Consider the following 57,671-nt stretch of genomic DNA (forward strand, 5'->3'; position numbering starts at 1 on the left):
AACATCGGGTGTGTTGGGGCTATCAGGCGTACCGAGGTTTACAATAAAAACCCCCGTTTTGCCAATATTTTTGGAAGTACTCGAACTAGGTTGCGACACAGATTGATTCATATTCATTAAAATACCTATCATTGTAACTGAATTCGAGGAAAAAAGTTCCTACGAATTTTTACGCAAATATACGAGGTAACTAGCGCGGTGGATTGGAATACAATAGCCAAAACTCAAAATCAACCGTTACCTTTGTGACCTTTTTGCTTCTAAAAACAAATCCAAATTGCACGTACTATGGCATTCAAATTTGATTATCGTAAACCTTTGGTCATTTCCGAAATTGGTTGTAACCACATGGGGGACTTTGAAATCGCTAAAGAACTTATCAAGTTGTCGAAAGACTGCGGTGCTGATTACGCCAAATTTCAGAAGCGAAATGCCCGCGAATTGCTCACCGACGAACAATACAATACCCCTCACCCCGTACCCTACAACGCGTATGGAAATACTTACGGCGCGCACCGCGAATTTTTAGAGTTTACGTGGGAACAACACGCCGACCTCAAAGAATACGCCGAGTCGATTGGCATCGGCTATGCTACCTCGGTATGGGACATCACTTCGGCCCGCGAAATCGCCGCCCTTCACCCCGATTTTATCAAGGTGCCGTCGGCTTGCAACAACCACTACGAAATGCTTCAATTGCTTCGCGACGAGTACGCTGGCGATATCCATATTTCTTCGGGAATGACGACGCTCGATGAAATCGAAGAACTGGTCAAGTTTTTTGAAGTAACCGACCAAGCCAAAAGTCGATTGGTATTATACAACTGTACATCGGGCTATCCTGTGCCTTTCAAAGACATTTGTTTACTGGAAATCAATCGTTTATACGAACATTACGATCACCGAGTCAAAGAAATTGGGTTTTCGGGGCATCATTTGGGCATTGCCGCCGACGTTGCCGCTTATACTTTGGGCGCGCGCTGGATTGAACGCCATTTTACCAAAGACCGTACGTGGAAAGGAACTGACCACGCTGCCTCGCTTGAAGTCCCAGGTCTTCAAAAGCTGGTACGGGATTTGACCCAAATCCAACAAGCGCTTACGTTTAAAAACAAGGAAATTTTGGACATCGAAGCCGAACAACGCGATAAGCTCAAATATCGCAAAAACACAACTCCTATTGCCTCCTAATTTTATGGCACAACCAAACGTTTTAGCTATTATTCAAGCCCGAGGCGGTAGCAAAGGGCTTCCCAATAAAAACTTATTACCACTGGCGGGGCATCCGTTGGTCGCTTACAGTGTCAAAGCCGCCCTCGAAACCCCGTCCATTACGCGAACCATTATTTCAACCGATTCGCAAGCCATTGCCGACGCGGCTCAAAAGTACGGTGCAGAAGTACCTTTTATCCGCCCCGCCGAGTTTGCCCAAGACTTGAGTACCGATTTTGACGTATTTAAGCACGCCCTCAACTGGTTTTGGGAAAACGAAGGTTATCGCCCCGACCTCGTGGTGCAATTGCGCCCCACGTCGCCCGTTCGGTCGGTTCGGCACATCGACGATGCCATTCAAACCCTTTGGAATACCCCTGAAGCTGATAGTATTCGAACTATTACACCGACCCCTATAACTCCTTACAAAATGTGGGTATATGACCCCGAAACGGCCACAATGCAGCCGCTTTTGAACCACCCTACCCTCCCTGAGTTTTATAATGAACCCCGTCAAAAACTCCCGCCCGTACATTGGCATATTGGCAACCTCGATGTGATTCGGCCTCACGTTATTTTGGACAAAAAATCCATGTCAGGGTATCCTATTCTGCCTTATGTCCTGCCTTTTGAGTATGCCATCGACATCGACGACCTTGCTGGTTTTCGCAAAGCCGAAGAAACCATGAATCAGGTCGAATGTGTGCGATTTGAGTAACACCTAGTTCCCAAAAACGTTATCCCTCATGCTCAAAAAACTCGCCATTTTAGCCGCAGGTAGCCTCCCTGTTTTATTTTTCTTTTGGTACGCCTATCATTTTAGCACCCCTTTTCCCAACGAGGACGATATTCCAGCCATTTTGGCTTTTATCAATCGGGCTTTTCCGTTCACTTCCGAAGCAGGACGATTGCTCTTTGTGCCGTTTCGGGAACACGTGATTCTCCCTGCCAAACTCATTGCCTACCTCCAAGTGGTAGTCACGGGGCAAATGGATTTGAAAATGATGATTTTGTTGGGCAATCTTTTTTGGGTGCGGGTTACATGGATTTTGTATCGTTTGTCCCAAGAAGCCAAGCTCCCAGCCTTGCTTTTCTTGCCCGTTCCTTTCATTCTTTTTCAGGTTCAATTTTCCGAAACAGCCCTCTGGCCGATGGCACTTTGGTCTAATCTCATTGTAGTTTGGCTAGCGGTTGAATCGTTCAACTTATTGATTTCGGAGAAAAAAGAATTTTGGCGCTTTGGCTTGGCCTTCTTCCTTGGACTCACCGCCACCTTTTCCAATGGAAATGGCCTTTTAGTCTTATTGATTGGATTCGGGATATTATTGTTCCAAAAAGCCGAGAAGAAACACCTTTTTGCATGGGGAGCAGCCAGCGTTTTGGTGGTTTTGGCTTACCAATGGGCCAAAGCACTCGGCGTGCCTGATACTTTCTACGGAGTTCAAAAAAATCCCCTAAAATGGCTGCTAGGAAGCATGATTTTCGTAGGAAACTACGGCGATTTTATTTCAGGAAGCCTCAAAAAAGTAGCGTTAGGGCTTGGGTTCGTGCTTACAGCTGCGCTTGTGGTGGTTAATTTGAGTCAATGGAAAAAGCCTTCGTACGGCACTTCTTTCCATTTTCGGATGCTTGTCTTCTTTTTGTTCATTCTCGCAACGGCGGGAGGCGTTTCCATTTTGCGCACCGAGCCCGTTGGGCTAGATGCCATGTATCTAGGGCGATATCGGCATTACTCCGCCCTGGCAGTTGCGCTCGTGTATCTGAGCAGCGTTGTCTATTTGTACCCCAAACGCCAAGCAAACTGGCTTTTTGCGGGAACGATGGTTGCTAGTCTTGTGGTGGGTATTTTCTCCTATTACCGCGACTGGGGCTATCGCTACATGGACAATCAGCGTTTTTTTACCGATGCCTACAACATGCAGCACAACAACGCTCTTTATCTTGAAATGCCCGCCCCTCAGGAATTTGCCAGTATTTTTCAAGAAACATTGGCCAAAAACATACTGAAAGCCGACCTCACTAGCTTTGAAGACCTTAAATGGCCTAGTTCTTGGGATAACCTACCTTTGGCACCCATCACTATTCATATTGATAAATCGGCAGATACGACTCGTTGCGTGGAAGTATATACCGTCAAATCAACAACGCCACAGTTTGAGCTTACGCCAAATGCCCTATGGTTTTGGGCCCTGAAGAGTGACCAACGTACTTTCTTATATCCAACCACTTCGCTCAAAACAAAGCCTGCGCAATTTGTGCGGCAACGAACGTACTTCCAACCTGGTTTCGTGGGGGAATTAGCCACTTGCCAGCTTCCTAAGGGCGAATACACCTTGTTTTTAGTGCATGTTGCCGAAAATAAGGAAGCACAGTTTTACACTACTAAACAAACGATACGGCCTTAGGTGGATAACATTTTAAACTGAACGACCCAATGGCGATAAAGCTCTTTTTAACCGATGTGGATGGCGTTATGACCGACGGCAGTATGTATTACACCGAAAGCGGCGACGAGTTCAAGCGGTTTCATACGCACGACGGAATGGCGTTTGAACTGCTCCGCAAAGCAGGGATTAAAACGGGGATTGTGACGTCGGAAGATACCCAAATCGTGGCAAGACGAGCTGCTAAAATCAAAGCCGATTATATTTATCAGGGCAAACGCGACGGGGGTAAATTGGCCGCTGCCCAACAAATTTGCCAAGAACTTAACATCGGTCTTGAAGAAGTGGCTTACGTAGGCGACGACATCAATTGCCTTGAACTTCTGAGTGCAGTCGGCGTTGCGGCTTGTCCTGCCAATGCCGTCAAGGCCATCAAACAAATTCCAAACATTATTTTACTTGAAAAAAAAGGCGGCGACGGTGCCGTGCGCGAGTTTGTGGAGTTTATTTTGAACAACAATGCCTAAAACAACTGCTGGATTAACAGGACTTCTTATCGGTGCAACTCTCTACGTAGCGTGGTATTTCTATTACGTCGCCCACTATGCCGTGGACATTCCCTACCTCGACGACTACGACGCCATTTTAGATTATCTTCTTGCTTTTCGAGAAGCTACGTTTTGGGAAAAACTCCGTTCTATCTTACTTCCTCACAATGAGCACATTATTTCCATGACTCGAATGGTAAGTTGGATTAATTACGGACTAACGGGGCATCTCAACATCTTTGCGTTGCTTCTTTGGGGAAATGCCCTGCTGTTGGTTCCACTGGCGGTACTTTACTCCACCTTTGTCCCCACCGAACGTTATCCTGCGCCTTATTTTTTGTTGGTGATTCTTGTCTTTCTTAATCCTCAATATTCCGTTACGGCCTTGTGGGCAATGGCCTTGTGGTCCAATATTTGGGTATTTGTACCTGTTACACTCAGCATTTTACTGGTCACTCGCCCAAAACGATGGTACTGGTCAATACCCTTCGCCGTTGTTGCAACCTTCGCCAACGGCAACGGACTGATGATTTGGCCCATTGGCTTGCTAATGCTCTTCTTTGAACGTCGCCCTTTTTTGCAATGGGCAATTTGGGCTGGCGCGGGAGTTTTTACCTGCGGAAGTTACTTTTATCTAATGCGTCAACAGCCTTCCGAAGGCTTATTTTTGTTGAGTAATTTACCACTTTTACCTTTCAACGTGCTCGCTTTTTTGGGTTCTTACGGGGCGTTGTTAGGGGGAAAAGCAGGGCAAATCATCGCGTTGGTTGTGGGAACTGGCGTTACTGCCATGACGTTGATTACGACCAAAAACTACCTCAAAAGCCGCCAACGTACCGACCTCATTCTTTTGGCGCTGGTTGCTTTTGTCGCACTGACGGCCTTGGCCGTTGGTTTGTTTCGGGCCGAGAAAGGCATGAGCATCATCATTGGAGGGCGTTATCGGCAATATAGCTCGTTGGCCGTGACAGTGAGCCTCTTAATGGCTTTCCGCCACCTACCTTTTCACCTGCCTCGCTGGGGACGCGTGTCGATTTGGGGAATGGTGGGATTGGTAACGGTGCTGAGTTTTTATCGTGACATTGGCTTGCGTAAAACCACCGAATGGCGCACCATTGTTGATTACCACAATCGACTTCACAATCGGCTCGATTTGCTTGCTACGACTCCAAACTCTCAGTATGGAGCGGATGTTGTTGAAGCTAAACAGATTGGGTTATTTACTGTTTCACCTCAATATAATTTATTAGCCCAACTCAACAACGCCACTCGCATTGATTTTACCAGCCAAGCTGTGGCCGAACGTTTTGAAGAGAAAAAACTCGACGGGGTTACTTGCGGAAATTATTGGCTCATTGAAGAACCGCAGCTCCAATTTCCAAGCCGTGATGACGAGGCAATTTATTTGGTACTTTCCAAAGATAATCAGCACATTATATTTCCAACCGCTTCCAAGCGAAATGGTCTTTCGGCTATGATAAAACAGCGAAGTTATTTCCGAAAAGGGCTTGAAGCCGAAGTATATGACTGTTTGCAGTCGTTTGATGCGTACGAAATTAATTGGTTAAAAGTTGAAGAAAAACCGCTGTTATACACAACTCACAGCACGATTTCTCAATTTCGCATACGTTTCAAGCAGTAAACACGTTGTTTTTACAACTATCTTTTACGCTTTTGTAAACAGGCTTGCCTCAGTTTCATCTAGCTTATGACAAAAATTATTGATACATTTCTATTCAGTGAACCCCACGAAAAAGAAGCGCTACTGATTAAATTTATTCTGGGCGGAGAAGCCATTACGGAGTGGGTTATTGTTGAAAATGAATATACATTTCAAGGAGAACACAAGGGCGTTTTTGCCCAACAAGTACTTGACTCCGACGAGCGTTTTGCCCCGTTCCGCGACCGTATTCACCTCATATCGGCCTCGTTGCAGCACCCTCCTATTGATTACACGCGCAAAGACATTGATACCCAAGGGATGGATTCGGAGCGCCGTCAGCGTTCGCTGGCCCAGAAATATATCGTAGAAAAATACGGCCACGAAACCGACGTTTGGGTACTACTTTCGGATGCCGACGAAGTGATTGATTTCGATTCTTTTCCCGATAATTTTACATTTTTAACCACCAAACTCACCGCTGCCAACGACGGTTTGGTTCAAATTCCGCGTCGCCGATTTTGGTACGACTACGACAACCTTTGGAATGCCGTTCGGGCTACGCCCATCGTGACGGTACAACGCCTCGCCCAAGCCACGGGCGACATGGGCATGGGGCTTCTTCGTTCTGATTACATCGGAGCCGTGCCCGAATGGGAGCGTACGCTGGTCTATGAGTATTCGTATTGCTATAATCGCGAAAGCATTTTACGAAAGTTTAGGACTTTTCCTCATGGTGGCATGACCGATGACGAAATTTCTCAAAGTATGCGATGTAACCACATACCTATTTCAAAATTCAGGAATAAGAAACTGGATTTACACCCAGAACTTTGGATGGAAAAAGTGGCTTTAGACAACCATAATGCGCCTCGTTATGTAAAAAACCACTTAAAAACCTTACGCACAAATGTGATAGATGACAATTATTTAGCAAACCGCAAGACAGACTATCCTCATTTACACCGCCTTTCGCACCGTATAGGCTTTTTTGTGAAACAGCTAGGCAAAAAAATACTACGAACCTTCAAATGAATTTAGATTATCGTAACATAGCTACTTTACTCAGTCTCAACACCATCAATGTCATCCTGAACGTTGTCAACTCAACGCTCATGGTCTATTTTTTTGGTACTTCTGCCGAAGTAGAAGCTTTTTTTGCAGCCTCCGTTTTAGGGACGACCGTCTCCCGTTTTGTCAACGCAGGCCAGCTTGTCGAAGTAGTTGTAGCGCGTTACCACCGCATCAAATCTGAAGTAAATACCGCCGCCGCGATGTCGATTGTAGCAACGCTGGCCAATTACATCGTAGGCATCGCGTTTGTCTTGGTGCTTTTGTTTATTGCCAGCGGTACCGACGTCGTCAATCTGCTTGTTCCTGGCTTTAAACTAACGACCAAAGAGCAAGTGTGGCAAATTTTCTGTTTTACGGGTTTTTTACTCCCAATTCAGATTGCCACCAACGTTTTCCAAGGCATGTTAAATGCCGAAAATATTTACGGAAAAACCGAGTTTACCAGCACAATTTCGCAACTCGTGCACGTACTGATTCTTTGTATTTGGGGAAGAGACGGCAATATCTGGAGCTTGGTGGCGGCCCTTTTTATCAGTGTTTTGGCCCAATTTGGCACTGTGGTCTATTACTTACGGCAGATTCATTATCGCCACACATGGCTTTTCCGCAACCCTCACTTTCCCCTTCGTGAGCTGTCCAGTACGCTGATGGCGACGTCCACCTATATGGGTGGCGTACAAGTCTATACGTTTATTTTTAACGCTGCACTTTCGCTTTTGCCATCGGGTACGTACGCGTTGTTTCGTTACGCCGAACTTATCTACGGAAAAGTGGCCAACGTCTTTTTAATCCCCGTTAGCACCGTTTTTTTCAACGAAATCAACCGCCTACTTCACCAAAACAACGGACAGTTGATTAAAGCTTTTGTCGCCAAAAACCTCAATTTTTCGTATTTCATCGGTTTTTTGGTACTAATTCCCTTTGTCGCGGGAGGCCAATATTTGATTTGGACGCTTTGGGGTGGTGTAAAATTCAACGCCCAAGACGTAGAAAGCGTTTATCAGCTTTTGTGCGTATTTTTTGCCGCCATGATTTGCACGGGGCCGTACATGATTTACCGCAAATTGGCCGTTTCGGTCACCAATCCAGAGTTGCAGTATTATTTCTGGAGTGTCGTTCACGTTCTGTCGGCTTTGTTCAGCTACTTTATCATCCAAACCTTCGGTTTTACGGGCGTTTTGATCCATCTGTTTACGCACAGTACGTTCATGGCGCTTGTTCCACTGCTTACGGTATGGACAAAGAAAAAAGCCTATTTTGGCTTTTACGAAGGGGGCGAAGTGCTCAAAATTACCTTTGCTTTCTTAGTCAGCGTTAGCGTAGGTTGGTTGACCAAAGGCTATTGGCAAGACATCAGCCACTACAACAAACTGGCCAGTTTTTTTATTGGCGCTAGCCTTGCATGCGTAGCCATCCTCGTTTTCATCGGCATTTGCCTTTTACTAAAAGTAACTGATTTACAAATCATTAGAGAAAAAATAAGCAAGCGTATTTCCAAGTAACACCCTTTTTTTGTCATTTCGCACCCTTTTTGTCATTTCGGCGACAGGAGAAATCCATAACGCTTGACCAGGCCTTTACTAGCCTCTTTTTTCCCAAACTAGGCTCGAATCCTTGGAATAGTCAGCACGAGCGGGGACGCTCTCGCTATCGGAAGCAGGGACGCTCGTGCTATCGGCAATTAGTTACAACCACCCCCAATTTGTGCTTTAAAGACCGTTTCCTCGGCTTTAAACCCAGGTAGTAATGTTACCGAACTCTCTCCTCTGTACTCTACGTTGGCATAGATGATTTGATTAGTCGCCGTTATGGCTGTAGCCCCGTAAAGGCCCGTCCCTGAACTGATATTGTTGGCAATCGAAAGCGATGCTCCACCGCAACCAATCCCCTGAATATCGAAATTGTAAGGATTTTCATCGGCATCGTCATTGGCGATACTAACGGTGGCTTTTCTCAATCCTCCCGCCGAAGGTATAAAGGCAATCTGAAAAGTAGTGCTGCCACTGCTAGCTGCTATGGGCGAAGCAGGTTGAACATTCACCGTAAAATCTGCGGCATGTGTTCCCGAAATAACCACTTTGTTGGGCGAACCCGTTAAGTTCAACACTCCTGCGCCCGTATTTTCAATGGTAAATGTTCGGACAACCGCCCCTGTTCCTAACGACTGAGTGCCAAAATCGGTGTGGTCATTTATTGAAGGAGTTATATCACCGTCTGCAATGGAAACATTGTTGCTTTTGAGGTTTATTTCAGAGTCAGATACACATAAAAAAGTATCTCCTATTATAGTCCAGCCCTTGCCGCCATCGGCTACGGGTTTTATTAAATTGGCTCTATCGGTGACAGAGGAACAGTATTTACGGTTTACAGCCCCCAAAGTCCTCTCGGTTGCTGTACCCAAATTAAAACCCACTAGAGTAGCGTCATAATTGGCCAAACTCATCCCACAATTATCAAGAAATTTTTCCAAATTTATATTTGGGTGAAGTTTTGCTCCCCAAAGCGCTAGACTTTGATTAAAGGCAGTTGCTCCATAAAACATATATCGCATATCTATCACCATCTCAATGTTCCAATCTCCAATATACTGATTAAAGGCTGTTGTTCCATAAAACATCCAAACCATATATTTTACCCCTGCCGTTGTAAAGCTACTAGGAAACTGTTTGTTATAATAGAGACAACCGTAAAACATACCACTCATATTCGTTACTTTTCCCGTTATAAAGCTGCCAGGAAGAGGTTGGTTATAAATACTGCAACCACCAAACATACTACTCATATCCGTTACTGAAGAAGTATTAAAACTACTGGGTAGAGGTTGATTATAAACACTACAACCACCAAACATACTACTCATATCCGTTACTGACGATGTATTAAAACTATTAGGTAGGGGTTGGTTGTAAGAAAAGCACCCAAAAAACATCATACTCATATTCTTTACTAAAGAAGTATTGAAGTTAATTGGTAAAGGTTGATTATATGAACTACAGTCATAAAACATACTATTCATATCAATAACCGATGATGTAATAAAGCTACTCGGTAAAGGTTGATTGTATCTGCTACAAACAGAAAACATATCGCTCATGTTCTTTACGTTTGAAGTATTAAAACTAATCGGTAGAGGTTGATTATAAGAACGACAACCAGCAAACATAGCACTCATATTCGTTACAGCCTCTGTGTTAAAGCCATTAGGTAAAGGTTGATTAAAAGAAAGGCAATCCCGAAACATCGAACTCATATCCATTACAGCAGCGGTATTTGGTACATCCTTAGCATTGAGTACCATGTACTGACAACCATAAAAGGCACTGTTCATATTTTTCCAAGCCACATCGCCCCATTGTTCAATCGAAGTCAGGCGGTTTCTGTCATAACCATCATTTATTATAAATCTTTGAAAATTGGCTGGCCCAATTCTCAAATCAATAATCTTATTGGCAGGTAAGCCTGTAATTGTTGCAACTGAACCCGTAAACGTACCCGACCCACTCGTTCCTGAGGGAACGGTTTCCCAAGTATAATTAACTGTGCCAGAGGTCGCTACTCCAAAACTCAACTGCGTAGTTCCCGAACCCGCCGTAGCCAAATTCCAGCGAGTGATGAAAGGTCGGTTTTGAGCCATCAACTGTTGGCTTATCAGCAAAGCCACGAAAAAGAAAAATAGTTGTTTCATACTAGTAACGAACCGCTATATTTTTGAGATGTTATTAAAAATAAAGGAACACAATATATACTATTTATATAATTTAAAACATACCATTACTATACAAATAGTAAAATATGGTACGAAGTAAATTATTTCGAAGACAATATTCAGAAAATGTCTGGTATGGGCAAATGGTAAGCTGTTTTTTATTCTTTAGCGAATGTAGGGTTATCCTCAAAAAAGTACCCATCGACCTAAAACACCCGCTCGGGCTTCCTCAAACTTGCTAGAACGCATACGAAATAGCACCAAAACCCCTATTTTGCGTGCGAGTTGCTGTTATCCAAACTACGCTTTCTACAATTATGAGTAAAACGATAATGAGCAGGTGGGCTTGGGGGGTATTGTTACTTTTGGTACAAGCTTCAGTGGCACAAGTCGGCCCCAGCATTACTTCCATTTCTGCCAATGGAATAAAAAAGACGCTTTCGCCTTCCAATAGTTTACAATTAAACGCCCTCGACGATGAGCTCATGATCGAATGGAAACCCTGCGCTTGTCGGTACCGATACCGTTTGGAGGGCTTAAATGCCGATACCGTGTCGTTGGCCTATCCTATCGCTATGTTTACCAACCTAGAAGGAGGCGATTACACCTTTTGGGTACAAACACAGCAAAACAACGTCTGGTCGAAGCCCACTCGCTTCTTCCTGCAAGTAGAAAAAAGCATCACCGAAGAATGGTGGTTTTGGCCTGCCGTTGCGGTCTATATTTTGTTGTTGCTTGGTGCTGCCATTTATTTCTTTTTGCTCTACAACTTTCGCCAAAAACTCAAACTCCACAGCCTTCGCAATCGCATCGCGGCCGATTTGCACGACGAAGTAGGCGCGACTTTGAGCAGCATTGTCATCGCTACTCGCTTGGTAGAAAAGAAAGTAGGAGCGCAAACCCCTGACGTCCTGCCCATTTTGCAACAAATCAAAACCGACTCCGAAGAAAGTATTCAGAGTATTCGTGATACGGTTTGGACCCTCAACCCCAACAACGACTCTGTCCATCAGCTTTTTGAAAAAATGCGTTCCTTGGCATTTCAACTGCTTACTCCCCAAGAAATTGCCCTAGATTTTGCTATTCAGCTCACCCCAGAACAAATCAATCAGCTCAAAATAAGCATGGAGCAGCGGCAAAATGTCTATCTCATTTTTAAAGAAGCCCTCAACAATATCCTCAAACACGCCGAAGCCAGTAAAGTATCAGTAAACTTAAGCATGACCAACGAAGGGGAACTTAGAATGCTTATTGGGGACAATGGCCGTGGCTTTGACGCAACGCAAGGCTACGAGGGAAACGGCCTCAAAAACTTCAAAAAGAGGGCGTTGGACAGCTTCATGAAGACCACACTTACCTCAAAAATTGGCGAAGGAACTCGTTTGGAAGTCATCGTAGTGCCCGTTTAAGGGTGGTTTTGCGCCTACCCGATTTGGGGGGATGACCGCAGGATAAATTTCGATTGTTTTGTATCGAAGTTTTGAGATAAAATAATCAATTTGGCGGTACCAAAACCTAATACCGCCCCTAAACACTCTACTGCATGATTCGTGTAGTTTTGTTTGAAGACAACAAAAGTTTTCGCCAAAATTTAGCCCTGTACTTGGCCAGTTCGGACGAGATTTTTATGTGTGCTTCGTTTGGTGATGCAGAAGGTTGTGTCAGCAAAATCCAACGGTACAAACACGACGTTGTTTTGATGGACATTCAGATGCCAGGCATATCAGGAATTGAGGCGTTGCAAGCTATCAAAGCGACTCTTCCCGACACGGGTTCAAAGCCACTTCCCCCGAAGTGGTTTTTTGGTTTCTCTACTTTCGACAGAACCACCAAAATTGGGGGGACTACCCTCCCCAAACATTTGCCAATTTTACCTCGAACAAAAACGTGAGAACACTATCCTCTTAAACGTATGAATACATTTCCCAGTCCTCCTTCAACGCTGAGCATTCTACGCAACAAAATACGGGTGCCGCTATCTAGTATTGTGCGTCTCGAAGCCGATAAAAACTACACGTACATCATCCTCAACGACGGTCGCCGCTTGATGACTTCACGAAATCTGGGCTCGTACCAAACAGAACTACCCGAATCGTTTGTACGCGTCAATAAAGGATGCTTTCTCAATTTGTATTACTTGAATCGTCGGCAAGGTCGTCAATTATTGCTTAGCGATGGCAGTGTCATTCCATTGGCACGAAGAAAAATAAAACTCCTCAAATCACTCTCATCGTCCTTTGTTTAATCAATTATCAATCACCTTACTATTTTCTATCGCTATGAGACTTCTATCCCTTCTTTTACTTTTCTGCCTTTGCGCGTTTATGGCTGCGGCGCAACAAAGTATTGAAATCAAGCCTGGACAAATGACTTTCAAGGGGCAAGGGGCTGACCTTAATGACCGATTGACCTCCAACGCCAACGGGGTAGCCAATTTCAAAACCAAGCAAGAAGTAATAGTTTTACACAATTATTTTGCGCCAGGCGGGCCGCAAAGTTTCACTTCGGGAACTGCCACGAAAATGGACCTTGATGCTGTTTATCATGAGAAAAAAAATAATACAACTTCTAACGTAAACGTAACTGACAATACTATCCTAATAGAAGAAACAGGAACCTATCTTATTGACGTAAATACCTTCTGGCCAACTACTTTTGCTGGTGAAATAATGATAAAAGTACTCTCGAGCGGTCTTTTTATGGAATCTTTTTATGCAAGACGCACTGCTGACGACCCTAATTATCAGCGATTCGTAGGAACAGCAAAACTTACTGGGGGCGATCGCATCTATCTTGAACTAACCCAGACAAATAGTACTAACACCGCCAGAAGTGCCAATTTTTCTGTGAGCGTAACCAAATTATAATAGGCCGTAAAGTAATTATCATATGCTTTCTCCACGCCACTTCTACGAAGGTGGCGTTTTTTATACTCCTTCTCCCCACCAACACCCTGCGTAGCAGAAGGGTAACTCCAAAATTACCGAGGGACTTTTCCCAATATGCACAGTTTTTAGACTTCTAATTTGGGCAACTACGATTATTCAGTAAATTTGCCCCCGTTTTTGGGACTTATTTCACCAACAGACATCTTTTCGACCTAACTACTATATGTTTCCACAAGCTACACCGTCGATTCCTGGCGTAATACAGTCTATCCCTCTCCAAAACTACGTGTTGTTGGCGACAACACTGTTCGTGATAGGCATTCTGGGGGTGCTGACCCGTCGCAACGCGCTGATTATTTTTATGAGCGTCGAACTGATGCTCAACGCCGTTAACCTCTTACTTATCGCCTTTTCAACCTACAAATCTGACCCCGTTGGCCAGGTTTTTGTGTTTTTTATCATGGCGGTTGCCGCTGCCGAAGTGGCAGTAGGGTTGGCGATTATTGTGATGATCTATCGCAATACCCGAACCATCGACATTGGTTTCTTGAATAAATTGAAATGGTAATTAAAAGCTGTTATTTGTTGTCCGTTAATTGTTAATTGTTGAACAGCTACCGCTTCTAAACAGTTAACAATTGACCACTAACGTTTCAAAAATATATGTCTCCATCCTTACTTATTCTTATACCCTTGTTGCCACTGATTGGTTTTGCCATCAATGGCATAGGTTTTCGGCACGTTCCCAAGAGCCTAGTGGGGGTCATTGGTTCGGCCGCCACGTTGGGAGCTTTTATTATTTCCATCTTGGCATGGAACAGCTTCGACGGTCAGCCTCAAGTGGTAAAACTTTTTGATTGGATTTCAATTGGGCAACTTACGATTCCTTTCTCGTTCCAAATTGACCAGCTATCGCTATTGATGCTGATGGTCGTGACGGGCGTGGGTTCGTTGATTCATATTTATTCGATTGGCTACATGCACCACGACGAAGGCTTTGGAAAGTTTTTTGCCTTCCTTAACCTCTTCTTGTTCTTCATGTTGCTGTTGGTGATGGGTTCCAACTACGTCATCATGTTTATCGGATGGGAAGGCGTAGGGCTTTGTTCTTATTTGCTCATCGGTTTTTGGAACAAAGTAACCAACTACAACAACGCTGCCCGCAAAGCCTTCATTATGAACCGCATCGGGGACTTGGGCTTTTTGTTGGGTATTTTTATGATTATCCAACACTTCGGCTCGGTTGAGTACATCGAAGTATTCAATAAAGCAGCCAACGGGGGTTTTGGCATCAATGATACGGTGATTGTAACCATCACGGCCTTGTTGTTTGTCGGTGCGATGGGAAAATCAGCCCAGATTCCACTTTATACGTGGCTTCCTGACGCGATGGCGGGTCCAACGCCAGTATCGGCCCTTATCCACGCCGCAACGATGGTGACAGCGGGTATCTACATGGTGATTCGCTCCAACGTGCTCTATTCGTTGGCACCTGCTACCCTTGGTTTCGTGGGAGGCATCGGCTTGGTGACAGCGCTCGTAGCGGCTTCGATTGGTTTGTATCAAAACGACATTAAAAAAGTATTGGCTTACTCTACCGTAAGTCAGTTAGGATATATGTTTTTGGCGTTGGGCGTTGGGGCTTACACCTCAGCCATGTTCCACGTTATGACCCACGCTTTCTTTAAGGCGTTGTTGTTTTTGGGAGCGGGTAGTGTGATTCACGCCATGTCAGACGAGCAAGACATTCGCAACATGGGTGGTTTGCGGAAGCATTTGCCCGTTACCTTCTGGACATTTACGATTGCAACTTTTGCCATTGCGGGTATTTTCCCACTTTCAGGTTTCTTCTCGAAAGATGAAATTTTGGCGCACGTATTTGAGCACAACAAAATCATGTGGGCGCTAGGAATTGTAGGCGCGATGATGACGGCCTTTTATATGTTCCGTTTGTTGTTTGTAACGTTCTTTGGTAATTTCCGTGGAACGCACGAGCAAGAGCACCACTTGCACGAGTCTCCAGCTACCATGACCATTCCTTTGATGGTGTTGGCGGTATTGTCGGCCGTGGGTGGTTTAATGAACATTCCGCACGTATTGGGCGGCGGCGAAGCCTTGGGGCACTTTATGGCACCGTTGTTTGAAGGGTCAAAACAAGTAAACCCTGCGCTTTTTGAAGGTCACCTTGACCATTCAACCGAATATATTTTGATGGGTGTGTCGGTAGGTGCAGCGGTGTTGGCCATTGGGTTTGCCTACAGCTTGTTTATCAGCAAGGCAGTGGTTCCTGCGGCCGACAAAGACGTGACAGGCTTCCCGAAAGTACTTCAAAACAAATACTACATCGACGAATTATACGATTCGGTGTTTGTGAAGCCCATCAGCAAGCTTTCAGATATTCTTTACAGCTTCGGAGAGTTCTTGATTGATGTCATCGTCAATGGCTCGGGTCGTTTGGTACAGTTTTTAGGCGGACGTCTTCGTTTGTTACAAACGGGCGAAACAGGCTTCTACGTATTTGCGATGGTGATTGGTATCGTCCTTGTTTTGGCTTGGAATTTCTTAATAAAGTAAAGTGAAGGTTTTAATAGAAACTGAACTCTTTTAACATTCTGAAATCGACATTTTAATATGCTTACTCTTTCACTTATACTCATTCCGTTGATTGCAGGGGTGATTACATTAATTACCAAAAACAACAGCGCAAAGCAGTTGGCCCTGATTGGGGCGGCCATTGAGCTGGTTTTGGCAGTGGTAATTTACTCGCAATTCCAGCCTACCGCTGCTCAGCAATTTGGTTTCAGCTACCCTTGGATTCAATCGGCAGGAATTTCGTTTGCAGGAGGTATCGATGGCATCAGCATTTTACTCGTGATGCTCACGGCTTTCCTAACGCCGCTTATTATTCTCTCGACTTTCCGTCAGCCTTACAAAAATGCTTCGACGTTTTATGCGCTTATCCTCTTCATGCAAGCGGCATTGATGGGGGTCTTTACCGCTGCCGACGCCTTCTTGTTTTATTTATTCTTTGAAGCTGCCCTTATCCCTGTCTATTTCCTGGCAGCCGTTTGGGGCGGAGAAGATCGTATCAAAGTCACGTTCAAGTTTTTTGTTTATACCATTTTCGGAAGTTTGTTTATGTTGGTAGCGTTGGTGTATTTGTACTACCAAACAACATCAGCACAGGGTCATACGTCAGAAATTTCGGCTTTCTATAAATTAGCCCTTGATGCCCAAAAACAAGGTTGGATTTTCTGGGCGTTCTTTATTGCTTTTGCCATTAAAATGCCCGTGTTTCCTTTCCACACTTGGCAGCCCGATACGTACACCGAGTCTCCAACACCTGCAACCATGCTTTTGGCGGGTATCATGCTTAAAATGGGGGTTTACGGGGTGATTCGCTTTGTGTTGCCAATCGTTCCGTTAGGTTTACAAACGTGGGGGACAACGGCCATCGTGTTGTCGGTCATCGGAATTGTGTACGGTTCTATCATCGCCATTCAGCAGCGCGACATGAAGCGCCTTATTGCGTACTCGTCATTTGCGCACGTCGGTTTGATGTCGGCGGGGGTGTTTTCCCAAACCCTCAGCGGCGTTCAAGGGGCACTAATTCAGATGTTGGCGCACGGAATCAACGTGGTAGGTTTGTTTTTCATCATCGAAATCATTTTCTCTCGTACCAAAACGCGTAACATTGAGCAATTGGGCGGCATTACCCAACGTACGCCTCATTTGACAGTTTACTTTATGATTCTGATGTTGGGAAGTGTTGCACTTCCGTTGACAAACGGTTTCGTAGGTGAGTTTTTATTGCTTCGTGGGGTATATGAGTCAAACATTTGGTTAGGGGCGATTGCGGGTACTACCATCATTTTGGGGGCAGTTTACATGCTTCGTTTGTTCCAAAAGTCAATGTTTGGTGCTAAATCAACTTTTACAGAGCACTTTGCCGACTTGTCGTTCAGCGAGCGTGCGGTTTTGGTGCCGTTGGTTATCATGGTTTTCTGGATGGGGCTTTATCCAAACTCTTTCTTGAAACTAACCGAGCCTGCGGTAAGTAACCTATTACAAATGATTCATTATTAATTAGAGAATTATTTTAAGCGGTTCGCCGCACTGACATCTCATCGCACGGGCGTCGCAGCGGCGAACCGACCCTGTTTCAAATTGAAAAATTAAACAAAATGCTTCCAATCATACTTCTTTCCATACTTGGCCTTTTGGTTTTGTTTTTGGGTTTTCAGAAATCGAAAAACTTGCTACTACCTGCCACACTTTTGGTATTGGTTCTCACCTTGATTGCCAACTTTGCGAACTGGAACGATGCACCGTCGTTGTATTTCAAAGGAATGCTTTTCGAAAACAAACTTACGATGGCTTTTTCGGGCATTGTATTGCTTTCGGCACTGTTGATTGCGGCGCTTACGCGCGGTTTTATCGACGATGAGGCTGCCCAACCTGCAGAATACTACGCCATTATGTTGTTTTCGTTGGTAGGAGCGATTATGATGATTGGGTACGAAAACCTGCTCATGTTATTTGTAGGCGTCGAAATTCTTTCGGTTTCTATGTACGTTTTGACAGGTAGTGATAAGCGCAATTTACGTTCCAACGAAGCCGCGCTCAAATACCTTTTGATGGGTTCGTTTGCAACAGGTATTATGCTTTTTGGGATGGCTTTGTTATACGGCTCAACGGGCTCGTTCAACCTCGCCGCTTTGAAATCCTACGTTTTGACCAACCCCTCTCCTTCCCCGATGTTGTACGTTGGGTTGTTGATGTTGTTGATTGGTATGCTTTTCAAAGTATCTGCTGCTCCTTTCCATTTTTGGACACCCGACGTCTATGACGGCGCACCAACGGTGTTTACTGCTTTCATGTCAACCATCGTAAAAACTGCGGGTTTTGCCGCACTTTATCGTTTACTTTCGGGCTCGTTTTCGGGTGTATATACCTTTTGGTGGTCAACCCTCGCTGGCATTACGGTCTTGACGCTCTTGGCTGGAAACATTACGGCGGTTTATCAAAATAGCTTCAAACGCATGATGGCTTATTCGAGTATTTCGCACGCGGGATACTTGCTTCTGAGCCTTACCGCGCTTAGCTCACAGTCTCAAGATGCGATTGTGTTCTACTCGTTGGCGTACTCATTAGCTACCATCAGTGCTTTTGGCGTATTAATGATTGTTGGCAAAGAAACGGGGGTTCGTTCGCATGAAGTGAGCGAGAATTTCAATGTTTTCAATGGCTTAGGCAAGAAAAATCCTTTATTGGCTTTTGTTCTCACAGTTTCGATGCTTTCGTTGGCTGGAATTCCGCTTACGGCTGGGTTCTGGGGTAAGTTCTTTGTCTTCTCAAGCGTCGTAGAACGCGGTTTGACGTGGATTTTGGTGGTAGCCGTTTTGATGTCGGCAGTGGGTATTTACTACTACTTCAAAGCCGTGATTGCTGCTTACATGCGCGAAGGCGAAGCGGGGTCAATCAAAGTACCACAGTTCTATCGTTTAGTTCTTATTGCAACTACTATCATTACCCTTTTCTTTGGGCTACTTCCCGATTTGTTAAAAGGGTTGGTGTAAAATATAAAGGGGAATTAGCTGAGCTAATTCCCCTTGGCACCCAACAGAGAATGCTTTTTCCTCAAAGGGACCCTCGCCGAATCAATCCAAACGGATTTTTAACGTGCATTATTTTTCCCTTTAAAATCAACTCCGCGGCCGTACGCCCCATTTGGCTGTGGTTTGTCGAAATAACGGTGATTCCATTGGCCAAAACCTCTTTGAGGGGCGTATCATTAAAAGATACTATTCCTACCTCTTCACCCAAGACCAGGCTTTGTAGTCTGGTCTTTTTTACTAATTCGGCCAAATCCGAGTCTTCTAAAACCACATAGGCATGGCCTTTTAACTCTTCTTCGTCGGAAGCCTTGGCAATAATACGCCCTTGCTTGTGGTAGTGCGCACAAAAATTGCGGAAGCCACGAACAATTTCGGGGGGGTATTTTACATCTTGTGGAAAAACAAGCACAATTTCTTCATACTTATCTAGTAAATCTACTCCCGACTGCAAAGCCCCGTAAATATCATCGGTGAAATCTTGGTAAACACTGGCATATTCTCCAGAAAAGTCAGAAAACTCACGGTCGAGGAGAATCAGTTCTTTGGGAGCAATCTTTTTCAGCATCGACAAAACCGCCACTCGATCGGCCTCATCATAAAAGTGCGGCATGATTACGTAGTAGTGATAATGCCCAAGGCTCTCTTTCATAATGTCATCAAAAACCCGAACATTCCCGTGGTGAATATGAAGCGTTACTGTGGCGCGGTCACCCAACGTACTTACAAAACCTTCGTACACGGCTTTTTTGTAGGCGCTGAGTTTATTCATCACCAACAACACCCGCATTTGCTTGGGCTTTTCATTTAGGATATAAAACCCTTTCCCGCGTACGGAGTCAATCACCCCCAGTGCTTTGAGTTCTTTATAGGCTTTTTCGACAGTGTCGCGCGCTAAATAGTACTCTTCACTCAGTTCGTTGATGGAAGGAAGTTGGTCGTCCTGTTTTAAAACACCACGCTCAATCGAGCTAATCACCGATTTTACAATTTGCTTGTATTTAGGGGTTTTAGCGTCGTGGTCAAGATGTAGGGTAAAGCTCATGCAAAGTAAGGCTTATTGGCCATGTTACTGCCAATTTGGACAGTAAGTAATAGCTTTTGTGGGCTAGTCATTCATCAAAGTTACTTGTTTTGCGCTTTTTTCGCCTTTTTTTGCTGTTGTTTTTTCTTTATCTCTTTCAAAGGGTTCTTGTGCAATGGCACTTTTTGTCCCAACAATTCTCGAATAACAACAGAGGCACAAACGCTTCCAAAAGTAGCGGGCAAGTACGAAATGGTTCCGTAGGCGGAACGTTTGAAGTTATTTCCATCCGTCAGCATCAACGAATCCTTTTGCACTTTTTCGGTCGAAAACACGGCCTTAATCCCTGACGTAATCCCGTATTTTTTGAGACGCTTACGAACGTAATGGGCTAAAAAGCACTCGTATGTATCAAACAAATCAGCTACTTTCAACTGCGTTGGGTCGTATTTCCCCCCCGCTCCCATCGAACTTACCAGCGGATAGTTATACTCGCGGGATGTCACCAAGAGGGTCAATTTTGGGGTAATACTGTCGATGCAATCCATCACGTAGTCGTACGAGGCTGCGCCGAGAATATCGCGTACTTTTTGGGGAGTCAAAAACTCTTTGATGACCGTTAGTTTCAATTCGGGATTAATAGCTAACAGGCGTTCGGCCATCAATTCGGCCTTCGACTGCCCGTGAGTGGTTGCAAGGGCGGGAAGTTGTCGGTTACGATTGGAAGGGTCAACCACGTCGCCATCGACAATCGTCATTGTGCCTACCCCTGAACGCGCAATAAATTCGGCAGCAAACGAACCGACGCCACCTAGCCCTACCACCAACACGTGGGCTTGTTGAAGTTTATCTAATCCTTCGTCGCCCACCATAAGGCGCGTACGCGAAAGCCATCCTAAATCTGCCATTTCATTCAATTTCTTAAATACATAAAAGAGTAAGCAAACTTACTTTTGCGAAAACAGTGCCACAAAGTTAGTCCAAATTTGGCTTTGTAAGTATCCTGTAGAACACTGTAAATGCGTTGCCGCTGCTTGATACACTTCTTCTATTGGAATAGGACGGTCATCGTTTTCAAGAAATAGCCGTTCTAAAGGGATTTCACGCACCAATGTAGAAGCGTTTGAGTCTGGACGCAATAACGCTCCCCCCAATGAAAAATAAAATCCTTTTTGCAGTAATTGCTGCGCTATTTGCGGTTGATTATTAAATCCATGAATAATCAAAGGCACTTGCGTTCGGCGGCGCTTATGCCATTGCAACAATTCATTGAACGCCCGTACGCAGTGAATCACGACGGGTTTCTGTACCCGCTCGGCCACTTGGACTTGTGCTTCAAATACCTTGAGCTGTATTTCTAACGAAAGTGGAATCAAACGGTCAAGGCCACATTCCCCTATCATTTTTACTTCTGGTTGGGTAGCCCATCGTTCTAATTCTACCAACTGAGTTTCCCATGTTTCAACATCAATATACCACGGATGTATGCCGACCGATACCCAGCGGCCTGGGTCAAAGCCATACGCAGCCATGTCTTGCCCGAGAATGTTTAAAATACTTCGTTCAGCGGGAAGTTCTGACACGTTATGTGTGTGAAAATTTAAAAATTGTTCCAATTTTGCCAAATCATTGTCCTTTGTCAAAGATAGCAAACCTCCCGAAAATTATGGCCGCCATCACGTTTCAATGCCTTCCCTTCGACCAACTCAGTTTACGCCAATTGTACGACCTGCTTGCCCTTCGGATTGATGTGTTTATTGTTGAACAAAATTGTCCTTTTCACGATGCCGACGGAAAGGATTTTTACGCTTGGCATTGCCTTGGCTACGACGACGACGGGGCATTAGTCGCTTATACCCGTTTGTTTGACTTAAATCTATCTTTTGAAGGCTTTACCTCAATTGGACGAGTAGCTACTTCCGACAAGGTGCGCGGGCAAGGCGCAGGGAGACAGTTGATAGCGTACTCTATTGAGCAATGTGAAAAATTATTTGGGCACCAACCCATCAAGATTGGCGCCCAGCAATATTTGTTAAAGTTTTATGAGTCGTTTGGTTTCAAATCAACGGGCGAGGATTACCTCGAAGATGGGATTCCGCACACGATTATGATTCGGGAAGCTTAATCGAGGTTATCGGTTTTGATGTCTTCAAACTGTTCGACGTTCCCAAACGCGTAGTGCATTTTCTGACGGTCAAATTCTTTTTCGTGGTTGGCCAACCACACCGTTGCCACGGCATTTCCGATGAAGTTGGTAATGGCGCGGGCTTCGGACATAAAACGGTCAACGCCCAACAACAACGCCAACCCTTCTACGGGAATGGCCTTGAGCGCCGTTAGCGTCGATGCCAATACGATGAAGCCGCTGCCCGTCACACCCGCTGCTCCTTTGGAAGTTACCATCAAAATACCGATAATGGTCAGCATTTGGGTCAAATCCAAGTGCACGTTAAACACTTGCGCCAAGAAAATAACGGCCATAGAAAGGTAAATCGTCGTTCCATCGAGGTTAAACGAATACCCCGCAGGGACAACGAGCCCCACGACCGACTTCGAGCAGCCCATTTTTTCTAGTTTTTCCATCAAAGAAGGCAACGCTGCTTCTGACGACGAAGTCCCGAGTACAATCAAAAGCTCTTCGCGGATGTAGCGCAAAAACTTAAACAAGTCCACCTTCGCAGTCCTGAGGATGTACCACAGCACCACGCACACAAAAATTCCCATGGTAGTATAAACAGTCACCATCAGTTTTGCAAGGGGCACCAGCGTTTGAATTCCGTATTTTCCAATGGTGAAAGCCATTCCGCCGAACGCCCCAATCGGCGCAAGCATCATAACGCGGTGCAAGGCTTTGAAAATTACCTTGGAAATGGGCGCAAGGAAGTCGATTACTTTCTGCCGACCCGAATAATTACTTAGCACCGCCCCAAGCACAATCGCTACCGCAAGGACTTGGAGGGTAGAGTTATCCATAAAAAACTTCCACCAGCTAAAGGCTTCGGCGCTTTTGGTGTATTTAGAAATATCGCCTCCCTTGATTCCCTCCGTTGTTACACCATCACCTGGGCGGATGATATTGGCTACGATTATCCCAATAATCAGCGCAACGGTCGTTACGACCTCAAAGTACAACAACGCTTTGGCCCCCACTTTACCGACCTTCTTTAAATCACCCATCGAAATAATTCCCAACGTAATGGTGAGGAAAATAATGGGGTTAATGAAGAGTTTGACAACGCTGATAAACGTTTTGCCCAACATTTCGCTAAAAGTGGCTCCAATTTCAAGTTCTTGACCCAAAAACTTCCCTTTGATGGGTGCGTCCAATACTTTCATCAACGCCAAATCGGGTCGAAAATGGCCCAATAAGATGCCAATTGTGATGGCCGTCAAAACCCAAAAGGTCAGATTGGTGAAGAGTTTAGCGAGTCCAGAACGAGATGAAGTCGTTTGCATTGTAGATGTTTAGGGCTTATATTTGTTTAAAACTGATTATGTTATGACTACTACTCAGAAAGTACCGCGTCGTAAACGAAAACTTGAAAAAATCCCTTCCTACTTGGTTTATGAAACCTTGAATGGGAAAGTATTGCCGTACAAAGGATACAGAGACGTGCTAGAAAAAAAGAAAAAAACGGCTGAAATTATGGGTTGTAGTTCATTGCAAGGCATTTTGGTTAGTATTATTCATGGTTTTTTATTCATGTCTATCAATCGAAAACGGTATTTTTTGGCTACCAACGAGATTGGGATTCATATCAGTAAAAACACGAACCTAGCTAATGATATCGCTATTTTTGAAAAAGAAGGGTTGACGCTAAACAACCGTTATTTTGAGGTAGCTCCCAAAGTGGTAGTAGAGATAGACATCAAAATAGATATTGATCCCGACGATCACGATGAAAACTTTAGCTATATCATTGAAAAAGCACAAAAAATGCTTGAGTTTGGCACCGAAAGGGTGATTTGGATTTCGACCCAAACCAAAATCATTTTTGTTTTTTCAAAAACCGAAACATGGACCATGGTTCCGTTTGATACCAATATCCCCGTCTTGGACGATTGTATTCTCAACCTTGCTCAACTCATCAAAGAAGAAGGCATCGAAATCGAATAAAAATAGCTTATTTCTTCCCCCGTAGCCAAAGATAAAGAAAGATTTGACTACCGAAACAAAAATTTATAGCCCGATACAATGGCGTGTAGATGTGCTGAATCGGCCATCGGCGGAAAGGCAAAACGCGGTTGAGATAACATGACGGGGGAAAAGCTGGGTTGCTGCACATTCATCAAAGCCATGTGATACCCTGCCTCTTGCACAGCCTGTACGGTAGCTTGGTCGATTTCAGCCCTACTTCCGTAAGGATAAACAAAGAGCGATACCTCTTGCTTCAGTTCGGCTTCGAGGCGTTGTTTGGACACTTCCAATTCCATTTTTTTTTCTTCTTGCCCCAAAAAACGCAACACGCGATGGGTCTGCGTATGGGATGCCACTCTATGCCCCTGGCCTACCAAAGCCCGAATCTGCGACCAAGTCATAAAATCGTACCGAAGCCCGTCGGGTGAAGATACTTTATAGCTCCAGCCATTTTTTTGGCAGATTTCGCGCACAAGGCCATAAATATCCGCCAATTGATGTTGGTAAATATACTGTTTAAGCTGCCGTGTCAAGGCATTTATCCCTGCGGACGTTTCAGGAACTAGAAGCGGCGTTTGATAGTCGTTGAGGGGGAGCCAAACTTCTTGCGAAATGGCTTGGTGTAACAGCAAAAACAGATGGTCACGCCAAATGTAAGGCAAGTCTCCATCGACCATGGCGGGGCAAATCGCAAACAGCGCCGACACGTCGTGCTTTGCTAAAATAGGCGCCAACACCTCATAGTTGTTACGCATCCCATCGTCAAAGGTCAAAAAGATGCCTTTGGCGTTTGGGTTTTCTAATTCCTGAATGGGCTGTACTCGAAAGTGTTTTTTTAAGAAATGGAGTTGTTTGTCGAAGATGGCTGCGGTCACGTCAACATTGTACGTATCAAACGCGGGTAAAACACTGACAGGTAGCACATTATGATACGAAATAATGCCTCGTTTTCGTCCCGCCAAAGCTTGGTAGAGGTGGCTCAGCCCCGTGTAGTACGAGGCTGTCAGCCAGCTATCTCTCACAAAATGTTTGATGCTTTTCAACGCCTTACTTACTCTTTGCTTTGTCAAAAAAGTTTCTCATAAAAAGCAGTTGGTAACTAATGGCGTTGTTCCAATAAGGCCAATTATGCCCCCCTGGACGAGAGATATAATCGTGCGGAATATTGCGTTCAAGCAATTTGTCGTGCAGGTTGTTGTTGACACGGTAAAAGAAGTCTTCGCTGCCGCAATCAATGATGAGTGCCAGCGAGTTGGGGGTGAGCAAATGTACCAAATTGATAACGGTATTTTTTTCCCAAAGCTCGGGGGCTTCAGCGTATTTGCCCAAACGCTTGGCCATGTCCCAGTTGTTAGGAAAAGGACGAATGTCCACGCCTCCGCTCATACTCCCTGCCGTTCCAAACACGTCTTGGTGTTTAAACGCCAAATAAAGTGCACCGTGTCCGCCCATGCTCAAGCCCGTAATTCCGCGCCCTTCGCGGCTTTTGATGGTTTTGTAGCGACCATCAATCCACGAAACCAGCTCGTTAGAAACATACGTTTCGTAACGCATTGTTGGGTCAACGGGGCTATCCCAGTACCAGCTCGAAAACGCGCCGTCGGGACATACAATAATCGTTTGATATACATCCGCCATACGCTGCATGACAGGGGCTTTTTTAATCCAATCGGCATAGTTACCGCTGTAACCGTGCAATAGGTAAACGACGGGAAACTCTTTGGCGCCATCGTACGAGTCGGGTGTGAGTACTACCGCTTTGATGTTTTTTTTCATCGAAGGACTGTACGTTTCTACCGTATCAATTTTTTCGGCCCATGCAGACGTACTACACAAACCAATAACGAGAAAAAGTGCGATTTTTTTGAAAGGTATCATCAGGTTATCCAACTATTTGAAGTGTTTATCGGCAAAGTTCAGGTATTGTTTCCAATCATACAAGGTGACATCGTGCCCACCCTCACGAATATGATAGCCGATTTGTCCTTGCACCGACTGGTTCAGTGGGGGGATGGTTTGGGCAGGAAGTCCTGTTTTTCCCAAAAACAAATACACGGATTCAGCAGCTTTGGCGGCCGCAAATTCTCCTTGCGGGTCTGCACCTTTGTCGTCCACGGCACTGGCGATGTAAATAGGTCGCGGCGCGACGAGCGAAATCACTTGGTGCTGGTCGAAGGGCAACAAGGTATCTTTGTCCATGTATTTCTTAAAACTAGCAGCGTACCAGTGCGGAAAAACCGTACAAAGCCGACGAATATTTTCGCCTACGCCACGGTGGAATAACTTGGCTCCTCCCGCGCCCGATTCGTTACTTATGACCATCGCAAAACGCTCGTCAGTAGCTCCTGCCCAAAGCGCCGCTTTTCCCAAACGCGACCAGCCAAATACCGCCACGCGTTTGGCATCAATCGCTTTGTCGGTCACAACATAATCCATGGCACGGCTCAGTGCCCAAGCCCAAGCCGCAATCGTCCCAAAGTTATCCTCTCGGCCTTGGTAGTCGGGATAAATGGGGTGAATTCCCTTCTGAAAGCCCGTTTTAGGATCGTCAGAAGCAATGTCTTCGCGATAAGCTGTGATGAGGGCGTAGCCCCGCGCAATGATTGTATCAATCGGCCATTGAACGGCATTCACACCCCGACAAGCTTCGGTAGCGCGGTGGTCGGTTACACACGACAGCTTTACATAGGGGTTTCCTTTGCCCGATTCCACCCAACTCGTCGTGATTCGAATAGCAGGATCGGGATGAACAGCGTGGTTTCCCCAGAAATTCAGTCCCAAAATGGCGGGAGCAGGTCGTTTGCGGTGATTGGGAACATACATCAGCAAATCCATCCGTGGGCCATCGGCTTTTCCACTAAAATAGACCGCAATTTGCTTCCGAGTAGCTTTGCCATTCAGGGCGTTTTTATCCACGTCAAATACTTCAAACCGCATTTCTTTGGGACGCGGCGGGGCTTGCCCGTACATTTCTGAGGTAAACATCCGAAACAGCTCGGGGCGGCGCTCGTTATGCCACTGTTTGGCATTTTTTACGCGTTTTCCGTTGGCCAAAACAAGCGGGTCTGGAAGTGCCTTTTGTGCCCAACCCAGACCCGTACTTACTACAAAAAATAGACTTAAAAATCGTGATTTTATCATGGTTTATACTTCTGACATTTGCTGCGTCAGCACTTCAAAGGCTTTTTTGGCTTCGCTATCAAAATTAGTCCAACGGCCTTCAATCGACAATCCGCCACGGTATTTAATTTTTTTCAATGCCTTGAAGTATTCTCTAAAATCATCGCCTACGACCCCAGGAGCGGTACGGTTTTGTTTTTCGGCAATGTGGCAGTGTACGATGTATTTGCCATATTTAACAATTTGCTCAGGGCCTTCGTTGTCTTTGAGCATGTGGTAAATATCGCACAACAACCGAAAACGAGGGTGATTGACGGCTTCGATAATTTCAACTCCTTCGGCCAAGCTGTTAATGAAATTAGTCTCGCTGCGATTGAGGGGTTCTAAGGCCACCGTAATCCCGTGTTTTTCGGCCAACAGTGCCATTTTTTTGCTCACTTCTGTATGTTGTTCTTTGGCTTTCGCACGGTCAAAACCCTCGGGAATGGTGCGCGATGCACTACTTCCAAACACGACGTAAGGTGTACCACATTCTTTGGCGCGTTTAAATGCCAAATCAGCTCTTTCCAACAAAGCTTCGTGGTTGGCGTTAGGCCCTACTGATTTGATACTTCCTGGAATAAACGATACGTACGAGCGCAACGGTACACCCGTCGTTTTGAGGGCTTCTACGTTTTTGGCATATTGTTCGTCTCCCCCTTTGTCAGGAATCAAAAAACGACCGACGTTTTCTTCGACGTACGAATAACCAATGCTTTTGAGCAACGCCGCTTTGTCGTACGACGTACAAATACCCAACGGCAGTGAAAGTTTGCGGCTTTCTTCCGCCCAAAGTGCCGCCTCGGCCAAAGAACTTGATGCAAGGATGCTTCCAACGGCTCCCGCGCCTAATTTTAAGAAATCTCGACGGCTACTCGTCGTGTGTTGTAGTGGTTTCATTCGATGCAAGGGATTATAGGTAACAGAAGGCGCAAAGCCTGTTTTTTTTACTACTTATTTCGACACAATTACATCCGACAAGCGCGATGCGGGGGTCACTTTCAGGTCTTCAATCACCCCGTTTTTGATACGCCCTTCAATCGTCGTTTGGTAGGGTGCGTGTAATTTAAACGTAGCATTCCAGTCTTTGGGCCATGCAGGGAGCAAAACTATTTTTCGACCGTTGGTTTGCAGCAGCATTTCTTGCAGCCCAATCATAGCTGAACCACCCCAATTATGGTCGGGCGTCCAGTCAAAACCTGGCCCCCAGAAAGTCGGGAAACGTAAGTCGGCATCTTTAAATTTGCTTCGAGTAAGTTCTGCGGCTTCTTCCACAAGCCCAAGTCGTGCCGCAAAAATGTTGTGTTGACGCCAGCCTACGTGGCTTTTATATTTCTGAACGTGCGGGTCGTGACGATAGGTGTTTTGGGCAACTTCCAACTCAGGCTTTCCTACCCCATACAGCCCCCACGGAAATACGGGATACAACTGCGGCGCTTCGGAGTTTTGTACCCGCATCCACGCCACGGCGGGAGCCAGGGTTTTATGTCCGTCGATTTCCTGCAAAGGCAAGGGGGGCAAACGTTCCAACATCGTCGTCCACTTTTGGCGCTGCGAAGTGGATAAATAACGGTCGGGAAGCTCAAGCATACGCGTCAAAATCACTTTCAAAGCCGAAATCACCGTGGTAGAATTGTAGGTCATTTTGTACGTCTCGCAAGCCGAACTTGGGTAAAACACGTACTGACCTTTTTCATCAAATGCCTTGGTACCGCGTTGCTTGGCAAGCCCTTGGTAATGTTCATCAAAAAACGTCAGGCAGCTTTCGATAAAAGGCACGTACATTTCAATGTTTCGGTTTTCGTAGCGCTCCGTTTCGAGCATCATCAGGCAAAATTCAAACACCGTATCCAATTGGTATTCGAGCCACGCGTTGTATTCCATTCCTGCATCGTAGCCTTCGGGGCGCTTGTAGCCGTACTCAAAGGGATTGGGCAAACCAAAATTTTCGATTTGCTCAGTAAAACACGCTCCATTGTGGTTCCAATACACTTTTGAACGCAGCTCGGCATTGGTCTGCGAACGTAAATAAAAGTCAAACTGGGGTTTCATCAACTCAAAATCGCCGCTTTTGAGCATCGGAAAATACACCAATCGCTGGTTTTGGGCGGTCATGGTTCCTCCGCCCCACAGGCGAAAATCGGGCGTATGGTTGTATTTTTTATCCACAAATTGTGGGTCAAATGTGAATAACCCACCGTTAAATTTCGTAGGCCACTGTCCAAACGCGTTGCAGCCCAATTGATAGCGAAAAAGGTGGTAATTGCGCGAAATAGTACTGTCTTTTCCCTCAATAAAAATGTAGCTTCGTTCCCAAAACTGTTTCCACCAAGCACGGGTCTGCGCCAAGGCCGTTGGTTGAGTTTGGGTAACTTCTTGCTGTCGGCGAACTACCGTATTTTCCCATTCAGCGAGGGTGGAGGTGGGTGCTGTGTTCAACACCACTTCTAGGTGTTCGGCACGGACGGGACGCGAGGTTTCTAAGTTCCACGCTTTAAAATCAGTATCAAGGTACTTGCCCGTGGTAATGCCCGCGGGCCGCATGGTACGGGAACGCACCGCTCCCCCAAACGTATTGTTTTTGATGGGGTTATACAGTTGCGATTTTACGGACTCCATCCCTTCTAGCCGCACCGTAAAATCAAAAAGATTGGGTACGTCGTCGCGGTTTCGGTGGTAAAACCACAGTTCGTTGCCACGAAAAGCGATTTCGTCTTTGTACGTTTTTAGGTCAAATTTCTGGGGTGTTTTGTAGGAGTTTTCGCGAATGGCCGTTCCTTGCACCAAACGGTCTTCGTAACGCCACGATTCGTACGCGGCTTTGACCTTGACGGGCTTGTCACTTTGCAACTCCGCGTGCACCACCGAACGAAACACATCCACCCACAAGTGCAAGCGCGTTTTCCCACCGCTTATGTACACCCCTCCGTCTTGAAGCCGAAGTTCTTGCTTAAAATCAGGGCCTGTAAACGGATTAGGAGACAGCCGAAGGCGTATCCGCCCCAGTTTGAGCATGGCGTTGTTTTCGTCGAACGTACCACTTTGGGAAAGGTAAAAAAAGACGTCGCCGTCTTCGACCCACACATTCAAGCCGACATCTCCCCCACCACAAGGCATGGATTCAGACGAGTTTTTGCTCGGAGTTTTCCAAACAACGTTGTAATTAGAAAGTTTAGCTGGTTGGGCAAAGGTAGAAAGGCAAACTCCCCAGCCAAAAACGGACAAAAGTAGATGGGTTCGTAGCGTCACGATGAGAGGCAGGATTAAGAAATAACAAAGGTTGAGTCCAAAAATACCTCATTGGTTCTAGCCTCCCGTCCTGCTACCTCCTGTATGGCGTCGGTTTCTCCACAAGTGTTGCGTTGGTTTTGAAACGTCGCGTCGGTTTTGAGAAACCGACATCACGAGCGTGCTGGTGGTTTCTCAAAACCACCACCGAGGTTTCTTAAAACCTCGCTTCAAGACGCACCAATTATTTTTTCCAACACACATACACGTTCTCATCCGCCATGAGTCCGTAGTGTTTCCAGTCGATTTCTTGCACGTAAGCACTTACCTCTACCCTAAAACCTGCGGCGGCAAGGCGGTCGGCATAGTCGCGGCCATAGCGGCGAACGTGCTGGTGAGCCCCCGCGATTCGTTTCCGCTCTTCGGGCGTCAGGTGCTGGGTTTCTACGGTTTTTTCCATCGAATTATTCACCGCACCTTGAATAATGGCGTAGCCGTTGGGTTTGAGCACCCGATAAATTTCCCGCATTCCTTGGGCATCGTCAGGCACAAGTTCAAAGACGTGATTACAAATCACGACGTCGAACGTGTTATCGGAAAATTGAATACCCGTCACCGACATAACGTGGTCGGGCAGTACCCCGATGGCGTCGATGTAGGTCGTCATCAAATCGGCCGTTTCGTACTGAAGTTGGGGGTGCTTACGGATTTGGTCGTGCAGGCATTTTTCGGGGGCAAAGTGCAGAATTCGTTTTTTCCCCGTAAAAAAATCGGTCTTATTTTTTAAATACAAATACACCAAACGGTGGCGTTCGAGCGACTTACAAGTATAACAAAGGGCATTGGGGCGATTGAAAGGCAAAAATTGGCTGTACGTACTTCCACAAATAGGACATTCAACGTCGTTGCCTAATCCATACACCGTGGCTCTCGCCGAAGCCTGTAATGCTCTTAATTGTTTACGGCCTGCGGGGCCAATCACCGACTTGAGAAATGCTTTCAACACCAATAGTGGGTTTTGTTTTTAAATGAATACGTCGGGGTATGAGTACCCCGACGCACTGTTTTGGTACCCCGATGAGTTTTTATACTACCCCGACGTATTTTTTTACACCGTAAAGCTATCCGACTCTAGGTAGGCTTTAATGAGTGCCTCTTCGCCTTCTTTGCCAGGTTTTGAGTTTCCGTGTTCCATTCCAAAAATAAAGTTTTGGTTGTTGGCCTTCATTTTGGTGTAAATATGTTTGAACACGTTTTTATAGTTGATTTCGCCCGTCGTTGGCTCTTTACGTCCTGGGTTATCGCCAATTTGAAAATAACCGATTTCGGACCAGCACCAGTCGATGTGCGGAATGATGTGCCCTTCGGTTTTTTGCATATGGTAAATATCAAACAAAATCTTGCAAGCGGGACTATTTACGGCGCGGCAAATTTCGTAGGTCTGGTCAGACGTTTGCAAAAACAAATTAGGGCTGTCGCTCAAGGGTTCCAACACCATCGTCAAACCGTGAGGCGCCAAAATATCTGCCCCTCGGCGAAGCGCATCAATCACGTGTCCCGTTTGAATTCCAATTGGAAGATTACGTTCAAAATCGCCCGGTACGACCGTCATCCACTTGGCATTGCAGCGTTTGGCGGTTTCTACGGCGCGCTTACAGCCGTCCAAGAAAATGTCAATGTGTGCTTGTTTGCCCGCCGCGAGGGTATTCTGAGAATTTCCTCCTTTGTCCACCACAAATACGCCCATGGTCATCCCCAACTTCGCCAAAGTTTCGCCGATTTTGGTTTGAATTTCCACTGGACGCCCCATCATCCCGTTGTCTTCCAAGGCCGTGAAGCCATTGTCGGCCATGAACTTGAGTTGGTCGATAAGGTCTTTCCCTGCACTGTTTTGGAACATGCCAAAGTGAGGGGCATAGGCCAATTTAAAATTATTTTTTGCTTTAGGAGTCATAGTATTAGCCGTGGCTACACCGCTCACTAGCGTAGCTGCCGAAGCCGTAACAGCCGTTTTTACAAAATCGCGACGAAACATAGTAGTTATAGATTATAAGGTGCTGTTTCCAAAAGCATGACAAGGTTTTTTTCTAATCTTTACGAACTGCTAGACGTGCGGTAGAACTACTTCAAACGTACTTCCTGCCCCCAATTGGCTCACGACTTTTATAAATCCACGGTGCATGTCCACAATCCTACGGCATACCGACAACCCAATGCCGTATCCTCGAAAAGTAGTAGCGTTTTTGGCACGATAAAGTGGTTCAAAAATTCGCTGGGTTTCGTTTTCAGGGATGCCAATGCCTCGGTCGGTGACTCGAATGTAGCAATTTTGTTCGTCAAAGCCGATTTTTACGTCGGCGCGTTTATCTGGCGAATATTTGCAGGCATTGTCCATTAGATTATTAAGCACCGTTTTCAGCAAAGGCGCGTTTCCAAGGACGGTAATGTCCTGCTCATTTTCGGGAATATCTTCAAAGTCAATGTGAATCTGGTAATCGGTGCGGAGGCTTTGAAGTTCTTCTTGGGTCTGAAACACCAGCTCATCCAAACGAATGGACTGAAAGCTCATCGTGCGTTCTTCTTTCTTTTCAGATTGCGCCAGCTGCAACAGGCTGTTAGTCAACTGAATTAGCCGTTGCGCATCGTTCAGAAGCGAGTCCAAGACTTTTTGATACTCTTCGGGTGTACGTTCTTTTTCGAGAGCGATTTGAATTTCTGATTTTAAGCCTGCCAATGGAGTTCGTAGCTCGTGCGAGGCGTTCGAGACAAAGCTCCGTTGAAAATCAAACGATTGCTCCAACCGTTGAAGCATTTGGTTGAAGTTAATAGCCAATTGGGCCAACTCGTCTTGGCGATTGCCTTCGTTCAATTGCTTTCGCAAGTTATAAGCCGTGATGGTACTAATCTCGCGGTTCATGGCCGACAATGGCTTGAGCGACTGTCCCGCAAAAATAAAGCCCAACACAATCGTGATGAGAATACCAAACAAAAAACTGTAAATCAACGAATCCCGCAGGCGCTGAAGCTGGGTATTCCCCAGTTCATCTTCCGCCGAAGTCATCAGTACCAGTTCGCCTTTTTCGGGGTGGGTGTACATCAAACCTGCTACTAGCAACTTCCCGTTGGCGGTTTCAACGTATTTGTTTTTTCGAACAGATTTTAGCAAATCAGCATTGTAATAATAATTTTCGGCGCTGTCGGGGTCGTAGCTGGCATAGACGATTTTGTCTTCGTCGTTAAACATCAACACCTTTTCTCCGTACAGTTTTGACAAGGTTTCTTTGTCGAGGATTTTCAGAATTTTCTTGTTGTTCGCCGCTATTTTCACCAGCAAATCGGCCCGCGTGAGCGCGCGGTCACACAAGTTTTTGTAGAACTCGTCTTTACGGTTTTGCTCCGCCACGTAATAAAACGATACCGAAAATGTGGCCAAAATGGCGGCAATAATTACCGTAAATTGAAGGGCTATTTTGGTCCTGATTTTCATTCGTTTATGCAGTTTTATGCCTTTATAACCTCTCGAAAGTCTAATATAACCTCTCGAAAGTTTTGAACTTTCGAGAGGTTGCTTTACCCAAACAACGTCGTTACAACATCTTTGAGTTTCGAGAGTGTTTTTGCGCCTTTACCAGGTTCTACGACTTGTTTTCCCCATTCGTACCACACGCCATCGCCTAGGTTAAAATATAGACCATTTCGCTTGGGTTTTTGACTTGAAGCATTGTCAGTAAGCCAGTTAGGCGCATATACAGTTTCCATCAACGAAGGCAGTTCTTGCCACGGATAAAAACGCAATGATGTTTTTCCATCCACCACGCGTTTGACTTGTGCCGTCCTTGTGCGAAACGACGCCGTCAACTGTGCTTCTCTGGTCCCTTGCGAAGTCGCGTCAATGATTTGCATTTCAAACGGGCGTTCTTTTTCCGATGTTTCATAAATCGCCTGAAGCAATTCTTGGGCAAAATAGAGCCAATCTTCGGTGTTTTTCGGCTGACCTTTTTTCGTCGTATCTGTTTCCCACTCTAGGGTCAGAAAGTCCAATTCTTCATCTTGAAGCATACTGCCTCCCATCTGGGTTTTCTTGAGAACTTTTTCAAGCTCGTCAGACCACACTTTTTCAAGTGTTCCTTTCCACTGATAATCATCATTATCGGTAAACCCTTCTGCTTCAATTTCATCGGCATCGAGTTCGTCGCGGTGGGTATATGTCAATTTTAAATCGACATTGATGGTTTGCTCAGTCGGAAGAATGCGCAATACGTAGCGATATGAGTAAGGTGGCGGAAGTTGCGCCGAAGTTTCAAATTGGATAGTCAGTTTACGAAAAGTTGCCATTTAGCGTATATTTTCCTCAAAGGTACGGCGCTTATCTACTTTGCCCGTGGGTGTTTCTACAAATTTTTTAACAAAATACACCTTTTTAGGGAGTTCGTAGGTCAAAAGCTCAGGTATTAATCTCGTTTGAAGTAGTTCGCTATCAAGTTTTTTTTCACTTTCTACTACTAAAATCAGTTTTTGTCCTAAGCGTTCGTCGGATTCCGACCATGCAAAAAACCGCGAAGCAATCAGCTCCGTTTTTTCAACGGCACGTTCTACTTTCTCCAGCTGAATTTTGACTCCTCCCGAATTAATAATGTTATCAGCGCGCCCCACTATGATGAATTTTCGAGGCGCCAAAAACTCCACCACATCGTTGGTTTGAATCCATTGGTGGTTGGTTACTGCCCCGCGCAGACGAAGGCAGCGGCGTTCGTCGGTAGCGGCTTCAACTCCTTCCAAAAGCCGATAGCTATCTGTTGCCTCTACTCCGTTTAGTCTTCGCAGCGCCACGTGCGATACCGTTTCGGTCATGCCATAAGTACTAAATATGGGCACGCTAAGCCGCTGAATACCTTCGAGCAATTGTTGGGAAACAGGAGCTCCTCCCACAATGATAACGCCCAAGGTATTTAGAACCGAGGCTTGTCCTGCATCCAACATTGCTTGCAATTGGAGCGGCACTACCGCCACAAAATCTATTGATAAATCATGGGGCAGCGAGGCAAACGGCTGCGAAGAAGGCGCGACGATGTGCATCGTCAGGCCTAATTCCATTCCACGCACGAGCATCATCGTTCCTGCAATGTAACCCACATTGAGGCACACCAAGGCTTGCTGACCCGTCCGCAAATCCAACGCACGCTGCGTAACGCGGGCACTGGCTTGCATTTGGACGCGCGTCAAGGTAATAGGCTTAGGAGTGCCCGTCGAACCCGATGTATGCAGCACAAAAGTCTCTTGCCCCGAGGCGTACAAACGACAAAACTCCCACGCCTGTCGAAAATAAGCATCCTCGGGCACGGGAGTTTCAAAAATATGTTGGGGTACTAAAGTATAGAACATAGACTATGGGTAAATACGAATATCGCCCGTCGATGGGTCGTACGAGGTTTTGTACCGCGTCAATGGCTTAGTGGCTGGCCCAGTTTGCACTTCTCCCTCGCTCGAAAACACTGAGCCGTGGTTAGGGCACAGAAAAGTATTGTTTGAGACAATGTAGTTGACCGCCGTTCCTTCGTGGGTACAGGCTTGCGAAACCGCGATAAACCCACCCTGCTGCGTACGTGCAATAATTACTCCATTGGTTCGGACAAAGCCTCCTGCATTGCGCAAAGCCGTAAATGTACCATTATTGATGTTCACAGAAAAATCAGTGGGAGTCGTCGGATTGGGGTCGGGACTAGCACCTGTATTACATCCCGACAAACACTGTTGAAGTACAATAGCTCCAAAACTTACCCCCACTAGGCGAAAAAACTCTTTTCGGTCAATCGTCGTTGCTTCCGTTTCCATAGCGTTATTGATATTTTTTTGTAGTTTTCAATGTTTTTTAATAATCGAACTTAGCATTATAAACGCTCACTTCCGTAGCTCTTTAAAAACGTAACTGAAACAAAAAGATTGTAACTATGAGAACTTGGCTTGGGATGGTATTGAATTTATTTTTTTGTGCGGTGGTGTCGGCCCAAAACCTTGTGACTTCCAATTTGCCCCTTGTCATTATTGATACCCAAGGGCGGTTGATTGTGGATTCGCCCAAAATCAACGCGCAAATGAAAATTATTTACAACGGCCCTGCCCAACGAACAGCCCCCTCAGATGCAGCCAACGTTTATCAAGGCATCGCAGGAATTGAGTTTCGCGGGTCATCGTCTCAGCTTTTCCCAAAAAAATCGTACGGATTTGAATTTCGGGACGAAAAAGGCGACGGTAAAGAAGTTGCGCTGTGTGGGATGCCCAAGGAAGAAGACTGGCTTTTGTTTGCTTCTTACAACGAAAAAAGCCTTTTACATAACGTCCTTGCCATGAAAATGGCCCGCGATTTGGGGGTGTATGCCAGCCGTACGCAGTTCGTCGAAGTCATCGTTAATGGACGTTATGAAGGGGTGTATGTTCTTATGGAAAAAATCAAACGGGTCAATGGGCGATTGAACATTACCAAGTTATCTGACCAAGACAACAGCGGCGATGCGCTTACGGGGGGGTATATCTTTAAGGTTGACAAACCAACGGGTTCGGGCGGGTCGATAGGTTGGTTTTCTAAAGTCAACTACAGTGGCCGCATCCAGTACTTGTACGAATATCCCGATTTTGACGAAATTACCCCGAACCAAAAAGCTTACCTCATCGCCAAAGTAGATAGTGCCGAAGCAGCTTTGAATGGTACTCAGTTCAGAGATCCTCAAGTAGGCTACCGTCGGTTTTATGATGGAATTTCTTTTGCGCGCATCTTTTTGGTCAACGAAGTCTCCCGCAACGTGGACGGCTACCGCATCAGTACGTTTTTTCACAAAGACCGCGACAGCAAAGGCGGAAAAATAAAAGCAGGTCCCGCTTGGGACTACGACTTGGCCTTTGGGAATGCCGACTATTGTGAAGCACCACTTACTTACGGCTGGGCGTATTTGTTTGGAAACGTCTGCCCTAGAGACAATTGGCAAGTACCCTTTCATTGGAAGCGAATGCTCGAAGACCCCGCTTATGTCTCGGAGCTCAACGACGAATACCAACGAATGCGCAAAGGTGCTTGGAAAACCGAAACGCTTATGTCGTATATCGACTCACTGGCGACCGTTCTTCAAGAGGCTCAACAGCGGAATTTTCAGCGGTGGCCCGTTTTGGGTCAATATGTTTGGCCCAACCCTACGCCCATTCCATCCACTTGGGCAGGCGAAGTCCTTGAACTCAAACAATGGCTCACGCAGCGCCTCGCTTGGATGGACATGAACATACCCGGTACGCTCACCGCCGCTGACCCCACTCCCATCCACGAAGTAATCGTCGAAGTAGCGCCCAATCCTTTTACTGACGACGCCCGACTTCTCTTTAAAGCTCCGCGCCCAATGGAGATTTTGGCAGAAGTTTTTGACCTCAATGGCAAGCTAATTACCAGTAAGTTTCAGTACTTGTCGGTCGTTCCAACCACCGTCAGTATTCCTATTCAAGGACCTTCGGGCACGTACGTATTACGCGTTCATACGCCTACCGAAATCATCCGAAAGCAGTTGGTAAAACAATAGAACCGTTCATTGCCTCATTCAAAAGGCGGGATTATTTCTAGCGCATTCGCTTCTCCTTCTTTTATTTCAAACAATAGATGTTCGAGTCCATTGCTAATCAGCAAATAGGGTGCTTTTAGCACGGCGTTGTAGCGAATGGCTTGGTCGAGGACGGCATCCGTGAGGGGAATGTGAACAGCCTTACACTCCACCAACAAAAAAGGCGCACCCGAGCGGTCGTACACCAAAATATCGGTACGCTTAGCAAGTTGGTTGTACTGCAAGCCACTTTCGGTACGAATCAAGGATTTTGGGTACTGATGGTGCCCTATCAACCAGTGCAAGACGTGCTGCCTCACCCACTCTTCGGGCGTGATAAGCAGGTACTTACGCCGAATTACGTCGAAGATATGAGGTTTTCCCGCAATTTTCGTAACTTTGTAATCAAAGGGGGGCAAATTTAGCTCAACCATACAGAGGAGGATTTGTAAGGGCATCTTACAAATCTTTTTTTTAACCTATTCTCCCCAAAAATCAACACAAAACCAATGAAAAGCAAAGAAGAAATCGTAGAAAATTGGCTCCCACGCTACACAGGAACTCCGCTGGAGGTCTTCGGAGAATACATTTTGTTGACCAACTTCATCAATTACGTACAAATGTTTGCCGATAAGTACGGGGTCGAAGTGTATGGTCGCGACCGTGCCATGCAAACCGCAACTGCCGATAACATCACCATCATTAACTTTGGGATGGGCAGCGCCATGGCGGCCACGGTGATGGATTTATTGTCGGCCATCAATCCCAAGGCAGTGCTGTTTTTGGGAAAATGTGGTGGATTGAAAAAAACGCAAATCGGGGACTTGGTACTTCCGATTGCGGCCATTCGCGGCGAAGGAACAAGCAACGATTACATGCGACCAGAGATTCCTGCGTTGCCCTCTTTTCGTTTGCAACGGGCCGTGTCGTCCATGATTAAAAAGCACGAGTTAGATTACTGGACAGGTACGGTCTATACCACCAACCGCCGAATTTGGGAACACGACGAGACATTTAAAGAATACCTTCGCGAAATCAGAGCGATGGCGATTGACATGGAAACGGCGACCATATTTACCGTTGGGTTTGTCAACCAAATCCCCCATGGCGCATTGTTGTTGGTTTCTGATAACCCACTGGTGCCAGAAGGGGTAAAAACCGAAGAGAGTGACAAAAAAGTAACTTCTCAGTTTGTAAACCGTCACCTACAGCTTGGCATCGACTCCTTGGTGGAACTAGCCAGTTCAGGCGAATCGGTCAAGCACTTACGTTTTGAATAAGTGCTTGCGCGTGGTTAGTTCTTAACAATTAGCCGTTACGTAGTTGGGCAAAAGTTTTTGGGTTTTATTATTTTGGCTGTATGCGACCTAAAAAATTTTACTCTACTCAGCTACAATTGCCATAAATAAAAGGAAGTGAGATTTTTGTAGCGACCAAACTGCAAAAAACTCCACTTCCCATGATCCAACGGCTCACCGACGAAATTATGAGCGTTTTATCAGCGTACAAAACAAATCAAATACTTAAAAACCAAATTGGTTACATAAAACCAATCTACGACCTACTCCCTGCTAAAGGCAGATAAAACGGAGAGAAATCCACTATGGAGACAAACAAAGACCTAAAATCAATTGGGAATATTGAGTTGGTTTTTCTAAAACCAGAAGATTACCAAGAGATTAAAGAAATGATGATTGAGACCTATTCCAGTATGCCTAATGCCTACTGGAAAGAACATCACATCAAAACCTTGATCACTATTTTTCACGAGGGGCAAGTGGGCATCAGAGTAGATAATGAGTTGGCTGGGTGTGCCTTATCCATAATTGTTGACTACGAAAAAGTTGACTCTAAACATACATACAAAGCAATCACGGGAAATTACAGCTTTAAGACCCATACCAACGAAGGAGATGTTTTGTACGGAATCGACGTATTTATAAAACCAAAGTTTCGGGGCCTGCGATTGGGAAGGCGTTTGTATGATTACCGAAAAGAGCTTTGTGAAAAATTAAACCTTAAAGGAATAGTGTTTGGAGGCCGAATTCCTAATTATCATAACTATTCCGCTGCCATTTCTCCTAAAGAGTATATTGATAAGGTGCGAAACAAGGAAATACACGACCCTGTGTTGAATTTTCAATTGTCGAACGACTTTCACCCTGCCCGCATCCTGCAAGGGTATTTGGAAGGCGATAAAGACTCCAACGAATATGCCGTACTGCTGGAGTGGGATAATGTTTACTACGAGAAAATCACTGATCAGGCGGCCTTTAAAAAGTCAATTATCCGATTAGGCCTGATACAATGGCAAATGAGGTTATACAATAACTTTGAGGAACTTATGCAGCAGGCTGAATACTTTGTGGATGCCGTATCGGGCTACAGGTCTGATTTTGCCCTGTTTCCTGAGTTCTTCAATGCCCCTTTGATGTCTGATTATAATCATCTCTCCGAACCAAAAGCCATCAGAAAGTTAGCCGAATATACGGAGCGCATTGTGAATCGCTTTTCTGAACTTGCCATCTCCTACAATATCAACATCATTACCGGCAGTATGCCGGAGGTCGTTGATAATCATCTGTACAATGTGGGGTATTTATGCAAAAGAGACGGGGGAATTGAGCGATTCGAAAAATTGCACGTAACCCCCGATGAAGCAAAGATATGGGGCATGCAGGGCGGCAACACCATCAAAACCTTTGATACCGATTGCGGAAAAATAGGCATCCTTATTTGCTATGATGTGGAATTTCCCGAGTTAAGCCGCATTTTAGCTGAGGAAGGAATGCATATTCTATTTGTGCCCTTTCTGACCGACACTCAAAACGGATATTCAAGGGTGAGAAACTGCGCTCAGGCAAGAGCCATCGAAAACGAATGTTATGTCGCCATCGCTGGAAGCGTAGGAAACTTGCCGAAAGTACACAACATGGATATTCAATATGCTCAATCCATGGTTTTTACCCCCTGCGATTTTTCGTTTCCTACTAATGGAATAAAAGCGGAAGCTACCCCCAATACCGAAATGATTTTAATTGCTGATGTGGATATTGATATGTTACGGGAATTAAATCAATTTGGAAGTGTTCGAAATTTAAAAGACAGAAGAACGGATATTTATTCAATAATACGTAAAAACGAGGTCAAAGAGAAGCAATAAGGGTGCCGACACGCTGCGAAGCCAATGGCGAAAAAGCAGGCAATCGAAATATTTATTGCTCCAGAGGAGCCAAATCTTCGCAGAAAGAAGCAGGCTAAAAACAAAGCCCCATTGAGTTGACCAATGGTCAACTCAATGGGGCTTTGTTTTTTTGCAGCTAACGACACGATTAACTGCGTACAAGCGCTTAGTTACAGTAATCGCTGATTACTTTATAAGCCTGGGTATATCCTAATTCTCCCGCTTTCGACAAGTCTAAACAGCCGCCATTTTCGTCGCCAAGGCTGTGTTTGATAAGCCCACGCACGTAGTATGCTTCTGCGTGTTTAGGGCTCAATTTGATGGCACTTGTACAATCTTGGATAGCTCCTCTTTGGTCGCCAATGGCAGACTTAATCATTCCACGCGTAAAATATGCTTCTGCGTAAGTAGGGTTAAACTCAATTGCTTTGTTCAAGTCGATAATCGCACCTTTGCCATCGCCCTGTTTGTTTTTACCAACTCCCCGCGCAAAAAACGCCTCCGAACGCTCAGTCGAAAGCTCGTTGATTTTGTTTTTCTCTTGCACTACTTCACGAAGCTGGTCTAAAATAGAGCGGCTAATGCTTCCCATATAAACCACTTTTGTATCAGTAGGTGTGTTGTTAATATCAACGGCTTTGTTCAAATCAGAGATAGCATCGCGTTGGTTACCCAATTTGCTTTTGCTAAACCCACGTCCATAATAAGCACGGTGGTTTTGTGGATCAAGACGAATCGCTTGGTCAAAATCAACAATTGCTTCTTCGTATTTCTCTAACTTACTACGAGAAAAACCACGGTTGTAAAACGACTCAGCATCCTCTGGTTTCAATTCGATGGCTTTGCTGTAATCGTTTACGGCACCCGCAAAATCGTTCAATTTAATTTTCACATAACCACGTCCTGACAATGCTGATGGGCTTTTAGGGGTCAAATCCAATACGCGAGAGAAATCAACCAAAGCACTTGGATAATCTTCCAATTTTGTTTTGACCGTACCACGGGCAAAAAGCGCGCCTGCGTTGTTTGGTTCCAACTCAATCGTACGGTTCAAATCTTGCAATGCTCCACGGTAGTTTTCTACGCGAGCACGGTTAACCCCGCGTTGATAATACCCTTGTGGATCGTCAGGGTTCAATTCAATAGCCCGTGAAAAGTCTTGAATGGCAGAACGAAAATCGTCTTGTTTGGCTTTGCTCGCCCCACGGTAGAGGTACGCGTCCGAATACTTAGGATTTAATTCGATAGAACGGTCAAAATCTAAAATTGCCCCACGGTGGTCTTTCAGATTCGCCTTCGCCATGGCGCGGTTGTAGTAGCTAGGGGCGTTTTCTGGGCTCATCGTGATAGCCAAGTTAAAGGCTTGGAGAGCGGCTACAAAATCGCCTGATTTACTTTTATTAACACCTTCTTCAAAATACTCCGCGGCAGTTTTTTGAGCTTTCAAAACATGAGTAAATGCCATAATACAGGCAAAAACAAACATAAAAGTTGAGCGTTGCTTCATAGCAATACGTAAAAAAAGTTTGATGAATATTGGGATTGGCTTGCCAAAACTACCGATTTTTAGACGCCTAGCCAACATGACCCCTAAAATATTTATGCCGAAAAGCAGATTATCCTATCCAAAATCCTATTCCAAATAATAGAACAAAAAGTAATGTGGAGAGCGCCATCTGTTTTAAGTAAGGGTCTAACTCTCTTGGGTTTGTCAGTCGGGTAACGGCAAGACCATTCCTCACAAAGAGCGGAAAGCTAAGTACGAACACCCATTGACTCCATGTCCATTCGGTAAGGAGTAAATAGGCAATACTTGCCAACATCCCGACCGTCAACAATACCCAATGATACACAATTGCCTTTTGGCGCCCTATTCGCACTGGTACCGAACGCTTGCCCGTCAAGGTATCAGATTCAATGTCTCGGATGTTATTAATATTTAACACACCTACGGCAAACAACCCACAACTTGTAGCGGGTAATAACAACGTTGGATCAAAAGTTTTGGTATGCAAATAATACACACCCAGCACACCTACCCAACCAAAAAAGATAAGCACGGACAAATCTCCCAGCCCTTCGTAACCATACGGACGCTTGCCTGCAGTGTAGGTGATAGCCGCGATAATGGCGAGAATACCCAACCCCAAAAAAGCCAAAAACGACTGCCAAGTAGCATCTTTGAGGGCTTCGTACAACAACCCTATTCCGCTCACCAGCGATACTACCGAAAACAAAATCACGGCGTTTCGCATCGAACTAGCCGAAATAGCTCCCGACTGTACCGCCCGCTGAGGCCCTTGCCGCGCATCGGTGTCTTTTCCGTTTACGGCATCGCCGTAGTCATTGGCAAAGTTGGAAAGTACTTGCAAACAAATGGTGGTTACAACCGCCAAAATAGCCACTGTCCAGCTAAATTGATGGTGTGCAGCGGCCAAAAAACACCCCATTAGAATACTCGATAACGCCAAAGGCAACGTCCGCAAACGCGCCGCTTCTATCCATTTTTTCATCAGTTAGTCCATTGTTTTTAGCCTATAATCCATAGAAAATCGAATTTTTATAAAATCTAAAAGTATAATTATCAAGCAATTAACAGTGAACAGTCAATGATTAACAATTAACTTTTTGCATCTCTCTTCACAATTTCCTAATTTTGCATCGGCAAATCGGAACTACCAGCTCCTACTGAATCCCCCAGGTCTTGACCGAAGCAAGGGTAGGTGGTTGTAGCGGTGAGATTCTCGGTTTGCCATTTTTTGTTTTAGCGTAATGCTTCCCACAAAATTTCTACTGGGTGCAGCGCATGACGGCCCGTTCCATCGTGAATTTGATGACGACAACTCGTGCCAGGAGCCGCAATAATCACTTCTTCGGGTTGTTGACGTACGGTTGGAAATAATACCATCTCCCCGATTTTCATCGACAAGTCGTAGTGCTCTTTTTCGTAACCAAAGCTTCCTGCCATTCCACAACAACCGCTTGGAATCAACTGTACTTCGTAGTTTTTGGGCAACGAAAGCATTTTTTTCGTCGGCACCATCGAAGCAATGGCTTTCTGCTGACAATGACCGTGCAGTTTTATGCGTTTGGGTTCTTCGGTAAATTGCTTGCTGGTAATGCGTTTGGCGTCGATTTCGCGGGCGATGAACTCATCAAACTGTAAAGCATTTTTAGCCAAACGTTTGGCATCCTCGACCAATTTTTCGCTCACCAAATCAGGATATTCGTCGCGGAATGTCAAAATAGCCGACGGCTCAATTCCCACCAACGGTGTTTGGTCTGAAATTAACCCTTTGAGTAGCTGCACATTTTGCTCCGCAATCTTCTTAGCATCTTTCAACAACCCCTTCGACAACTGCGGACGCCCACTCGGCCCGTGTTCAGGTATCACCACTTCATACCCTAATTTTTCCAACAATTGAATGGCTTTTTTTCCAATCTCAACGTCGTTATAATTGGTAAATTCATCACAAAAAAGATACACTTTGCCACTTGCTTGTCCTTTGCCCCTTGCCCCTTGCTCTCTGCTACTTGTCCAGTTCTTCAAGGTAGTATTGTGCAACAGCGGCATGGTTCGGTCGGGGTGAAAACCGACAATTTGGTTGGCAATGCGGCGCAAGGGAGCGTTTTTAAACACCAAATTGTACGCCCAAGGCACGTAGCTCGCAATTCCCGTCATTTTAGAAAAATTACCCACCAACCACGAACGCATTGGTACGCCGTTGGCATCGTAGTAATGCTGCAAAAACTCCATTTTCAGTTTGGCAACGTCCACATTCGACGGACATTCTCCTTTACAACCCTTGCAGGCCAAGCACAAATCATATACTTCTTTGACAGCCGCCATCCCAGTGGAGCTGTTTTTATCATCACTAAATTTCCCATTCGGCGTTTGGGGACTGTGCGTCAAAAACTCGCGCAATATGTTAGCCCGAGCCCGCGTGGTATCCTTTTCGTTGCGCGTAGCCATAAAGCTAGGACACATCGTTCCACCCGACAACTGCGTTTTGCGGCAGTCGCCAGAGCCATTACACTGCTCAGCGTGTTGGAGGATGGTTTGGTTTGGATAGCGGAAATATGTTTTAACATCAGGCGTTTGTTGGTCGGCTTCGTAGCGCAAAAACGTATCCATTGGCGCCGTATCCACAATTTTGCCTGGGTTGAAAATCGCATTAGGATCCCAGGTTCGTTTAAGCTCTTTAAACAACGCGTAATTTTTTTCTCCCACCATCTGCGGAATAAATTCTCCGCGCAAACGCCCGTCGCCGTGCTCGCCCGACAGCGAACCGTCGTATTTTTTCACCAAAGTAGCAATCTCCTCCGCAATCATTCGGAATTGGCGGTGGCCCTCCTTGGTTTTTAGATTAATAATAGGACGAAGGTGGATTTCGCCCGAGCCAGCGTGCGCGTAATGCACGGCTGACATGCCGTTTTTGTGCAAAATCTCGTTAAAATCACGGATAAAATACGGTTGGTCTTGTACATCCACGGCCGTATCTTCAATCACGGCTACGGCCTTTTCATCGCCAGGCAGATTGGCCAAAAGCCCCAAACCTGCCTTCCGAAGCGTCCATATTTTTTTGGTGTCGTCGGCATGGAGGAGCGGATAATGAAACCCTTTTCCTTCTTTTTTGTAGTCCTCAATCAAAGCTGCCGCTACCCGTTCTACTTCCTCTTTGGTATCCTGAGAAACATCCACCACCAAAATGATAGGATACGAGCCATCGGCTTTTTTCTGAACAAAAAACGCGTTTTTGCTTTGTTCGGGATTCTCAGCCGCACATTCTAAGATATAGTTATCAATTAGCTCAACGGCCTGCGGTTTGTATTTTAGCGCCGTGAGGGTGGCATGAAGCGCGTCGTCGATGGTATCGAAATGCACACACACCAAGCCTTGCGCTTTGGGCGGCGGCGGAATAATGTTCAACTTAATTTCGGTCAAAAAACAAAGTGTTCCTTCCGAACCCGCAATCAGTTTACACATATTGAAAGCCTCCGTTCCCCCAAAAGGAGCAGAGTCTAATAGCATATCCAACGCATAGCCCGTATTGCGGCGTTCAATTGACTTTTTGGGGAAGTTTTTGCGTATTTCTTCCTGATTTTCAGGGTTAGATAGAATTTCAAAGGTTTTTGCATAAATGGCGCCCTCCAATCCATCCGTCGGGAAAGAAGTAATTCCCCCATTAGCTGCTAGGGGGCCGAATGTAACCTCGCTTCCATCGGCAAGTAGCGCTTTCACTTCCAACAAATGTTCACGCGTGGAGCCATACACCACCGAATTAGACCCGCAAGAGTTGTTTCCTACCATCCCCCCAATCATCGCTCGGTTGGCGGTAGAAGTCTCGGGGCCAAAATACAAACCATACGGCTTCAGTGCCATGTTTAGCTCATCGCGTACAACGCCTGGCTGCACGCGCACCCAGCGTTCTTCGGCGTTGATTTCCAAAATCTTTGTAAACGTCCGCGATACATCGACAACGATGCCGTTTCCAACCACTTGCCCCGCCAACGACGTTCCAGCCGTACGCGGAATGAGGGATGTTTTATGGGTATTTGCAAAACGGATGAGCACTTTTAAATCCTCAATATCCTGCGGAATCGCCACGGCCAGAGGCATCTCACGATACGCCGACGCATCGGTAGCGTAGAGCGTTCGCATGGTTGTATCGTCGTACAGTTCGCCCTTAAAACGTTGGGCTAATTCAGAAAGTGGTAGGTGAGTCATTGGTGAGTTTTCGAAATCATCTGCGAAAGCGCAAAGTTACGACCTACGCGTTTGTTATGCTAATTTGATTTTATCTCAACACATGCTTTATAGTGCAATTTACTCTACCAGAAATATATACTCTTTTCTTGACTATCATTGGAGATAGGAATATATTTGACTATGCAAAAAGCAGTTTACTACGAATTACTCCAAATTACGCTGACCCGTATTTTTGGAGAACTCCCAATGGATGTCTTTGAATCAGTTGTTGATTTATTGGAATGGAAAGAAGTAGCGGGGGGAGAAATTTTATTCCACAAAAACGACGAAGCAGATTGTTTATACGGCGTACTCAGCGGACGGCTACGGGCGTACGTTCCGAACGATGATGGGTCTGAAATCTCCTTGGGGGAAATTCCGCCAGGAGAAACTGTGGGGGAAATGGGTATTTTTACGGAGTCTCCACGCAGTGCAAGCATTATCGCCATCCGTGATTCTGTTTTGGTAAAAATTAGTAAAAGTGCCTTTGAAAAAATCATCATGGTGTCGCCCAAAGTCGTTCTCAATATCACCAATTTGATTATTGAGCGACTGAATCGGCAAAATCTTTCCAAAAAAACGAACTACAAAATCACCAACGTTGCCCTCGTTTGTTTGCATCATTCTCCTACCGAAAAAGCATTTTGTCAAGCTGTTTTCAAAGCACTTAACCAAAAGGCAAGTTGTTCCTATTTATCCATTGAGCGGATTAGCCAGCACTTCAACGACCCACACATTGCGAATGTAGAAAAAACGGACGTGGCTAATTACCGACTGCTTAGTAATTGGTTCGACGAACAAGAAGCTCAGTACAATTATGTTTTTTACGAGGCCGACAACCTCAGCAGTGAATGGGCCAAACGTTGCATTCGTCAGGCGGACAAGGTGCTGATTATTTCTGAAAGTCAATACGGCTCGGGGCCGAGCGCTGCCGAAATGGCCTTATTACACACGGGTTCTTCTAGTGTCAACAAAACGCTGGTGTTGCTTCATCCTCCCATGGCTGATTTTCCGACCAAGACCTCCAGTTGGCTACGAAGCAGGCGAGTTCAGCGGCATTTTCACGTAGAACAAGATAACCCCTCAGACGTTGAGCGCATTCGACGTTACCTCATGGGTCAATCTGTCGGGTTGGTGCTGTCGGGAGGTGGGGCGCGGGGCTTCGTACACGTAGGGGTTTATCGTGCCTTGGAAGAACGAGGCATTCCCGTCGATTTTGTGGGAGGAACGAGCATGGGTTCTATCATTGGCAGTTTTATTGCCATGGGATATTCTGCCGAAATGCTTGACAAAGTCATGCGTAAAATCTACGTAGAAGGCAAAAATCCGACGGCTGATTTTAACCTGATTCCCTACTTCTCGCTCATTAAAGGCAAGAAAGTGGAACAAATTTTAGAAAAATATTGCGGTGAAATCGAAATCGAAGATTTGTGGCGCAATTTTTATTGTATTTCTAGCAACCTCACCAAAGCCGAAGCCATGATTCACCAAGCGGGAAAGTTGCGAAAATACGTACGGGCCAGCATCTCGTTGCCAGGTATTTTACCCCCTGTGATTGACGAAGAAGGCTTACTGGTGGACGGTGGAATTTTTAATAATACGCCTGTAGATGTCATGCTGGCGCAGGGGGTTGGAAAAGTAATTTCGGTCGATATGAATGTGCAACGTACGCTTCAAAAAAATGAAAATTACCAATCAGGTGGTACGTGGCAGGCGTTCAAAGGGCGAGTTATGGGGCAAAGTACGGGAACTAGAATCCCCAATATGATGTCCGTAATTTTTCAATCAACCACCATTTCTAGTGATTTTAAAGCCAATCAATACAAGCCTTACTGCGATCTTTACATCAACCCCAATGTGACCAATTTTGGCATCATAGATTGGAAATCGTACGAAAAAATCGTTGAAATCGGCTACCAAACTGCCATTGAAGCAATAGATGAACAGTTAAAAACGACACTTGAGTCCTTCAAGTAATCCACACATTTATGAAAAGACGTCTTTGGATATTGGTATTGGTATTGACACTTGCCCATCCTTTAGCAGCACAAAAAAGCAAAACCGACTCGGCTACGACGAAAAAAAAGGGGTGGCGACTTTTTGGCAACAAAAAAAATAAAGAGTTAGAAGCCGTTTCAAAGGAAAAAGACAAAGTTTCGGCAGAGAAGAAAAAGGTAGAAAACGAAAAGCAATTTTTAGAGTGGAAAAATCAAAATTTGTCCTCTCAAATAGACGCCCTTGATGCGCAAAAAAAGGCATTGGATGTTCAACAGCACTTTCTGGATTCGCAGCTTGTTGTCCGCAACCAAAGCCTCAAACTCATGACCGAGACGCAAATGAAAATCCAATTGATGCTCTTGCGGCAAAAACAGCTACTCGACTCCGTTTCGTTTACCAAAGTCATTGACTCCCTCAAAATCAGCGACCAACAGAAAATATTGGCCCAAAAAGAAGACCAACTTCGACGGCAAGAAGCGGAAGTCGAACTTCAACAAAGCCAACGAAATTTACTGATTGTGGTGGTATTAGGGGTTTTGGTAGTAGCTCTTGGCATTTACCGAAGCCTACTGAATGTCAAAAAATATTCTAAAATTATTGAGGAAGAAAAAAACAAATCGGAATACTTACTGCTCAATATCCTGCCCAAAGAAGTCGCCGACGAACTCAAGAAAAGCGGCGCCGCCGAAGCAAAACATTACGAAGAAGTAAGCGTATTATTCTCTGATTTTGTGGGCTTTACCTTTTTGGCCGAAAAACTCCCGCCCCAAGAACTGGTCGCCGAGCTGGACTATTGTTTCAAGCGTTTTGACCGAATTATGGGCAACAATAAAATTGAAAAAATAAAGACCATCGGCGATGCCTACATGGCCGCAGGTGGCGTACCTGTGCCCGACTCCGACGCTCACGTGCGCATTGTCCGAGCTGCACTTGAACTACAAGAATTTATCGAAGCCCGAAAACAGCAACGACTCCACGAAAATTTGCCTTTTTTTGAAGCCCGCGTCGGGATTCACACGGGGGAAGTAGTGGCAGGAATTGTGGGGGAAAAGAAATTTGCCTTCGACCTTTGGGGCGATACTGTCAACATTGCGTCTCGCGTGGAATCAGCGAGTCTTCCTGGCAAAGTCAACATTTCGGAAGATACCTACGAGCTGGTCAAAGCGCATTTTATTTGCTCCGACCGTGGCAAAAAAGACATCAAAAATCGCGGAGAAAAAGGAATGTATTTTGTTGAAAGGGAGATTTTGGGAGATTAGTAGTTTATCTTGCTTTTGAGAAGTTAAGCCCTTGATGTACTTCAAAATCGCTAAGACCAAAAGCATTTCGCGATATACAAACGTATCAGTTTAAACTTTCACAAACTTCAATTATATCCAGTTTTTGAAACTCAGGCACTTCCGTAAACTCACCCGTCTTTTTGAAACATCTTTCAGTTATGATCCAATAAAAGAAAGAAGCTATTAAATAAGAGCCAACTTTGGAAGGGTGCCCATCGTCACTTAATAAGTCATACCGAGGGTTTAATCTCTTCAATTGTTCAAATGCTTGGCCAATCGGGGTTATTTTTGCTCCGATTCGGTTGCCAATTTCAGTACAAGCTTTCACTAAAATTTCTACTTCTTGCTTGCTATTCAACAACTCTTCACTACAGTAGAAAGCATCACTATCATATTTAAACTTGACAGGATCAGGCAGGCAATAAGAATGGGGATAGTTGTAAATGGGATAATTTTGATAAAGTACTGTTTTTCCTCCATTTTCTTTGATTAAGCTATCCAATTGTTCTATGCACCTGAATGACTGTTTCCTTATCTCAGGAATCAGCATTCTTACGGTTGCTTCCTGTAAAATAACGTAATCAAATTTCCTTTTCTGAAAAGTATCTTTACCAAGCACCAATTGTCTTCCAGTCGAAACTTTCTCGTCAGTATTACTCAGAAGTAATTCTAAATGTTGTTCTAAAGTAATTCCTGGCAAAGTGGCAGAATAGAGGATGTAGTTTTTGTCTTTACCAGTCTCAAACATCTGCTGTAAAATGGCAGGCATGTCATTAGAATAGGTCAGGCTATTACCAATAAAAAGTACGTGAGACGTGTCTTTTTGGGCAATGCAAGGAGAAAAACTCAGAAAAAGCAAGACAAAAAATCTTTTCCTACAAACCATCATTTCGGTATTTTACCTAAGTGAAACGCATTAAAATGTTTATTGCTCCAGAGGAGCTACATCTTAGTAGAAGAATAGCGTCTGTGCATTTGGCACATCCATTTACAATCACAGATTCGTGGAAGTTTATCCGAATTTAACCCTTATCATTTGGCAAAATTTCTTCGTCTTCTAAAATTTGTTGCAAGCAAAACGTATAATCCTCAAACAGCGGAACACTTTCGCTCCAAGCATATACTTCTACATTTTTGTGGGTACGTATCACCAAAATTTGACGACTTTTTGTCAAAATCCATACGATACCTTCTACCCCAAAAGTCAACAGTTCTTGGGATTTTTGAAGAATATAATCCGCTTCCGTCCCCCCTTCTTCTTCGTTTTCGGCTTTGGCGTCAATTTTCACGTCCACCTCTATGATGAATTTTGGGGGAACGGTATTGTATTTATCAGAAACAGGCTCTACGAGCTTTGATTTTTCTACAATGGCAATGTCATTTGCAAAATTTTTACTTCGGTATAAATGCAAGCCTGCTTCATTGGTAGGTACCCAAAATTTCTTTTTGGGCAAAATGGATTTTAAATAAAAGACAAAAGCCTGAATAATAAGCGATTGAAAAATACTACTTCCCATAATTTCATCTTCCGTTTTGAGTCCAAGCAATACTTTACGATACCCTTTTCGGTAATAGACACGACCGCCAAACTCTTCGTAAATAAGGCTTTGAGGAATGGTTTGTGTTGTAGTAGCCATAGCGTTTCTCCTTTTCTGAACTTACGTAAAGTTACAACATTTTTACATTGACTGGTTACTCAAACGCCGCTCGCAACTCCTCCCTATCATCGAAATGATGCTTTACGCCTTTGATTTCTTGGTAGGTTTCGTGGCCTTTGCCCGCTACCAAAATAATATCGTGCGGCTGGACCAATGACACCGCGTACCGAATGGCTTCGCGGCGGTCTTCGATGGTTTTGGTTTTCTTAAAGTCAACGGGCGAAACGCCTGCTTGCATTTGTTCCAAAATCGCGAACGGGTCTTCATTGCGCGGATTATCGGACGTTAGAATCACTTTATTGCTCAATTCGCAGGCAATTCGCGCCATTTCGGGGCGCTTGGTTGCATCGCGATTTCCGCCACAACCCACCACCGTAATCACTTGCTGGTTGCCTTCGCGCAGTTCGTTGATGGTTTCCAATACATTTTGTAGGGCATCGGGTGTGTGGGCATAATCCACGATTCCCACCACTTCGTTCGGACTTACCACCTGCTCAAAACGGCCTGGCGGCGGCGTAACTGCCGAAAGCGCCGTCAACACCTGTTCGGTATCTTCGCCCAACAAAATAGCCGCGCCATATACGCCCAATAGGTTGTAGGCATTGAATCTCCCAATCAATTTAAACCAAACTTCCTGCCCGTCAACCTCCATTTGAAGCCCAAAAAGGCTATCCGCAATGAGTTTACCTTTAAAGGTAGCAACGGTTTGTAACGAATAGGTTTCTTTACGGGCTGCGGTGTTTTGCACCATTACTCCCCCACGGCGGTCGTCGATGTTTACCAGCGCGAAGGCTGTTTTAGGCAACTGGTCAAAGAACCCTTTTTTGGCTTTGATGTAGTTATCGAACGTTTTATGAAAATCGAGGTGGTCGTGGGTAATGTTGGTAAAGATTCCTCCCGCAAACGTCAGCCCTGCGATGCGTTCCTGTGCCACCGCGTGTGAACTCACTTCCATAAAGCAATACGCACACCCACGGCGAACCATTTCGGCCAACAACTCATTGATTTTAACTGAATCTGGTGTTGTATGCGTCGAAGGAATAATATCGTCGTCAATTTGGTTTTGCACCGTCGAAAGTAATCCTACGCGATGCCCTAATTGGCGGAATAGTTTGAACAACAACGTCACGGACGATGTTTTCCCGTTGGTTCCTGTAACCCCTACTAATTTAAGCTTCGCCGATGGATTATCGTAAAAATTAGATGCCATTTGCCCCATCGCTCGGGCGGAGTCCGCCACTTGAATGTAGGCAATTCCTTCGGCCAAATTGTTGGGTATATCTTGACATAAAATAGCCACTGCGCCCATTTCAATGACTTTCGGGATAAACTCATGCCCATCTACCTGCGTCCCTTTTTGAGCCACAAACAAACTTCCCGAAGTTACTTTTCGAGAATCAAATTCGATGGAACTGATTTCAATATCGGTATTTCCAATTACTGAGCTAATCGGAACGCCCGCTAGTAGGTTTTGAAGTGTCTTTGCCATTGTCAATTGAATCTTTGATTAAAAACGAGGATGTGAGCATCCTCGGGGTTGGTTTTGAGAAACCAACTGCACTTGTTATTCGCTCTATTAGTTAAACAGCCCCCCCATTCTCGTGCTGAATGTTCTTCAGTTCCAGTTTGGTTTCATTCCGTTCAAACGCCATCATTTTATCCAATAATTCGTCAATCGTATCCGCCACCAAGAGCAATGCACGGTTTTCGGCTTTCAAAAATCCTTCTTGCACCATGTGGTCGATGTGGGCTAGTAAGTGATTATAGAAACCGTTGACATTCAACACCCCGACGGGTCCATGAAAAATTTTCAACTGCGCCCACGTCAGGATTTCAAACAGTTCGTCGAGGGTCCCGAATCCACCAGGGAGCGCAATCACCCCGTCAGACATAGAGACCATTTTGGCTTTGCGCTCGTGCATTGTGTCCACAAAATGGATTTCGGTAAGCGTTTTATGCGCCACTTCCAATTCGGCCAAGAAATTAGGAATAATTCCCGTTACTTTTTGTCCTCCTGCCAATACCCCATCGGCAACGGCTCCCATCAACCCCAAATTTCCTCCCCCATAGACCAGACTTATCCCTCGGTTGGCCAACGCGCGCCCAGCTTCCTCGGCTGCTTGAAAATATTCAGGTCGCTTGCCTGCGTTTGCCCCACAATACACAACAATTGTCTTCATTCTCGGTTTGTTAATAATTGCTTTGGCCGCAAATATCGCGAACGAAATCGACCAATGCTAACGAATATCATTGGTGGGAATTGGGAATCCTCTATTTTTGTTGTGACTCTTACCAAGATAAATTAGCACATTCACATGAAAGAAATCAAAGCCATCATCGAAGCCTACGACCGCATCGACCGCAGCACTACCAAAGCCGCCCTCGCCACCGTTGTGCGCGTCGAAGGGTCGTCGTATCGTCGTACGGGTGCCCGTATGCTTGTTATGGACGACGGCGTGTGGGTAGGGGGCATCAGTGGCGGATGTTTGGAGGGCGATGCTCTCAAGCGGGCACGCCTTGCCATTGCCAAATCGAAAGCGAGTTTAGTGACCTACGATACCACGGAAGACGACCAACACCAAATCGGCGTCGGATTGGGATGCAACGGGGTGATTGACGTTTTATTGACTCCCCTTTCTTTTGAGGATGCGAATAATCCCGTTGAAATTCTCAAAAGCTGCATGAACGAGCGCCGTCAGACGCATATTTTATTGACGGTAATTGGGTTAGAAGATGACTATCAAGGCTTACAAGCAGGAACGATGCTCCGCTATACGGGACCTGAAAGCATTGCATTTTTAGGCAACCCAAGCCTTCAGACAGAACTTAGCCATACCATAGAGATCTATGCCGAAAAAGGGCGCTCACGTCCCAAGGCGTTTGACCTCCCCGACGGCCGAACGCTTGAATTGTTCATCGAAATTCTTCCCCCCGAAATTCACCTTGTATTGATGGGGCACCAATACGATGTGTTGCCGTTGGCTCGTCTTACGAAAGAAATTGGCTGGCGGGCGACCATCGTTGCCAATCCTCAGAAACTGATGTCTAAATTGCTGGCTGTCACCGATGCAATTGTTGCACCTGCCGATTTTAGCACCATTTTAATCGACGAACACACGGCAATTATTCTCATGTCGCACGATTTTAAGACCGACAAATACAACCTTCCCAAAGTGCTACAAACGGCAGCGAGTTACGTGGGGATGTTGGGTCCGAAAGTCCGTTCCGAAAAAATCCTTAAAGAACTTTCTGACGAAGGGATTGTTATTTCAAATGCCGAAAGCGAACGAATTCACGCCCCCGTAGGTTTGGACATAGGCGCTATTTCACCCGAAGAAATTGCCTTGTCGATTTTAGCCGAAATACGGGCCGTTTTTTCCCAACGTACGGGAGAAGCTTTACGCCTTCGCACAACCCCTATTCACGAACGCGATTGATTTATTTGCTATGGAATTGACCTCTGTAAACGACGCCACGCGCATTATTTTAGAAAATACCCTCGACTACGGTGCTGAGTCCGTTGCTTTCACTGACGCTTATCGTCGCGTACTGGCCGAACCGCTGGTAGCTGACCGCGATTTTCCTCCTTTCGACCGCGTGACAATGGACGGAATTGCGATTCAATGGCAAAGTTACCAAAAGGGCCAACGTGACTTTCGGATTGAAAGTACCCAAACCGCGGGCGACGTCCAGCACACGCTTCAAAATCCTGCGGCTTGTATTGAGGTAATGACAGGGGCGTCGCTTCCCATCAATACCGATACAGTCATCAAATACGAGGACGTGGCCATCGAAAACGGAGTAGCTCAGCTCAAATTTACCGTTCGTGAGAAACAAAATGTGCACTTTCGGGGCGAAGACCGCATGGCAGGCAGCGCTATTGTACCTACAGGTACGCTGTTGGGGCCGCCCGAAATCGCCATAGCCGCTAGCGTTGGGGCAACAAAGGTAAAGGTAAAAAAACTACCTTCGGTGGTGATTATTACTTCGGGCGACGAGCTGGTTCCTGTAGAGGCCACCCCGCTCCCTCACCAGATTCGCAGCTCCAACGTACATTGCATTGCTACTTTGCTCAAACCGTACCAAATCGAGGTGGATTTTATCCATATTCCCGATGATTTGGCTACCACGCAGGAGGCCATTCAACAAGCACTCCAACAATACGACGTCCTTATTTTGTGCGGTGGGGTATCGCAGGGAAAGAAAGATTTTATTCCAAAAGCCCTTCAAGCCGAAGGCGTGCAGAAGTATTTTCATAAACTGAGCCAACAACCTGGCAAACCTTTCTGGTTTGGGCGAAAAGACCGTAACGTTGTCTTTGCTTTGCCAGGAAATCCCGTATCTTCGTTTCTGTGCGCGCGTCGGTATTTTATCCCGTGGCTACGACAATCGTTGGGACTGGTAGCTTTCGACCACACCTACGCGGCCTTGAGCGCAGACTATGTTTATACCTCTCCATTGACTTATTTTTTGCAAGTTCAACTATACCAAGAGAATGCCACATTGATGGCACGTCCAGTGATGGGACATGGCTCGGGAGATTTTGCCAATTTGGTTGAAAATCAAGGGTTTTTAGAGCTACCCAAGGAGCAAACCGAGTTCAAAAAGGGAGACATTTTTCCCCTTTGGCGGTACGACACCCTGTAATATCCTTTTTGAATATGCCTAATAAATAGCGGGAAAATACCGTTTGATAAATTCATCGAAAAAAAAACTCCCAAAAAGTTGAATGAGCCCAAAGGTTCGTCGTAAATTGTACCACGAAAAGCTCCCAACATTGCAATTTAATGGGCTACGATACTCTCTTATAATTTTTGTATTTTTTTCTTATTTTTTCAAAAGTGAATGCCCTAACCAAGAGACTCGTAACCTGCTAATAGCAAATTCGTTACTAATTTCAGAACACTATACGACGGCCTAAAAAGTGATTCAACATCTGTTTTTTTGATTAGGGTCACTCATAAAACGTTTGTAATTTCGCAAAACCAATGACAAGCTATTTGCCCTTTCAGGTGCTCTTTTGGGCACGTGCAAAAGTGAATTGTGCTTTTCAAACCAAAATCAGTACAAAACAGACAATCACCCCAATAAAAATACGAAGTACCTATGTATGTTGTTAAACGCGATGGCCGCCGTGAATCGGTCAAATTTGATAAAATCACTTCCCGCATAGAGAAGTTGTGCTACGGACTGGAAGCTGCTTACGTTCAGCCAATTGAAGTGGCGAAAAAAGTGGTATCTGGTATCTACGACGGTGTAACTACGGCCGAATTGGACGTGTTAGCCGCCGAAACCGCCGCCTCTATGACCACGAAGCACCCCGATTACGCCATCTTGGCCGCGCGTATTGCTATCTCCAATTTGCACAAAAACACGCTGAAGTCGTTCTCCGCAACGATGAAGCAACTTTATACTTACACTGACCCTAAAACGAACGAAAATGCTTCGTTGATTTCGAAAGAAGCTTACGACGTGATTCGCAAACACGCTGCTTTGCTCGACTCAACAATCATTTACGACCGCGATTACGGCTACGACTATTTTGGGTATAAAACGCTTGAAAAATCATACCTTTTGAAGTTAAACGGC

General features: G+C 45.4%; 50 protein-coding genes (2 of these 50 cut by a window edge). 25 read left to right on the top strand and 25 right to left on the bottom strand.

Annotated features, from left to right (window positions below; translation table 11 throughout):
• Nucleotides 1–111: the 5' end (the start) of a ferrochelatase gene (gene hemH / locus DTQ70_RS21550; protein WP_122934511.1), read on the bottom strand. It extends 951 nt beyond the left edge of the window; the window shows 111 of its 1,062 coding nt (coding positions 1–111); it begins with the start codon at nt 109–111; its stop codon lies off the left edge, out of view.
• Nucleotides 112–288: 177 nt separating this feature from the next.
• On the opposite strand from hemH, the gene DTQ70_RS21555 reads away from it, so the two are divergent.
• The 7 genes from DTQ70_RS21555 to murJ all read left to right on the top strand — a co-directional run bounded on the left by DTQ70_RS21555 (nt 289) and on the right by murJ (nt 8,380).
• Nucleotides 289–1,191, top strand: a complete 903-nt coding sequence (locus tag DTQ70_RS21555) for an N-acetylneuraminate synthase family protein (protein WP_122932730.1) — start codon at nt 289–291, stop codon at nt 1,189–1,191.
• A 4-nt stretch (nt 1,192–1,195) separates the two neighbouring features.
• On the top strand, nt 1,196–1,930 hold the full coding sequence (locus DTQ70_RS21560; RefSeq protein ID WP_122932731.1) for a cytidylyltransferase domain-containing protein: 735 nt from the start codon (nt 1,196–1,198) through the stop codon (nt 1,928–1,930).
• Nucleotides 1,931–1,958: 28 nt separating this feature from the next.
• Entirely contained in the window at nt 1,959–3,617 is a 1,659-nt protein-coding gene (locus tag DTQ70_RS21565) for a hypothetical protein (RefSeq protein ID WP_122932732.1), read from the top strand.
• Between the two features lie 29 nt (nt 3,618–3,646).
• Nucleotides 3,647–4,123 (top strand): HAD family hydrolase, encoded by a 477-nt coding sequence (locus tag DTQ70_RS21570; protein ID WP_122932733.1) that lies wholly within the window; start codon nt 3,647–3,649, stop codon nt 4,121–4,123.
• The gene (locus tag DTQ70_RS21575) at nt 4,116–5,786 is read left to right on the top strand and encodes a hypothetical protein (RefSeq protein ID WP_122932734.1); all 1,671 of its coding nucleotides are present in this window, start codon (nt 4,116–4,118) and stop codon (nt 5,784–5,786) included. Before DTQ70_RS21570 ends, DTQ70_RS21575 begins: the two co-directional genes overlap by 8 nt.
• 66 nt (nt 5,787–5,852) lie before the next feature.
• On the top strand, nt 5,853–6,839 hold the full coding sequence (locus tag DTQ70_RS21580; RefSeq protein WP_122932735.1) for a hypothetical protein: 987 nt from the start codon (nt 5,853–5,855) through the stop codon (nt 6,837–6,839).
• Nucleotides 6,836–8,380, top strand: a complete 1,545-nt coding sequence (gene murJ, locus DTQ70_RS21585) for a murein biosynthesis integral membrane protein MurJ (protein WP_122932736.1) — start codon at nt 6,836–6,838, stop codon at nt 8,378–8,380. The genes DTQ70_RS21580 and murJ overlap by 4 nt, the downstream gene beginning before the upstream one ends.
• 179 nt (nt 8,381–8,559) lie before the next feature.
• Here murJ and DTQ70_RS21590 read toward each other — a convergent pair whose 3' ends face one another.
• Complete coding sequence (locus tag DTQ70_RS21590; protein WP_122932737.1) at nt 8,560–10,563, bottom strand: BspA family leucine-rich repeat surface protein; 2,004 nt, start codon at nt 10,561–10,563, stop codon at nt 8,560–8,562.
• Nucleotides 10,564–10,916: 353 nt separating this feature from the next.
• Here DTQ70_RS21590 and DTQ70_RS21595 point away from each other — a divergent pair, with 353 nt between their 5' ends.
• The 8 genes from DTQ70_RS21595 (at nt 10,917) to DTQ70_RS21630 (ending at nt 19,051) form a co-directional block, all read left to right on the top strand.
• Complete coding sequence (locus DTQ70_RS21595; protein ID WP_206019565.1) at nt 10,917–11,993, top strand: histidine kinase; 1,077 nt, start codon at nt 10,917–10,919, stop codon at nt 11,991–11,993.
• 134 nt (nt 11,994–12,127) lie between these two features.
• On the top strand, nt 12,128–12,475 hold the full coding sequence (locus tag DTQ70_RS21600; protein ID WP_122932739.1) for a response regulator transcription factor: 348 nt from the start codon (nt 12,128–12,130) through the stop codon (nt 12,473–12,475).
• 21 nt (nt 12,476–12,496) lie between these two features.
• Nucleotides 12,497–12,829 (top strand): LytTR family DNA-binding domain-containing protein, encoded by a 333-nt coding sequence (locus DTQ70_RS21605; RefSeq protein WP_122932740.1) that lies wholly within the window; start codon nt 12,497–12,499, stop codon nt 12,827–12,829.
• Entirely contained in the window at nt 12,822–13,451 is a 630-nt protein-coding gene (locus DTQ70_RS21610; protein WP_164490144.1) for a hypothetical protein, read from the top strand. Before DTQ70_RS21605 ends, DTQ70_RS21610 begins: the two co-directional genes overlap by 8 nt.
• A 244-nt stretch (nt 13,452–13,695) precedes the next feature.
• Nucleotides 13,696–14,040, top strand: coding sequence for an NADH-quinone oxidoreductase subunit NuoK (gene nuoK / locus DTQ70_RS21615; protein WP_028523691.1), 345 nt, complete (start codon nt 13,696–13,698; stop codon nt 14,038–14,040).
• 95 nt (nt 14,041–14,135) lie between these two features.
• Nucleotides 14,136–16,046: an NADH-quinone oxidoreductase subunit L gene (gene nuoL, locus DTQ70_RS21620; protein WP_122932742.1), complete on the top strand. Its 1,911-nt coding sequence runs from the start codon at nt 14,136–14,138 to the stop codon at nt 16,044–16,046.
• A gap of 57 nt (nt 16,047–16,103) precedes the next feature.
• Nucleotides 16,104–17,558 carry a NuoM family protein gene (locus DTQ70_RS21625; RefSeq protein WP_122932743.1) on the top strand — a complete coding sequence of 485 codons (1,455 nt, stop codon included), beginning with the start codon at nt 16,104–16,106 and terminating at the stop codon, nt 17,556–17,558.
• 98 nt (nt 17,559–17,656) lie between these two features.
• Complete coding sequence (locus DTQ70_RS21630) at nt 17,657–19,051, top strand: NADH-quinone oxidoreductase subunit N (protein ID WP_122932744.1); 1,395 nt, start codon at nt 17,657–17,659, stop codon at nt 19,049–19,051.
• Nucleotides 19,052–19,112: 61 nt separating this feature from the next.
• Here the strand turns inward: DTQ70_RS21630 and DTQ70_RS21635 are convergent, their stop codons facing one another.
• From DTQ70_RS21635 to DTQ70_RS21645, 3 genes are all read right to left on the bottom strand, one after another.
• Nucleotides 19,113–20,132 carry a GntR family transcriptional regulator gene (locus DTQ70_RS21635; protein ID WP_122932745.1) on the bottom strand — a complete coding sequence of 340 codons (1,020 nt, stop codon included), beginning with the start codon at nt 20,130–20,132 and terminating at the stop codon, nt 19,113–19,115.
• 80 nt (nt 20,133–20,212) lie between these two features.
• On the bottom strand, nt 20,213–21,019 hold the full coding sequence (locus DTQ70_RS21640) for a ThiF family adenylyltransferase (RefSeq protein ID WP_122932746.1): 807 nt from the start codon (nt 21,017–21,019) through the stop codon (nt 20,213–20,215).
• A gap of 39 nt (nt 21,020–21,058) precedes the next feature.
• Nucleotides 21,059–21,694 carry a TatD family hydrolase gene (locus DTQ70_RS21645; RefSeq protein WP_164490145.1) on the bottom strand — a complete coding sequence of 212 codons (636 nt, stop codon included), beginning with the start codon at nt 21,692–21,694 and terminating at the stop codon, nt 21,059–21,061.
• Nucleotides 21,695–21,777: 83 nt separating this feature from the next.
• On the opposite strand from DTQ70_RS21645, the gene DTQ70_RS21650 reads away from it, so the two are divergent.
• Nucleotides 21,778–22,236 carry a GNAT family N-acetyltransferase gene (locus DTQ70_RS21650; protein WP_122932748.1) on the top strand — a complete coding sequence of 153 codons (459 nt, stop codon included), beginning with the start codon at nt 21,778–21,780 and terminating at the stop codon, nt 22,234–22,236.
• On the opposite strand, the gene DTQ70_RS21655 is transcribed toward DTQ70_RS21650, so the two are convergent.
• Nucleotides 22,233–23,567, bottom strand: coding sequence for a cation:dicarboxylate symporter family transporter (locus DTQ70_RS21655; protein WP_122932749.1), 1,335 nt, complete (start codon nt 23,565–23,567; stop codon nt 22,233–22,235). The two genes, DTQ70_RS21650 and DTQ70_RS21655, sit on opposite strands and share 4 nt — an antisense overlap.
• Nucleotides 23,568–23,610: 43 nt before the next feature.
• Here DTQ70_RS21655 and DTQ70_RS21660 point away from each other — a divergent pair, with 43 nt between their 5' ends.
• On the top strand, nt 23,611–24,228 hold the full coding sequence (locus DTQ70_RS21660) for a Uma2 family endonuclease (RefSeq protein ID WP_122932750.1): 618 nt from the start codon (nt 23,611–23,613) through the stop codon (nt 24,226–24,228).
• A gap of 47 nt (nt 24,229–24,275) precedes the next feature.
• On the opposite strand, the gene DTQ70_RS21665 is transcribed toward DTQ70_RS21660, so the two are convergent.
• From DTQ70_RS21665 to DTQ70_RS21715, 11 genes are all read right to left on the bottom strand, one after another.
• Nucleotides 24,276–25,319, bottom strand: a complete 1,044-nt coding sequence (locus DTQ70_RS21665) for a polysaccharide deacetylase family protein (RefSeq protein WP_164490146.1) — start codon at nt 25,317–25,319, stop codon at nt 24,276–24,278.
• Entirely contained in the window at nt 25,297–26,127 is an 831-nt protein-coding gene (locus DTQ70_RS21670) for an alpha/beta hydrolase family protein (RefSeq protein ID WP_122932752.1), read from the bottom strand. The genes DTQ70_RS21665 and DTQ70_RS21670 overlap by 23 nt, the downstream gene beginning before the upstream one ends.
• 12 nt (nt 26,128–26,139) lie before the next feature.
• Nucleotides 26,140–27,390, bottom strand: coding sequence for a S9 family peptidase (locus DTQ70_RS21675; RefSeq protein WP_122932753.1), 1,251 nt, complete (start codon nt 27,388–27,390; stop codon nt 26,140–26,142).
• A gap of 3 nt (nt 27,391–27,393) precedes the next feature.
• Nucleotides 27,394–28,308, bottom strand: coding sequence for a sugar phosphate isomerase/epimerase (locus tag DTQ70_RS21680; RefSeq protein ID WP_028523678.1), 915 nt, complete (start codon nt 28,306–28,308; stop codon nt 27,394–27,396).
• Between the two features lie 54 nt (nt 28,309–28,362).
• The gene (locus DTQ70_RS21685; RefSeq protein WP_122932754.1) at nt 28,363–30,657 is read right to left on the bottom strand and encodes a DUF5703 domain-containing protein; all 2,295 of its coding nucleotides are present in this window, start codon (nt 30,655–30,657) and stop codon (nt 28,363–28,365) included.
• 223 nt (nt 30,658–30,880) lie between these two features.
• Nucleotides 30,881–31,639, bottom strand: a complete 759-nt coding sequence (locus tag DTQ70_RS21690; protein WP_164490147.1) for a class I SAM-dependent methyltransferase — start codon at nt 31,637–31,639, stop codon at nt 30,881–30,883.
• Between the two features lie 105 nt (nt 31,640–31,744).
• Entirely contained in the window at nt 31,745–32,671 is a 927-nt protein-coding gene (locus DTQ70_RS21695; RefSeq protein ID WP_122932756.1) for a hydroxypyruvate isomerase family protein, read from the bottom strand.
• Between the two features lie 69 nt (nt 32,672–32,740).
• Nucleotides 32,741–34,123, bottom strand: coding sequence for a HAMP domain-containing sensor histidine kinase (locus DTQ70_RS21700; RefSeq protein ID WP_122932757.1), 1,383 nt, complete (start codon nt 34,121–34,123; stop codon nt 32,741–32,743).
• A gap of 83 nt (nt 34,124–34,206) precedes the next feature.
• The gene (locus DTQ70_RS21705; protein WP_122932758.1) at nt 34,207–34,971 is read right to left on the bottom strand and encodes a hypothetical protein; all 765 of its coding nucleotides are present in this window, start codon (nt 34,969–34,971) and stop codon (nt 34,207–34,209) included.
• The gene (locus DTQ70_RS21710; RefSeq protein ID WP_122932759.1) at nt 34,972–36,018 is read right to left on the bottom strand and encodes an AMP-binding protein; all 1,047 of its coding nucleotides are present in this window, start codon (nt 36,016–36,018) and stop codon (nt 34,972–34,974) included.
• A gap of 3 nt (nt 36,019–36,021) precedes the next feature.
• Nucleotides 36,022–36,468: a ubiquinol-cytochrome c reductase iron-sulfur subunit gene (locus DTQ70_RS21715; protein ID WP_122932760.1), complete on the bottom strand. Its 447-nt coding sequence runs from the start codon at nt 36,466–36,468 to the stop codon at nt 36,022–36,024.
• A 116-nt stretch (nt 36,469–36,584) separates the two neighbouring features.
• On the opposite strand from DTQ70_RS21715, the gene DTQ70_RS21720 reads away from it, so the two are divergent.
• Nucleotides 36,585–38,195 carry a CotH kinase family protein gene (locus DTQ70_RS21720; protein WP_122932761.1) on the top strand — a complete coding sequence of 537 codons (1,611 nt, stop codon included), beginning with the start codon at nt 36,585–36,587 and terminating at the stop codon, nt 38,193–38,195.
• 14 nt (nt 38,196–38,209) lie between these two features.
• Here the strand turns inward: DTQ70_RS21720 and DTQ70_RS21725 are convergent, their stop codons facing one another.
• Entirely contained in the window at nt 38,210–38,671 is a 462-nt protein-coding gene (locus tag DTQ70_RS21725; protein WP_310588004.1) for a type I restriction enzyme HsdR N-terminal domain-containing protein, read from the bottom strand.
• A 51-nt stretch (nt 38,672–38,722) separates the two neighbouring features.
• Here DTQ70_RS21725 and DTQ70_RS21730 point away from each other — a divergent pair, with 51 nt between their 5' ends.
• Nucleotides 38,723–39,493 (top strand): AMP nucleosidase, encoded by a 771-nt coding sequence (locus DTQ70_RS21730; protein WP_028523667.1) that lies wholly within the window; start codon nt 38,723–38,725, stop codon nt 39,491–39,493.
• Nucleotides 39,494–39,816: 323 nt separating this feature from the next.
• Nucleotides 39,817–41,376, top strand: a complete 1,560-nt coding sequence (locus tag DTQ70_RS21735) for a carbon-nitrogen hydrolase family protein (RefSeq protein ID WP_122932763.1) — start codon at nt 39,817–39,819, stop codon at nt 41,374–41,376.
• A gap of 187 nt (nt 41,377–41,563) precedes the next feature.
• Here DTQ70_RS21735 and DTQ70_RS21740 read toward each other — a convergent pair whose 3' ends face one another.
• From DTQ70_RS21740 to DTQ70_RS21750, 3 genes are all read right to left on the bottom strand, one after another.
• Nucleotides 41,564–42,904, bottom strand: coding sequence for a tetratricopeptide repeat protein (locus DTQ70_RS21740; RefSeq protein WP_122934512.1), 1,341 nt, complete (start codon nt 42,902–42,904; stop codon nt 41,564–41,566).
• A 109-nt stretch (nt 42,905–43,013) separates the two neighbouring features.
• Nucleotides 43,014–43,910, bottom strand: a complete 897-nt coding sequence (locus tag DTQ70_RS21745; protein ID WP_122932764.1) for a 1,4-dihydroxy-2-naphthoate polyprenyltransferase — start codon at nt 43,908–43,910, stop codon at nt 43,014–43,016.
• Between the two features lie 251 nt (nt 43,911–44,161).
• Complete coding sequence (locus tag DTQ70_RS21750) at nt 44,162–47,125, bottom strand: FAD-binding and (Fe-S)-binding domain-containing protein (RefSeq protein ID WP_122932765.1); 2,964 nt, start codon at nt 47,123–47,125, stop codon at nt 44,162–44,164.
• 162 nt (nt 47,126–47,287) lie between these two features.
• Between DTQ70_RS21750 and DTQ70_RS21755 the strand changes: the two genes are divergently transcribed.
• Together DTQ70_RS21755 and DTQ70_RS21760 are read left to right on the top strand one after the other, a co-directional pair.
• Nucleotides 47,288–49,123, top strand: coding sequence for a patatin-like phospholipase family protein (locus DTQ70_RS21755; protein ID WP_122932766.1), 1,836 nt, complete (start codon nt 47,288–47,290; stop codon nt 49,121–49,123).
• 11 nt (nt 49,124–49,134) lie between these two features.
• Nucleotides 49,135–50,403 carry an adenylate/guanylate cyclase domain-containing protein gene (locus DTQ70_RS21760; RefSeq protein WP_122932767.1) on the top strand — a complete coding sequence of 423 codons (1,269 nt, stop codon included), beginning with the start codon at nt 49,135–49,137 and terminating at the stop codon, nt 50,401–50,403.
• Nucleotides 50,404–50,488: 85 nt separating this feature from the next.
• Here the strand turns inward: DTQ70_RS21760 and DTQ70_RS21765 are convergent, their stop codons facing one another.
• From DTQ70_RS21765 to DTQ70_RS21780, 4 genes are all read right to left on the bottom strand, one after another.
• A complete protein-coding gene (locus DTQ70_RS21765; RefSeq protein WP_164490148.1) occupies nt 50,489–51,193 on the bottom strand; it encodes a hypothetical protein in 705 nt (234 codons plus the stop codon).
• Nucleotides 51,194–51,446: 253 nt separating this feature from the next.
• A complete protein-coding gene (locus DTQ70_RS21770; protein ID WP_122932769.1) occupies nt 51,447–52,061 on the bottom strand; it encodes a hypothetical protein in 615 nt (204 codons plus the stop codon).
• 55 nt (nt 52,062–52,116) lie between these two features.
• Nucleotides 52,117–53,571: a UDP-N-acetylmuramoyl-L-alanyl-D-glutamate--2,6-diaminopimelate ligase gene (locus DTQ70_RS21775; protein WP_122932770.1), complete on the bottom strand. Its 1,455-nt coding sequence runs from the start codon at nt 53,569–53,571 to the stop codon at nt 52,117–52,119.
• A 91-nt stretch (nt 53,572–53,662) separates the two neighbouring features.
• Complete coding sequence (locus DTQ70_RS21780; protein WP_122932771.1) at nt 53,663–54,262, bottom strand: TIGR00730 family Rossman fold protein; 600 nt, start codon at nt 54,260–54,262, stop codon at nt 53,663–53,665.
• A 135-nt stretch (nt 54,263–54,397) separates the two neighbouring features.
• On the opposite strand from DTQ70_RS21780, the gene DTQ70_RS21785 reads away from it, so the two are divergent.
• The 3 genes from DTQ70_RS21785 to DTQ70_RS21795 all read left to right on the top strand — a co-directional run.
• Nucleotides 54,398–55,519 carry an XdhC family protein gene (locus DTQ70_RS21785; RefSeq protein ID WP_122932772.1) on the top strand — a complete coding sequence of 374 codons (1,122 nt, stop codon included), beginning with the start codon at nt 54,398–54,400 and terminating at the stop codon, nt 55,517–55,519.
• 10 nt (nt 55,520–55,529) lie between these two features.
• Nucleotides 55,530–56,729 (top strand): molybdopterin molybdotransferase MoeA, encoded by a 1,200-nt coding sequence (locus DTQ70_RS21790; RefSeq protein ID WP_122932773.1) that lies wholly within the window; start codon nt 55,530–55,532, stop codon nt 56,727–56,729.
• 459 nt (nt 56,730–57,188) lie between these two features.
• Nucleotides 57,189–57,671: the beginning of a ribonucleoside-diphosphate reductase subunit alpha gene (locus DTQ70_RS21795; protein ID WP_122932774.1), read on the top strand. 1,938 nt of this gene lie beyond the right edge of the window; 483 of the gene's 2,421 nt are visible here — the first part of the coding sequence; it begins with the start codon at nt 57,189–57,191; the stop codon falls past the right edge of the window.

The organism is Runella sp. SP2, assembly GCF_003711225.1.
In the GTDB taxonomy this organism is placed as follows: domain Bacteria; phylum Bacteroidota; class Bacteroidia; order Cytophagales; family Spirosomataceae; genus Runella.

Excerpts from the sequence above, each read along its gene's own strand:
- DTQ70_RS21555 (WP_122932730.1), top strand. The coding sequence starts at position 289 with ATGGCATTCAAATTTGATTATCGTAAACCTTTGGTCATTTCCGAAATT.
- DTQ70_RS21560 (WP_122932731.1), top strand. The coding sequence starts at position 1,196 with ATGGCACAACCAAACGTTTTAGCTATTATTCAAGCCCGAGGCGGTAGC.
- DTQ70_RS21565 (WP_122932732.1), top strand. The coding sequence starts at position 1,959 with ATGCTCAAAAAACTCGCCATTTTAGCCGCAGGTAGCCTCCCTGTTTTA.
- DTQ70_RS21570 (WP_122932733.1), top strand. The coding sequence starts at position 3,647 with ATGGCGATAAAGCTCTTTTTAACCGATGTGGATGGCGTTATGACCGAC.
- DTQ70_RS21575 (WP_122932734.1), top strand. The coding sequence starts at position 4,116 with ATGCCTAAAACAACTGCTGGATTAACAGGACTTCTTATCGGTGCAACT.
- DTQ70_RS21580 (WP_122932735.1), top strand. The coding sequence starts at position 5,853 with ATGACAAAAATTATTGATACATTTCTATTCAGTGAACCCCACGAAAAA.
- murJ (WP_122932736.1), top strand. The coding sequence starts at position 6,836 with ATGAATTTAGATTATCGTAACATAGCTACTTTACTCAGTCTCAACACC.
- DTQ70_RS21590 (WP_122932737.1), bottom strand. The coding sequence starts at position 10,563 with ATGAAACAACTATTTTTCTTTTTCGTGGCTTTGCTGATAAGCCAACAG.
- DTQ70_RS21595 (WP_206019565.1), top strand. The coding sequence starts at position 10,917 with ATGAGCAGGTGGGCTTGGGGGGTATTGTTACTTTTGGTACAAGCTTCA.
- DTQ70_RS21600 (WP_122932739.1), top strand. The coding sequence starts at position 12,128 with ATGATTCGTGTAGTTTTGTTTGAAGACAACAAAAGTTTTCGCCAAAAT.
- DTQ70_RS21605 (WP_122932740.1), top strand. The coding sequence starts at position 12,497 with ATGAATACATTTCCCAGTCCTCCTTCAACGCTGAGCATTCTACGCAAC.
- nuoK (WP_028523691.1), top strand. The coding sequence starts at position 13,696 with ATGTTTCCACAAGCTACACCGTCGATTCCTGGCGTAATACAGTCTATC.
- nuoL (WP_122932742.1), top strand. The coding sequence starts at position 14,136 with ATGTCTCCATCCTTACTTATTCTTATACCCTTGTTGCCACTGATTGGT.
- DTQ70_RS21625 (WP_122932743.1), top strand. The coding sequence starts at position 16,104 with ATGCTTACTCTTTCACTTATACTCATTCCGTTGATTGCAGGGGTGATT.
- DTQ70_RS21630 (WP_122932744.1), top strand. The coding sequence starts at position 17,657 with ATGCTTCCAATCATACTTCTTTCCATACTTGGCCTTTTGGTTTTGTTT.
- DTQ70_RS21635 (WP_122932745.1), bottom strand. The coding sequence starts at position 20,132 with ATGAGCTTTACCCTACATCTTGACCACGACGCTAAAACCCCTAAATAC.
- DTQ70_RS21640 (WP_122932746.1), bottom strand. The coding sequence starts at position 21,019 with ATGGCAGATTTAGGATGGCTTTCGCGTACGCGCCTTATGGTGGGCGAC.
- DTQ70_RS21650 (WP_122932748.1), top strand. The coding sequence starts at position 21,778 with ATGGCCGCCATCACGTTTCAATGCCTTCCCTTCGACCAACTCAGTTTA.
- DTQ70_RS21655 (WP_122932749.1), bottom strand. The coding sequence starts at position 23,567 with ATGCAAACGACTTCATCTCGTTCTGGACTCGCTAAACTCTTCACCAAT.
- DTQ70_RS21660 (WP_122932750.1), top strand. The coding sequence starts at position 23,611 with ATGACTACTACTCAGAAAGTACCGCGTCGTAAACGAAAACTTGAAAAA.
- DTQ70_RS21670 (WP_122932752.1), bottom strand. The coding sequence starts at position 26,127 with ATGATACCTTTCAAAAAAATCGCACTTTTTCTCGTTATTGGTTTGTGT.
- DTQ70_RS21675 (WP_122932753.1), bottom strand. The coding sequence starts at position 27,390 with ATGATAAAATCACGATTTTTAAGTCTATTTTTTGTAGTAAGTACGGGT.
- DTQ70_RS21680 (WP_028523678.1), bottom strand. The coding sequence starts at position 28,308 with ATGAAACCACTACAACACACGACGAGTAGCCGTCGAGATTTCTTAAAA.
- DTQ70_RS21695 (WP_122932756.1), bottom strand. The coding sequence starts at position 32,671 with ATGTTTCGTCGCGATTTTGTAAAAACGGCTGTTACGGCTTCGGCAGCT.
- DTQ70_RS21700 (WP_122932757.1), bottom strand. The coding sequence starts at position 34,123 with ATGAAAATCAGGACCAAAATAGCCCTTCAATTTACGGTAATTATTGCC.
- DTQ70_RS21705 (WP_122932758.1), bottom strand. The coding sequence starts at position 34,971 with ATGGCAACTTTTCGTAAACTGACTATCCAATTTGAAACTTCGGCGCAA.
- DTQ70_RS21710 (WP_122932759.1), bottom strand. The coding sequence starts at position 36,018 with ATGTTCTATACTTTAGTACCCCAACATATTTTTGAAACTCCCGTGCCC.
- DTQ70_RS21715 (WP_122932760.1), bottom strand. The coding sequence starts at position 36,468 with ATGGAAACGGAAGCAACGACGATTGACCGAAAAGAGTTTTTTCGCCTA.
- DTQ70_RS21720 (WP_122932761.1), top strand. The coding sequence starts at position 36,585 with ATGAGAACTTGGCTTGGGATGGTATTGAATTTATTTTTTTGTGCGGTG.
- DTQ70_RS21725 (WP_310588004.1), bottom strand. The coding sequence starts at position 38,671 with ATGCCCTTACAAATCCTCCTCTGTATGGTTGAGCTAAATTTGCCCCCC.
- DTQ70_RS21730 (WP_028523667.1), top strand. The coding sequence starts at position 38,723 with ATGAAAAGCAAAGAAGAAATCGTAGAAAATTGGCTCCCACGCTACACA.
- DTQ70_RS21735 (WP_122932763.1), top strand. The coding sequence starts at position 39,817 with ATGGAGACAAACAAAGACCTAAAATCAATTGGGAATATTGAGTTGGTT.
- DTQ70_RS21740 (WP_122934512.1), bottom strand. The coding sequence starts at position 42,904 with ATGAAGCAACGCTCAACTTTTATGTTTGTTTTTGCCTGTATTATGGCA.
- DTQ70_RS21745 (WP_122932764.1), bottom strand. The coding sequence starts at position 43,910 with ATGAAAAAATGGATAGAAGCGGCGCGTTTGCGGACGTTGCCTTTGGCG.
- DTQ70_RS21750 (WP_122932765.1), bottom strand. The coding sequence starts at position 47,125 with ATGACTCACCTACCACTTTCTGAATTAGCCCAACGTTTTAAGGGCGAA.
- DTQ70_RS21755 (WP_122932766.1), top strand. The coding sequence starts at position 47,288 with ATGCAAAAAGCAGTTTACTACGAATTACTCCAAATTACGCTGACCCGT.
- DTQ70_RS21760 (WP_122932767.1), top strand. The coding sequence starts at position 49,135 with ATGAAAAGACGTCTTTGGATATTGGTATTGGTATTGACACTTGCCCAT.
- DTQ70_RS21765 (WP_164490148.1), bottom strand. The coding sequence starts at position 51,193 with ATGCCTGCCATTTTACAGCAGATGTTTGAGACTGGTAAAGACAAAAAC.
- DTQ70_RS21770 (WP_122932769.1), bottom strand. The coding sequence starts at position 52,061 with ATGGCTACTACAACACAAACCATTCCTCAAAGCCTTATTTACGAAGAG.
- DTQ70_RS21775 (WP_122932770.1), bottom strand. The coding sequence starts at position 53,571 with ATGGCAAAGACACTTCAAAACCTACTAGCGGGCGTTCCGATTAGCTCA.
- DTQ70_RS21780 (WP_122932771.1), bottom strand. The coding sequence starts at position 54,262 with ATGAAGACAATTGTTGTGTATTGTGGGGCAAACGCAGGCAAGCGACCT.
- DTQ70_RS21785 (WP_122932772.1), top strand. The coding sequence starts at position 54,398 with ATGAAAGAAATCAAAGCCATCATCGAAGCCTACGACCGCATCGACCGC.
- DTQ70_RS21790 (WP_122932773.1), top strand. The coding sequence starts at position 55,530 with ATGGAATTGACCTCTGTAAACGACGCCACGCGCATTATTTTAGAAAAT.